Below are 57671 nucleotides of genomic sequence, written 5' to 3'. Positions count from 1 at the left end.
TCGCCACGCCCTTGAGCGATGCCCTGGCCGGTTCCGGCTACCTGCTGACCGGCGATGCCGGGGTGGTGCAGTTGGACGTACGGGTGTTCTACAAGGTGACCGAACCCTACGCCTTTGTGTTGCAGGGCGACCACGTGCTGCCGGCCCTGGATCGGCTGGTGACACGCAGCGCCGTGGCCCTCACCGCTGCGCGGGATCTGGACACCATCCTGGTAGCCCGCCCGGAACTGATCGGCAGCGATAATGGCGCCGCCGAACGCCGTGAGCGGCTGCGCGGCGACCTGGTGCAAGGCATTAATAAACGCCTGGCGGAGTTGGCGGCCAGCGGCTTGGGGCTGGGTATCGAAGCCACCCGCGTCGATGTGCAATCGAGCCTGCCAGGGCCTGCGGTGAACGCGTTCAACGCCGTACTGACCGCCAGCCAGCAAGCCGATAAAGCCGTGGCCAACGCCCGCACTGAAGCGGAAAAACTTACCCAGACCGCCAACCAAGAGGCTGACCGCCAGGTGCAAGTCGCCCATGCCCAGGCCAGCGAGCGCTTGGCCAATGCACAGGCGCAAACCGCTACCGTTGCCAGCCTCGCCCAGGTCAAAGACCCCGGTTTGCTGTTGCGTCTGTACCGTGAACGCCTGCCGAAGATTCTCGGCCAGGCCGGTTCGGTAACCACCGTCGATCCCAAAGACGACTCCCGCTTGATCATCCAGGGAGCCGAACAATGAGCGCACCCATGCTGACCTCCGCCGAACAGCGCAGCGCTGCCCGGCAATTGACCTTGGCGATGCTCGCCCTGGGCTTGCTCGTGCTGGGCCTGGTGTGGCGCTGGCTCGCGCCGGCCCAGAGCGGCGTCAGCCAGTTGCTGCTGGGCGTGGCTTCGCTGTTGGTGGCGGTGCCGGTGATGCGTTCAGCCTGGTACAGCCTGCGCTTTCCAAGCCTGCACGGCATCACCGACCAATTGATCGCCCTGGCCATGCTCGGCGCCTGGGCCACGGGCGATCTGCTCACCGCCGCGTTGCTGCCGATCATCATGATCTTTGGGCATGTGCTGGAAGAGCGCAGCGTGATTGGCTCCCAGGAAGCGATCCATGCCCTGGGCAAACTCACCCGCAGCCACGCACGCCTGGTGCAGGCAGACGGCAGCATCACCGAAGTGGATAACGGCACCTTGAACACCGGCGATATCGTCGAAGTGCGCGCCGGCGACCGCGTGCCGGCCGATGGCGTGGTGTTGTCCGGCCAGGCGAGCCTGGACACGGCGCCGATCACCGGCGAGTCGGTGCCGTTGGAAGCCAGCGTGGGCGTGCAGGTGTTTGGTGGGGCGATCAACCTTGATGGCCTGCTGCGTCTTGAGGTCACGCGCACCGGTAACGAATCGACGTTGGGCAAAGTCATTGCGCTGATGCAGAACGCCGAGCGGTCCAAGCCGCCGATCACCCGGCTGTTGGAGCGCTATGCCGGCAGCTACATGGTGCTGGTGTTGCTGCTGGCGGCCGTCACCTGGTTTGTCACCAATGACGCCCAGGCGATGCTCGCGGTACTGGTAGCGGCGTGCCCCTGTGCCTTGGTGCTGTCGGCACCGGCCACGGCGATTGCCGGGATTGCCGTGGCGGCGCGCCATGGCATCCTGATTCGCAGCTCGGCGTTCCTCGAAGAGCTGGCCGACCTGACTTCACTGGTGGTCGACAAGACCGGCACCCTGACCTTTGGCACCCTGCGCTTGCAGTCCATCGAGACCCGCGTGCCGGATCGCCAAGCGCTGCTGAACCTGGCGGCCAGCCTCGGTTCGGCGAGCAGTCACCCGGTCAGCCGAGCGTTGGCGGGGTTGGCGAGCCAGGAGCAGATGCTTGTTCTTAGCGACATCCGCGAGCGTCAGGGCCTGGGCGTGGTTGCCCAGACCGAGCAGGGCGAAGCGGCGCTGGGACGGCCGGAGTTATTTGAACAGTTGGGCATCGTCACCACCGCCGTACCCACCCATGATGGCCCGATTGCCGGGCTGGCGTTGAACGGCGAGTTCCTCGCCTGGCTGCTGTTGGCCGACAGCGTCAAACCCGAAGCGCGCCAGGCCCTGCAAGAGCTGCGTGACTTGGGCCTGGGCCGCCAACTGCTGCTGACCGGCGATCGCCAAAGCGTGGCCGACAGCCTGGCGCTGGACGTGGGCATCAGTGATGTCGAAGCCCAAGCGCTGCCGGAAGACAAGCTCAACCGCGTGCTGGGCGAAATCAGCAGTGGCTTCAGGCCAATGGTGGTGGGCGATGGCATCAACGACTCCCTGGCGCTCAAGGCCGGTGTGGTCGGTGTGGCCATGGGCGCGGGCGGTGCGGACATCGCCCTGGCCTCGGCGGACGTGGTGCTGATCGGCAGCGATTTGCGCCGCCTGGGCACCTGTGTGCGCTTGAGCCGCCAGTGTCGGCAGACGTTGCAGGTCAATGTGATCATTGGCTTGGGCTGGACGCTGGCCATTGTGGTATTCGCCGCATTTGGCTGGTTGGGGGCGGCGGGCGCGATGATCGCGGCGGTGCTGCATAACCTCAGTACCTTGCTGGTGTTGGGTAATGCCGGGCGTTTGCTGCGCTTCCAGGAGCCGCTGTTAAAGCTTGAGGAATAATTTCAGAAATATTTGCTCACGGCTGTAACGCCGACAGGGGGCCTCACTCTAGTGCTGTGTCGAGACTGAACAATCCGTTCAGACCGGCTCCACTACTGATCATGAGGAATACAACAATGAGCATTAAATCCGCTGCTGCTGGTGCCGCCCTCGCAATGGCCGCTGCTTCTCTGTTCGCGGGTGTGGCCACTCAGGTACAAGCCGCAGACGCCACCGTGCACTGCTACGGCGTGACCTCCTGCAAAGGCATGAACGATTGCAAAACCAAGGACCACGCGTGCAAGGGCCAGGGCGAGTGCAAAGGGATGGGCTTCAAGGCCATGACCAAGTCGGCCTGTGACGCCGCTGGCGGTAAAGTCGGCGAGTAACCGGCACACGAGTGCAACCGCGGCGGCTGCCTGCCACCGCTGCGGACACTTTGCCCAGGAGTGAGTCATGTCCGCGTCCCTTCCAAGTCTGGGTTACGGCCTGGGTTTGCGCAGTGAGTACTACCACCAGATCCTTGAACAGTCGCCGGCCGTGGATTGGTTCGAAGTGATCTCCGAAAATTACTTGGTACAGGGCGGCAAGGCCTTGTACTACCTGGATGCGATAGCCGAGCGTTACCCCTTGGTGATGCACGGTGTGTCGTTGTCCATCGGCGGGCCGCATGCCCTCGATACCGATTACCTGAACCACATCAAACAGCTCGCAGAGCGCATTCAGCCGGCGTGGATTTCCGATCACCTGTGCTGGAGCCGCGGTAGTGCGCACCAGCTACATGACTTGTTGCCCCTGCCTTACACCGAAGAAAGCCTTTACCACGTGGCCGGCCGTGTACGTCAGGTGCAGGACGTGTTGCAGCGTCCGCTGGTGCTGGAAAATGTCTCCAGCTATGTGCGTTCCAAGGCGGATGAATTCACCGAGTGGGAGTTCCTCAACGCCTTGGCCCACCTGAGCGGCTGCCAGTTGCTGCTGGACGTCAACAACGTCTACGTCAGCGCACGTAACCATGGTTTTGATGCCTGGACCTTCATTCGCAACCTGCCACCCGAAAGCATTCGCCAGCTGCATTTGGCGGGGCATATGGACTATGGCGACTATGTGGTCGATACCCATGACCATCCCGTGTGCGACCCGGTGTGGGCGCTGTATCAGCAAACTCTGGAGCATTTGGGCCCGGTGTCGACGTTGCTGGAACGCGATGACCATTTTCCGCCCTTCGAAGAGTTGCTCACCGAGTTGAACAAAGCCCGTGAGTTGGGTGCCAGCGCCTTGGCCCGGAGAGCGTTATGCGCCTGATCGACTGGCAGTTGGCGTTTGAGCAGCATCTATTATCCGAAGCACCCGCGGCCAACAGTGGCTTTGCCGCCACCTTGCTGGGAGGGCCGACATTGGATGTAGACACCGGCCTGGCGATTTACCACAACGCTTACCTGTCGCGTCTGCAAGAAGTGCTGCGCCATGACTTCGGTGCCATCTGGTATTGGCTGGGAGATGAGGAGTTTTGCTCACTGACCGAGGCCTACATCCGCCGTTATCCCTCGGCCCATTACAGCGTGCGCTGGTTGGGCGAGCGCTTTGCGATGTTTATCGTTGAGCATCTGATGGCTGCGCAAAGTGCGCCTTTGGCTGAGTTGGCACGCCTGGAGTGGGCGTTCACCTTGGCGTTTGACGCCGTCGAAGGGGAGCTGCTGACCTTGAATGACATGGCGCACCTGGCGCCTGAAGACTGGCCCACCTTGCAGGTTGCGCTGGCGCCTTCGGTGCAGCAACTGCTTTGCCGTTTCAACACGGTGGCGATCTGGCGAGCCAGCAAGGATGAGTCGGATTTCCCCGGCAGCCAGACGCTGGAACCGGCGCAAATCTGCCTGGTGTGGCGCAACCAGAACCGCTGCCACTACCGCAGCCTGGAAGCCGCTGAAGCCTGTGCGCTGTCGGGCATGGTGACCATGGGCTGGAATTTTTCAGAACTGTGTACTGAGCTGGCGGTCACTTATTCAGAGGGGGCGTCGCTGCAAGCGGCCATTTGGCTGAAACAGTGGGTCCAGGAAGGTTTGCTCGAGCGCCGAGCGCCATAGAAGGAGGTTATTCATTCGATAGCTTCCTACTTTGTTTGGCATGGTCTACCCTCACAGCAGACGTCTGAAACAAGGGGGGACTACTCATGCTCGCGCAACTTCCACCGGCCTTACAGAATCTTCAGCTACCGCTGCGTCTTCGACTCTGGGACGGCCATGAATTCAACTTGGGCCCTGAGCCCAGTGTCACCATCGTGGTCAAGGACCCCACGGTTGTCTCCAGGCTGACCCATCCAACGCTCGACTCACTCGGCGAAGCCTTCGTCGAGGGCAAGCTGGAGCTGGAAGGCTCCATCACCGAAGTGATCAGGGTATGTGACGAGTTGAGTCACGCTTTGGTCGATGACGACGAGGGGAGTCGTCCGGTGCGCTCGATTCACGACAAGGCCACCGACGCCGCGGCCATTTCCTACCATTACGACCTATCCAACGAGTTCTACCAGCTGTGGCTGGACCAGGACATGGCGTACTCCTGCGGTTATTTTGAAACCGGCAGCGAGTCGATCGACCAAGCCCAACAAGACAAATTCCGCCACCTGTGCCGCAAGTTGCGGCTGCAGCCAGGTGAGTATCTGCTCGATGTGGGCTGTGGCTGGGGCGGGCTGGCGCGCTATGCCGCGCGGGAGTTCGGGGTAAAAGTGTTCGGTATCACCTTGAGCAAGGAACAACTGGCCCTGGCCAAGGAGCGGGTGAACGCCGAAGGCCTGCAAGACCAGGTCGACCTGCAATTACTCGATTACCGCGACCTGCCCCAGGACGGTCGTTTCGACAAAGTGGTAAGCGTGGGCATGTTCGAACACGTCGGCCACGCCAACCTGGCGCAATACTGCCGGACCTTGTTCGGCGCAGTGCGTGAAGGCGGCCTGGTGATGAACCATGGCATCACCGCCAAGCACACCGACGGCCGCCCCGTGGGCCGTGGCGCTGGTGAGTTTATCGAGCGCTACGTGTTCCCGAACGGCGAACTGCCGCACTTGGCGATGATGACCGCCCAGATCAGCGAAGCGGGGCTGGAAGTGGTCGATGTCGAAAGCCTGCGTATGCATTACGCCCGCACATTGGACCATTGGAGCGAACGCCTGGAAGACAACCTGGAAGCGGCGGCGAAGATGGTGCCTGAGCAGGCGCTACGTATCTGGCGGCTGTACCTGGCCGGTTGCGCTTACGCGTTTGCCCGTGGCTGGATCAACCTGCACCAGATATTGGCGGTAAAACCCCATGCCGATGGCGGGCATGAACTGCCGTGGACGCGGGAAGATCTCTACCGCTGATCTCCAGACACTGAAGATCGAAACTGTGGGAGCTGGCTTGCCTGCGATAGCGTTGTATCAGGACCGGATGAGTCGACTGACACACCGCCATCGCAGGCAAGCCAGCTCCCACATGGGTTGTGTGTTGTCTGTCAAAGGATGGGTGAGATCAAGCGCGCCACGCGCATCCCCAGTTGCTGCAGGCGACGGGTCTCGCGGCTTTCTTCCTGGCTGACTTCATGGGCCAGGGCAAAGTCATCCAGCAACATCTGTTCAACCTGGCTGGCGAAGGCTTCATCCACCGTCAGCAGCATTACCTCAAAATTCAGCCGGAACGAACGGTTGTCCATGTTGGCGCTGCCAATGGCGCTGATTTCGCTGTCCACCAACACCACCTTCTGATGCAAAAAGCCTGGCGTGTAGCGAAACACCCGCACGCCCGCTCGCACCGCTTCGTTGGCATACAGGCTGGATGCGGCGTACACGATGCGATGGTCGGGCCGTGACGGCAGCAGCAGGCGCACATCTACCCCGCGTAACACCGCCAGGCGCAGGGCGGCAAACACCGCCTCGTCGGGAATGAAGTAGGGGCTGGTGATCCACACCCGCTCGGTCGCGGCGTGGATGGCCTCGACGAAAAACAGCGAGCAGGTTTCATAAGGGTCCGCTGGCCCGCTGGCGAGCAATTGGCAGAGCACGCCGTCCTCCGGGTAGGTGTCCGGCAGGATCAGCGGCGGCAGTTCCCGGGCGGCCCAGAACCAGTCCTCGGCAAACGACTCCTGCAGGCACGCCACCACTGGGCCGGTGACCTGCACATGGGTATCGCGCCATGGCGCCAGCGGCGGTTTTTTACCCAGGTATTCATCGCCTACGTTATGCCCGCCGACAAACCCGGTGATGCCGTCCACCACGACGATCTTGCGATGGTTACGGAAGTTGACCTGGAAGCGATTGAGCCATCCACTGCGGGTGGCGAACGCCTTGACCTGCACGCCAGCGTCACGCAGCGCTTGCACATAACGATGGGGCAGGGCGTGACTGCCGATGCGGTCGTAGAGCACGTAAATGGCTACGCCCTGGGCGGCTTTTGCCTTCAACAAGGCCTGTAACTGGCGGCCCAGTTCGTCATCGTGAATGATGAAAAACTGGAACAGCACGGCGGTCTTTGCGTGACGGATAGCCTCGAAGATCGCGCCGAAAGTGGCATCGCCATTGATCAACAGGCGCACTTCATTGTTGGCCAGGCACGGCATACGGCCCAGCTTGGGCATGGCGCGCAAGGAGGCATAGGCGCTGGAGTTGCGCGCTGCGAGCGCTTCCTCCACCCACGGGCGCCAGTTCAACTCGGTGATGGCCGTGTGCATTTCCTGGTTGGCCTGGCGACGGGCCTGGATGTACGCGTCGAAGGTGCTGCGGCCAAAAATCAGGTAGGGGATCAACGTCAGGTAGGGCATGAACATCAGTGACAACGCCCAGGCGATCGAGCCTTGTGCGGTGCGCACGGTCAGTACTGCGTGGATCGCGGCGAGCGTTCCCAGAAAGTGCAGCGTGGCAATGACGTAGGCGAGCAGGTGCGGGCCAAAGAAATCCATGAACGACGTAACTCCAGGCAGTCCAGTGCGTAACAGACCATGAACGGCTGTGAATGTCGCTATTTTATTTGCCATGCAACACTGGCTGCTTTGCGACGTCTAACGCCCACAATTACCCAGGAGTTACCCGATGAATGCTCGTCTGCTTGGTTTGGCCATGGTTGTTGGTTTGTCGCTGCCTGTGGCGGCGCAGGCGCAGATGCTGGCGCCGGGCTTGTGGGAATTGACCACCAGCAATATGAAAGTCGATAACCAGGACCTGCCGGACTTGTCGCTGATCCTCGGTCAGCTCAAGCAACAGATGACCCCTGAACAGCGCGCCATGCTCGAAAAGCAAGGCATCAACATGGCCGGTAAAGGCGTGCAGGTGTGCCTGACCCCGGCCCAGGTTGCCTCCGACTCGATCCCACTGACTGACCCTCAATCGGGCTGCAAGCAGGAAGTCACCGACAAGAGCGGCAACCAGTGGAAATTTCGCTTCAGTTGCCCGAAAGCCCAGGGTACTGGGGTAGCAACGTTCCAGAGCCAGAAAGAATTTACCACCAGCGTCAACGGTACGTTCAATGCCACCGGTATCCAGCAAAAAGGTAGCCTGGATAGCCATGCCCAGTGGCTGGGCAACGATTGCGGTACGGTCAAACCCCGCGCTTAACGCCCAAACTGCAGGGGCAAGCCCTGGCAACTGTTGACCACCTGGCCGTTGTGCCAGGCCAGGTGGCCGCTGACCAACGTTGTACTCACGCTGTGGCGAAAGCTGCGCTCTGCAAAGGGCGTCCAACCGCAGCGGGCGAGAACCGGTTGGCTGCTGACCGGCTTGCCGGCAGGCTCCGGTTTGATCAGTACCAGGTCGGCCCAATAGCCTTCACGCACGTAGCCGCGATCAGCAATGGCAAACAGGTCGGCCACGCGGTGGCTGGTCTTGGCGACCAATGTGGTGAGGGGCAAATGCCCGTCGGCCACCAATTCCAGTAACGCCGGCAAGGCATGCTGCACCAGGGGCAGCCCTGACGGTGCGTCACGATAGCCCAACTGTTTTTGCGCCCAGGTGTGCGGCGCATGATCACTGCCAATCACATCCAGACGATCACTCAATAACGCCAGGCGCAGCGCGTCGCGGTCGGCGCGGGTCTTGATTGCCGGGTTGCATTTGATCTGGTGGCCGAGGCGGTGGTAATCACGGTCATCGAACAGCAGGTGGTGCAGGCAGACCTCGGCGGTGATGTGCTTGTCGGCCAGGGGCTTGTCTTCGAATAGCGCCAGTTCGCGAGCGCTGGTCAGGTGCAACACATGCAGGCGCGTGCCATGGCGTTTGGCCAATTCCACGGCAAACGATGACGAGCGATAACAGGCCTCGGCATCGCGGATCAGCGGATGAGCCACGGCGGGAATATGCTCGCCGAAGCGCTCGCGCAGGCGTTGCTCGTTGGCGAGGATGCTGGGTGTGTGTTCGCAGTGAGCGAGCAGGATGGTTGGCACCTCGGCAAACAGACGCTTCAGAATGCGCGGGTCGTCCACCAGCATATTGCCGGTAGAGGCGCCCATGAACACTTTGACCCCAGCCACTTCACGGGGGGCGAGGGCGGCGACGGTGTCGAGGTTGTCGTTGCTCACGCCAAAGTGAAAGCCGTAGTTGGCCACTGAGTGCAGTGCCGCACGGCGCTTTTTATCGGCCAGGGCTTCCAGGCTCAAAGTGGCCGGGTGAGTGTTGGGCATGTCCATGAAGCTGGTTATGCCACCGGCCACCGCCGCGCGGGACTCGCTGTAGAAGCTGCCTTTTTCCGGAGCGCCGGGTTCGCGAAAATGCACTTGGTCGTCGATCATCCCTGGCAGCAGCCACTGGCCGTTGGCATCGATTTCCACTGGTTCGTTATCGCCTTGAATGCTGGTGGCAATCTTCTCGATACGGCCATTGGCGATCAGTACGTCGGCGTCGAATACCTGGCCTTCGTTGACCAGGCGGGCGTTGCGGATCAGCAGGCGGCTCATGGTTCAGAACTCGTTTTGCAGGGCTTTGTAGCCGCGTACCAGGTCGACGTTGGTGCGTGCCACGTCTTCGGAAAACTCCGAGGCGCTGACACTCACCGGCGGAAACTGCGACAGATCCGTGTTGGGGCCGATACGCGTCGTGGAGGGCACGTAGAACGCGGCGGGCAGGTCGCGGCCGTCGACCACCGAGTTGTGGCGCACCACGCATCCATCGCCCACGGCGCAATTGAACAGCACGCTGTTGAAGCCAATAAACACGCGGTTGCCCACCGTACAGGGGCCGTGGACGATGGAGCGGTGAGCAATGGAGGTGAATTCGCCGATGGTCACCGCTGCGCCGGACTTGGAGTGGATGACCACGCCGTCCTGGATGTTGGAGTTGGCGCCGATGGTGATCGGGTCCATGGCGCCGCTGGCATCAACTTCGTCGGCGCGGATCACGGCGTAAGGGCCAACGAACACGTTCTCGCCGATGATGACTTTGCCGCAGATGATCGCGGTCTTGTCGACGTAGGCCGATTCGGCAATCACCGGCAGGTCGCCGGAAGGATTTTTGCGGATCATGGCTGGCTCAGTGCGGCGCACAGGGTGTTGAGGTTGTATTCGAACAGCCCGAGAAAGGTGCTGGCCGGGCCTTCTGCGGCGAGGGCGTCGGAGTACAGCGTGCCGCCGATCTGTGCGCCGCTTTCGTCAGCGATCTGCTTGAGCAGGCGTGAGTCTTTGATGTTTTCCATGAACACGGCTTTGACCTTGTCCTTGCGAATCTGGGTGATTAGCGCGGCAACTTCAGCAGCCGAAGGGTCACGTTCGGTGGACAAGCCCTGGGGCGCGAGGAACTGGATGCCATAGGCCTGGCCCAGGTAGCCGAAGGCGTCATGGGAGGTGACGATGCGGCGGTTACCCGGTGGCAGGGCGCCGAACTTGGCTTTGGCCTCTTCCAGCAGGCTATGGATTTGTTTGAGGTAGGCCTGGCTGTTGCGCAGGTAGGCGGTCTTGTTTGCCGGGTCGGCGGCCACCAGGGCCTTGGTGATGTTGCTCACATAGATCTCGGCATTGGCCAGGTTGTGCCAGGCATGCGGGTCGGGAATGGTTTCGCCATCCTCGTCCATGGTGTGGGAAATCACGCCTTTGCTGGCGGTGACCACCGTTGCCTTGGTTTCGGTGCTGGTGACCAGGCGGTCCAGCCACGGCTCGAAACCCAGGCCGTTCTTGATGATGACCTTGGCCTTGAGCAGTGCCTTGGCGTCATCCGGCGTGGGTTCATAGGTATGAGCATCGGCGTCCGGGCCGACCATGTTGCTGATCTGGATATGCTCCCCACCGATCTGGTGGGTGATGTCATCGAGAATACTGAAGCTGGTGACCACTTGGAGTTTGTCTGCCGCGTGAGCCATCGACAGCGGTAGCAGCAGACTGAACAGCACGAGTAGAGCGCGCATGGGGAAACACCTCATTGGGATGTGAGCAAAGGCGGGCGGCGCAACAAACCGTGCACCGGACCGAACACCACGGACAACAAATACCCAGCGCCCGCCACCAGCACGATTGCCGGCCCACTGGGCAGTGAGTAGTAGAACGACAGCAGTAAGCCCAACCACACCGACAGGCAGCCCAGCAGCGCCGATACTGCGATCAACACCGGCAGGCGTCGACTCCAGAAGCGTGAGGCGATGGCCGGCAACATCATCAAACCGACCACCATCAGCGCGCCGATGGCCTGGAAACCGATCACCAGGTTCAGCACCACCAGGGTCAGGAATACGCCATGGGCGAGGGGGCCGAGGCGGCTGACCGTTTGCAGGAACAGCGGGTCGAGGGTGTCCAATAGCAGCGGTTTGTAGATCAGCGCCATGGCGATCAGGCTGAAACCCGAAACCCAGAGCATGCCGGTCAGGGTGGTTTGATCCACGGCCAGGGCAGAGCCGAACAGCAGGTGCAGCAGGTCCAGGCGCTTGCCGGCAAGGCCCAGGATCAGCACGCCGGCGGCCAGAGAAATGGGGTAGATGGCCGCGAGGCTGGCGTCTTCGCGCAGCCCGGTGCGGCGGGTGATCCACGCAGCCAGGCCGGCCATACTCAGTCCCGCACCCAGGCCGCCGAGGGTCAGCGCGGGCAGGCTCAGGCCGGCGAACCAGAAACCCAGAGCGGCGCCGGGCAGGATGCCGTGGGCTACCGCATCACCGATCAGGCTCATGCGCCGCAGGATCAGAAACACCCCCAGCGGCGCGGTGCTGCAAGCGAGCACCAAACCGCCGATGAGTGCGCGGCGCATAAAAACGAACTCATGAAACGGCAGCCACAAGTGGGCAGTGAAGTGCATTCAGGCCACCTGCATCTGCGGTTGCGGGCGGATCAGCTCTTTGCTGGGGCCAAATAGGCAGCCGGTGTTTTTGATCTGCAGTACGTGCTGGGTGTGGTGACGCACGGAGGCCAGGTCATGGCAGACGATCACCAGGGTGCGGCCTTCGCTGTGCCAGGCATGGATGTGTTGCCAGCACAGCGCCTGGCCGTCCTCGTCGAGGGCTGCATGAGGTTCGTCGAGTAGCAGAACCGGCGCCTCGGCCAGGCTCATGCGTGCCAGCAGGGCGCGCTGCAATTCGCCGCCGGACAGTGCCATCAAGGGGCGGTGTTCCAGGCCAATCAGACACCAGTCTTCCAGCACCGCTTGCAGGCGTTGGCTGCGTTGTTGAGCGGTGTGTTGGGTGCCCCAAAAACCTGCAGCCACCAGTTCTTGCAGGCTGATAGGAAACTGGCGGTCCAAGTGTTGCTGCTGGGGCAAGAAGGCCAGGCCGCCACGGCGTGGAACATCCACGATGACTTTTCCCGCCAAAGGCTTTTGCAGGCCGGCGATGACTTTGAGCAGGCTGCTCTTGCCCGTGCCGTTGGCGCCGATGATGCCGGTGAGGCTGCCTTTTTGCAGGGTCAAATTCAGTGCCGGGGTGAGCGGTTGCCCGGGGGCACCCCAGCGCAACGCGTTGCAGGTGATCATGCAGAAGCTCTCGTCCAGCGGCTTTCAGCCACGGCATCGTGCGCGTGCAGGCTTTCGGCGTGGATCACTTTGAGGTGGAAGGCGTTGATGGCATCCGAGCGTTTCAAGGCGAGGTGTAGGCGGCGAGCGGCGTCTTCGCAGAACATCAGGTTCTGCCCGTTGGCCAGGGCGAAGGCTTGTTCGTCTGCGCGTTTCACCGCGGTTTGTACGGCGGTGCCGAGCGCGGCTTCGGCAGCGTTGATCAAGTCGACTATCGGCAGGTCAGTACCTTGCAACTGAACGTGCAACTGCGCGCTGCTGCGTTGGCTATGGGGTGTGGCGACGATGCCGTTGGCACTGCCAAGCCAGGCCAGCACCGCTTCGTGCTGCAACGGCGTATTGGCGAAATCATCGACAAATTGCTGCTGAATCAACTGCCTGGCGAGGGCGGCGGAGCAAGGGCAGGTTGAGGAATAAGTAACGTCAATTTTTAGTTCCACGTGGAACATCTGGTTTTCCAGGCGCGCTTCGATGCTCACGGGGTAGGTCTTCCAGCCGGCTAATGGGCTGACCAGGGCAGGGCGTTTAAGCAGCAGCTGGGTGTGGATGCGCAGGTATGCGTTCTTAGATAAACCTTCATGTGTGTCGAGAAAACGCTGCAGTACATTACGCAGCAGTGCCGATGTCAGCGGCTGTTGATCAAGCATTTCCAGGGCCAGGTACAGGCGTGACATATGAATGCCACGGGCCGTGCCGTCGTCCAGGCTTACACCCGCGTCGGCGGTGGCGGTCAGGTGTTGACCGTCAATCAGGATCGGCAAGGCGATGCCGCACATCCCCACCCAGTCGAGTGGCAAGGCTTGGCGTGAAGCCTGCGCGGCGATATCCGGCAGAGTCAGCGCGTTCATAAGCAGGTCCATCGTTGGAAATAATTCGACATGTTATAGTATAACAATACGAGCTACGATGAATTTTCTGCTCCAGCCTTTGTTCAGTCATATCGAGTAGGGACGCTCCTTTATCTGCGGTATATGTCATGCACAGACGTCAGCTCCTTAACCTGCTGCTGGTCAGCCCTCTGTTCACCTTGCCTTTGGGGGCTTACGCCACACAGATTCGTAATGCACGCCTGTGGCGCTCGGACGATAAGCTGCGCCTGGTGTTCGACCTCAGCGGCCCGGTGCAATACAAGACCTTTTCCCTGACCTCACCGGACCGCTTGATCATCGACTTGAGTGGAGCCGGGCTCAGCGGCGACTTTTCCCAATTGGCGTTGAAGAACAGTGGGATTACCTCGATCCGTTCCGGGCATTTCGGCAAGAGCGATACGCGCATCGTGCTGGACCTGGTCGAGCCCATGCAGCTCAACAGCTTCGTGCTGCCGCCCCAGGATGGCCAAGGCCATCGCCTGGTGCTGGATTTGACCAACGCGACCCGTGCGCCCCGTCAAATCGCCGCAGAGCCGGCACCCTTGGTGACGCCGGTAGACAAGGCGCATCCCAAGCGCGACATCATCGTGGTGGTCGACCCCGGCCATGGCGGCAAAGACCCAGGTGCGATTGGCTCCAAGGGCCAGCGCGAAAAAGATGTGGTGCTGTCGATTGCTCAGTTGTTGGCTAAACGCTTGAAGCGCGAAAAGGGTTTTGACGTAAAACTGGTGCGCAACGACGACTTCTTCGTGCCACTGCGCAAGCGCGTGGACATCGCCCGTCAGCACAAGGCCGATATGTTTATCTCAGTGCATGCCGACGCCGCGCCACGGCTGACCGCGTCGGGCGCCTCGGTGTATGCGTTGTCGGAAGGGGGCGCTACTTCGGCTACGGCACGTTTCATGGCCCAGCGCGAAAATGGCGCCGACTTGCTGGGCGCCACCACCTTACTCAATCTGAAGGACAAGGACCCGATGCTGGCCGGGGTCATTCTCGACATGTCGATGAATGCGACCATCGCCTCCAGCCTGCAACTGGGCAGCTCGGTATTGGGCAGCCTGCAGAACATCACCAGCCTGCATCAGAAACGTGTGGAGCAGGCCGGGTTCGCCGTGCTCAAGTCACCGGACGTACCCTCGATTCTGGTGGAGACCGGGTTCATCTCCAATGCGCGCGACGCCCAGCGGCTGGTGACGGTGCGTCATCAACAGGCGGTGGCGGATGGTCTTTTCGAAGGCCTCAAACGTTACTTTCAGAAGAACCCACCCATGAACAGCTACATGGCCTGGGTGCAGGCGCAGAAAAACAGCCAGGTCTAACAGCCGGTCATTCGGCTGCAAGTGAACTTGGCGCTGGCGCCCCCTGAGCTGGAAAACCGGTTAAGGGTGGTCCAGCCCACGCGCCGCGTGTAGCCGACCCACGCCTCGCCATCCGATGCCAGCCCGGTAAAGAACGTCAGTTGCCCATACCGGCTGTTGGTCTGCGCCCAATAGCGTTTGCCGATCACTTCGAATCCGCGCAGGTAAGTGGTGCTGCCGACGGTCGCCACGCTATAGGCATTGCCCAACGGGTCCACACACGCCAGCAGGTTGGCGCCGCGTGTGCACTTGGCCAACAGGCTGGGTGCCTGGGCGCAGGCAGGCCCGGCGACTGCCAATAGCAGCGCGCACAGCAGGTATTTCATCGAGGTTCTCAACATAGGCAGGTGACCCAGCATTGCGCCCTTCGTCGCGGCGAGCAAGAGGGATTGGCTTATTTGTATTGTTATACTATAACATAAAAGCACAGCCCGACCCGCGAACCGCTTCCCATGACCGAACACGATCTTTTGGCCCAACCAGCGGCCGACTACATGAACGAGGCCCAGCAGCGTTTTTTCCGCGAACTGTTGCTGGCTCAGCGCGATGACTTGCAAGCCCGTATCGATGCTGAGTTCCAGGCACTGCGCGAGCAGGAAACCAACAGCGACCTGGCGGATATCGGCAGTGCCGAAGAACAACGCCAGTGGCAATTGCGCCTGCTGGAACGCGAAAAGAAGCTGTTGGACAAGATCGACGACGCCCTGGAGTTGCTGGCCCGTGGCGAATACGGCTGGTGCCGTGAAACCGGCGAACCCATCGGCCTGCAACGCCTGCTGCTGCGCCCCACCGCCACCTTGTGTATCGAAGCCAAAGAACGTGAAGAGCTGCGCGAACGCCATAAACGGGCAGTTTGACCGGCCAACCTTGATGAGGAATACCTGATGCCCAATCGTCTCCCTGTGACCGTGTTGTCCGGCTTTCTCGGCGCCGGTAAAAGCACGTTGCTCAATTATGTCCTACGCAACCGCGACAACCTGCGGGTGGCGGTGATCGTCAACGACATGAGCGAAATCAACATCGACGGCAGCGAGGTACAGCGCGACGTCACGCTCAATCGTTCGGAAGAAAAACTGGTGGAGATGAGCAATGGCTGCATTTGCTGCACCTTGCGTGAAGACTTGCTTGAAGAGGTTGGAAAACTCGCCAAAGAAGGTCGTTTCGATTACCTGCTGATCGAATCCACCGGTATTTCCGAACCTTTGCCCGTGGCCGAAACCTTCACGTTTCGCGATGAAAACGAGCAAAGCCTGGCCGACATTGCACGCCTGGACACCATGGTCACTGTGGTCGACGGTATGAATTTCCTGCTCGACTACCAGGCTGCCGAAAGCCTGGCTTCACGGGGCGAAACCCTCGGTGAGGAGGATGAACGTTCCATCACCGACCTGTTGATCGAACAGATCGAATTCGCCGACGTCATCCTGATCAGCAAGATCGACCTGATCAGCAGCCGCGAACGCGAAGAACTGATGGCCATCCTCGAGCGCCTCAACGCCCAGGCGGAAATCATCCCGATGGTCATGGGCGAAGTGCCGCTGAACAAGATCCTCAACACCGGCCGTTTCGACTTTGAGCGCGCCGCCCAAGCCCCGGGCTGGTTGCAGGAATTGCGCGGTGAGCATGTGCCGGAAACCGAGGAATACGGCATAGCGTCCACCGCTTACCGTGCGCGCCGGCCCTTCCATCCACAGCGGTTTTTCGACTTTATCGACCGCCCCTGGGTCAACGGCAAGCTGTTGCGCTCCAAAGGTTTCTTCTGGTTGGCCAGCAAACATCAGGATGCGGGCAGTTGGTCCCAGGCGGGTGGCTTGATGCGTCATGGGTTTGCCGGGCGTTGGTGGCGCTTTGTGCCGAAAAGCCAGTGGCCGCAGGACGAAGAAAGCGTGGCGGCGATCATGGCCAACTGGCAATTGAGTACCGGTGACTGCCGCCAGGAACTGGTGTTTATCGGGCAAAACATCGACTTTGCCCAGATGCGTACCGAGCTGGACGCCTGCTTGCTCAACGATGAGGAAATGGCCCTGGGTGTCGAAGGTTGGCGCCAGCTGCCCGACCCGTTTGGCCCTTGGTATGAGCAGGTCGCCTGATGTTGGCCCCGGTCATCCCCCTGCGCCCCGTCATCCGCCAGACACATGGGGAAACGCCGCTGGCGCTGTCCGATATCCTCAATGACGGCGTCAACCTGGCCATCTGGCAGCGCCAACTGCCCCTGCATATCGCTGAGTTTGGCGCTTTGCTGGTGGCGCTCAATGAACCGTTGGCCGAGTCCTTGGTGGTCGAGTTGGTTAGCGAAGACTCCGTGCCGAACTTGCAGGGTTTGGCGTCCAGCTGTCGCGATCTTGAAGGCTACGATGGGTTTATCGCCGATGTGTCGTGGCTGATCAGTGCATTCGCCTGCCTGCTGGGCGCCAAGCGCATCGGCGTGCGTCTACGGCTATTGGACAAGGCCATGTGCCCGCGTTTTCACGTCGATCACGTACCGGTTCGGCTGATCACCACCTACGCCGGTATCGGCAGCCAATGGTTGCGTGAAGGCGTCATGGACCGGCGCGCATTGAGCCAGGTGGATGCCGAGCCCACGGAGCGCATCGAGCAGATCCATTGCGGTGAGGTGGCGCTGCTCAAAGGCACCAAATGGCACGGCAATGAAGGGCATGGCCTGATCCACCGCTCGCCGGCGCTCAAGGCCGATGAGCGACGGTTGATCCTGACGCTGGATTGGCTGGCATAACCGCGTAGGATCAAACGCTCTAAACGGCCTGAACCATGCCTCTTATGCTGCAGAACATTCCTACCCATGTGATTGCCGGGCCCTTGGGCGCCGGCAAGACCAGCCTGATCAAGCACCTGCTTGCCCAGCGCCCGGCCAACGAGCGCTGGGCGGTGCTGATCAACGAGTTCGGCCAGATCGGCCTGGACGCAGCCCTACTCACACAAGACGATGAAGGTATCGCCTTGGGTGAGGTGGCGGGCGGCTGTTTGTGCTGTGTGAACGGTGCACCATTCCAGGTAGGGCTGGGCCGTTTGTTGCGTAAGGCCAAGCCGGATCGGCTGTTTATCGAGCCCTCAGGCTTGGGCCATCCAGCGCAATTGCTCAAGCAACTGCGGCAGGCACCATGGCAAGGCGTGCTGGCCGTGCAGCCTTGCGTGCTGGTACTCGATGCCCAGGCTCTGGCGGCCGGCAAGCCGTTGCCGCAGGCACAACAGGAGGCGTTGACCAGTGCCGGCCTGCTGGTGCTGAACAAGGACGAGACGCTGACCGCAGCGCAACGTCAGGCGATTGAAGCGCAATTACCCGATTGCCCGCTCCATTGGACACGCCAGGCGCAACTGCCACTCGACCGGTTGCCCGGTTTGAAAGCACAGGCCCAAGTAGCTGTGGATAATTTCGGCGTTCCTGAAGCGGTGGGGCAAATGCCGGCGATCTGGAGCGACCCGGGGCTGCCGATCTGTCTGAGTCAGAGCCAGGAGGGCGGCTGGAGCATCGGCTGGCGCTGGCACCCAAGCCAGCGATTCGATGTTAGCCGTCTGCATCAGTGGCTATCGAGTTTGGGCTGGCGCCGGGCCAAATTGGTTATCCACAGTGTTGACGGCTGGGTGTCCGCCAACGCGGTGGATAACAGTCCACTGCACTGGCAACCCAGCGCTTGGCGGCGCGATTCACGCGTTGAATTGATCTTCAGCGCACCACAGGACGTGGCCGCATTGCAGAGCGCCCTGGCAGCCTGCCGTTACTGATGTTTCTTGCTGGCGTGGTCCTGGCGCCACTGGCTCAATTCGATGATCTCGGCGCTGGGCAGCGGCTCTTTGGTTTCGAACGGGTAGGGCGCCAGTTCGATCTGCGCGCTGTGGGCGCCGAATTGGGTGATGACCCCGGCATGCCGGGTTTCGCCGGTTACCGTAAACTCGAAATTATAGATGCGCGCCAGGCGTCGACGGCCATTGGCATCCTTGACGAAACCGATGCGTTTGAGCGCCACGGCACCGTCAAGCAGCTCGATATCGAGCTTGGCGCAATGCTGCTTGACCCGCGCCAACGCCCGTTCACGCAGGCCGTGGTTGTGCCAAACCCAGGCGGCGCCGGTGGCCAGCAGCATCAAGACGAAGATGTTTCCCAGGGTCAGCATTCCATGAACTCCAACAAAGTGAGCGCAGCTTAACTGTGTCGCCGGTCTGTCGTACAGGCTGCGTTTAGTCGCATACTGCTCGGCCAGAAATTCAACGGTTTTACGGAAATCTCCCGCATGAAACGTACACCTCACCTGCTTGCGATCCAGTCTCATGTGGTCTTCGGCCACGCCGGAAACAGCGCCGCCGTGTTCCCCATGCAGCGGGTCGGGGTGAACGTCTGGCCGCTCAACACGGTGCAGTTCTCCAACCACACACAGTATGGACAGTGGGCGGGCGAAGTGTTGGCGCCGCAGCAAATTCCTGCGCTGGTAGAGGGTATTGCCGCGATTGGTGAGCTGGGCAATTGTGATGCGGTGCTGTCCGGATACCTGGGCAGTGCAGACCAGGGCCGCGCCATCCTCAGCGGTGTGGCGCGCATCAAGGCGATCAACCCCAAGGCGCTGTACCTGTGCGACCCGGTGATGGGCCACCCGGAAAAGGGCTGCATCGTGCCGCAGGAGGTCAGCGATTTCCTTTTGGATGAGGCTGCCGCCATGGCGGACTTCCTGTGCCCCAACCAACTGGAGTTGGACAGCTTTGCCGGGCGCAAGCCGCAATCGCTGTTCGATTGCCTGGCGATGGCCAAGGCATTGCTGGCGCGTGGGCCCAAGGCGGTGCTGGTCAAGCACCTGGATTACCCAGGCAAACTGCCAGAAGGGTTTGAAATGCTGTTGGTGACGGCTGATGGCAGTTGGCACTTACGTCGACCGCTGCTGGCGTTTCCGCGTCAGCCAGTGGGCGTGGGCGACCTGACGTCCGGCCTGTTCCTGGCGCGGGTACTGTTGGGCGATAGCCTGGTGGCCGCTTTTGAGTTCACCGCTGCGGCCGTGCATGAAGTGCTGCTGGAAACCCAGGCCTGCGCCAGTTATGAACTGGAACTGGTGCGGGCCCAGGACCGTATTGCCCATCCGCGTGTGCGCTTCGAAGCCACACCGATCAGCCTGTAATGACACAGATCCCAATGTGGGAGCGGGCTTGGCCGCGATGACGGAGTCTCAGTCAAAGAGATGTCGACTGAACCACTGCTATCGCGGGCAAGCCCGCTCCCACACTTTTTTGAGTTGATTCACCGCTTGGAGTTTACGGCGCGTCGGCTTTGATTTCCCGGTAGCGCTTTTCCAATTCCTGGCGAATCTGCCGACGCTGCTGGGCCTGCACAAAGCGGCGCTTGTCCTCGCTGTTCTGCGGCTGCAACGGCGGTACAGCGGCAGGTTTGCGCTGGTCATCCACGGCCACCATGGTGAAGAAGCAGCTGTTGGTATGGCGCACCGAGCGCTCACGGATGTTCTCGGTCACCACCTTGATGCCCACTTCCATCGACGTATTGCCGGTGTAGTTGACTGACGCCAGGAAGGTCACCAGTTCACCGACATGGATCGGCTCGCGAAAGATCACCTGGTCCACCGACAGCGTGACCACATAACGACCGGCATAACGGCTGGCGCAGGCGTAGGCCACTTCGTCGAGGTACTTGAGCAGCGTGCCGCCGTGCACATTGCCAGAGAAGTTGGCCATGTCAGGGGTCATCAGTACCGTCATCGACAGCTGGGCGTTTCCGGGTTCCATAGCACACTCACGGGTTGTAGGCATTGGTTGGGGGGAAGGCACCTCTGCGGGTACTCAAAGTCTTTGCAGCGCCATCCCTAACGGGACGCCGTCAGGCGGCTTGCCGTCACGCGCGCAGCGATCTGTTTCCATATATTGCACCGGCTTTCCAGCAGAAGTCGCGGTGTTACCCTTCAAAAGCCCTTCTCAGGGCTTTTCTTACGATCAAGGCAGACTTTTCCGACCCTTCAAAGGCGCGGCCGGAAGTGGGAAAAGTGCCGGCACCCTCAAGGAGCCCCTCGCCATGCACGCCATCAGCTTTATCCAGGACTTGGCCGTGATCATGCTGGTGGCAGGGGTGGTCACCATCCTGTTTCACCGCTTCAAGCAGCCGGTGGTGTTGGGCTACATCGTCGCCGGCTTCATTATCGGCCCCCACACCCCGCCGTTTGGCCTGATCCACGACGAAGACACGATCAAGACCCTGGCCGAGTTGGGGGTTATCTTCCTGATGTTCTGTCTGGGCTTGGAATTCAGCCTGCGCAAGCTATTCAAGGTAGGAGCTACGGCGTTTATCGCGGCGTTCCTGGAAATCGTGCTGATGATCTGGATCGGCTACGAGATCGGCCGCTGGTTCGATTGGAGCACCATGGACTCGCTGTTCCTCGGCGCGATCCTGGCGATCTCCTCGACCACCATTATCGTCAAGGCCCTCAACGACCTGAAGATGAAAGACCAGCGGTTCGCCCAGCTGATTTTCGGCGTGCTGATTGTCGAGGACATCCTGGGTATCGGCATCATTGCCTTGCTGTCGAGCATTGCCGTCAGTGGCACGGTCAGCTCCGGCGAGGTGTTCTCCACGGTCGGCAAGCTCTCGTTGTTCATGATCGTCGCCCTGGTGATTGGTATTTTGCTGGTGCCGCGCCTGCTGGCCTATGTGGCCAAGTTCGAAAGCAACGAGATGCTGCTGATCACCGTGTTGGGCCTGTGTTTCGGTTTCTGCCTGCTGGTGGTGAAGTTGGAATACAGCATGGTGCTCGGGGCCTTCCTGATTGGCGCCATCATGGCTGAATCCCGCCAGTTGATTAAGATCGAGGGCCTAATCGAGCCCGTTCGCGACATGTTCAGCGCAATTTTCTTCGTGGCGATTGGCTTGATGATCGACCCGCAGATCCTGCTGCAATACGCCTGGCCCATTGCAGTGATCACCGTGGCCGTGGTGCTGGGCAAGATGCTGTCTTGCGGGCTGGGCGCGTTTATCGCCGGCAACGATGGTCGCACCTCGCTGCGGGTGGGTATGGGGCTGTCACAAATTGGCGAGTTTTCTTTCATCATCGCGGCGCTGGGGATGACCCTGCAGGTCACCAGCGACTTTCTGTACCCCGTGGCGGTGGCCGTTTCGGCGATCACCACGCTGCTCACGCCCTACCTGATTCGTGGCGCGGACCCACTGTCGTTGAAGATCGCGGCGGTGATGCCCAAGCGTATGAGCCGAGTGTTCGGCATGTATGGCGAATGGCTGCGCAGCATTTCGCCTCAGGGCGAGGGGGCGATGTTGGCCGCGATGATCCGCAAGATCATCCTGCAGGTCGGGGTAAACCTGGCGTTGGTGATCGCGATCTTCTTTGCCGGCAGCTTTTTCGCGGAGCGCATCGGTGGGTATCTGGAGGGCTGGGTCAGCGATCAGAGCTGGCAGAAGGCGTTGATCTGGGGCGGGGCGCTGCTGGTGTCGTTGCCGTTTCTGATTGCGGCGTATCGCAAGCTCAAGGCGTTGTCGATGCTGCTGGCGGAGATGAGCGTGAAGCCGGAAATGGCCGGACGGCATACCCAGCGTGTGCGACGGGTGATTGCCGAGCTGATCCCGATCTTGTCGCTGCTGGTAATCTTCCTGCTATTGGCAGCCTTGTCGGCCAGTATTCTGCCGACCAACAAGTTGCTGGTGCTGATTGCCGTGGTCACGGCGGCGGTGGCTGCAGTGCTCTGGCGCTGGTTTATCCGTGTGCATACGCGGATGCAGGTTGCGTTGCTGGAGACGCTGGATAACCACAAGGATACACAGTAGAGCGAGCTTGCTCGCGAAGATTGTTAACGATAACGCGGGAAACCTGACACAAAGCGGCGCCCTCAGGTTTCTCGCGAGCAAGCTCGGCTTCTACAAGGGACTCAGCTTTCCAGCCAGACGTCCCGCGCCCAGTGCCACACCGATTCCCAGGTTTCTTCCTGGACGAGTTCTTCTTCGGCAGACCACAACACCACGGTGCCGTCTTCTTCGACGCAGTAGTAGTCATCGCCGTCCTGGCAGATAGGGATCAGGCTGCGATCAACGCCGGCATCCCAGGCGTTGGCGGCAACGTCAGGCAGGTAGGTGTGGGACTGCGGGTCGGTGACGGTCACTGGCTCCAGGCTGCCATAGACCACGTCACTGACGGTCAGCAGGAATTCGCGGAAGACAAAGGGGATGTCGATGAACAGTTGTTCTTCGATTTCCACCAGTTGGTCTTCGTCAGGCAGCTCCAAAGGAACCGGGACCGGTTCGTTGGCTTCACGCAGTTGTTCGATGATTTCTTCCACGGCCGGGATCCTCTTGCTAGATGGCGCGGTTTATAGGGGCGTTTTATACAGTAGCTCGCTATAAGTGCAACCGTGAAATAGAAAACCCCGGACATGTCCGGGGTTTTTGTTACCGCTTGCTCAACCGCGCAGGTATTAACCGTTCTGGCGGATACCGGCGACCAGCCAAGGCTGGTCGTCGCCCTGGGCGCGTTCCATGTTCCAGCTTTCGCTGAACACTTCGCCCTGGTCGAAACGCGAGGACTTCGACACACCGCTGAAAGTCAGGGTGGCGATGGTCTTGTCGGCGCGATCATCCACGCCATCGAGCTGTACGCGCAGGTCGTCGATGTAGGTCGACTGGAAGGCGTCACCGATCTCGGCACGTTCGCGCTTGAGGAACTCCAACAGCTGCGGGGTCACGAACTCGGAGATCTTGTCCATTTCGTTGGCGTCCCAGTGCTGTTGCAGGGACTGGAAGTGGCTGCGGGCCGCTTCGACGAAACGCTCTTCGTTGAACCAGGCCGGTGCGTTGATCACCGGACGGGCGGCAGGAGCTGCCGAACCACCGAAGATCGAACCCATGGCAGGCTTCTGTTCGAACGCTTCACGCTGCATTGGCGCGCCGGCTGGAGCCAGGTGCTCCTGCTGCTTGCGGCGACGGGCGGCGATAAAGCGGAAGACCAAAAAGGCGATGACGCCCATGATCAGGATGTCGAAGATCTGCATGCCCTGAAAGCCGTCGCCCATGAACATGGACGCCAGCAGGCCACCGGCGGCGATGCCGGCCAGTGGGCCCAGCCAGCGCGAAGCACCGCCGGCCTTAGCAGCAGCGCCAGCGGCACCGCCTGCAGTCGCCGCAGCACCGCCCGCACCGGCGGATGGAGCCATTTGGCTGGTCTGGTGAGTCGGTGCCGCGCCCGAGCTTTTGCCGCCACCGAAGCGTTTGGCGTTGGCGTCGAGGCTCATCGTCAGGCCGATGCACAACGCCATGGCGATGCTAAGAAAACGTTTCATATAGGGAATTCCCATTTGTGGATTGCACGCGCGCCATGTTGCACAGGTGTCGTGGCAGTGGCTAGCGGCATAATGTTTCGGGCTTTTGCGTAAGACCAAATCCGAAGGGTCTGTAGGACTAATTACAGATATTGGCCCGCACGCGTGAAATACAAGGGCGCGGCCGTATCTTCCCGTAGGAGCGAGCTTGCTCGCGAAAATCGTCAACGATCACGCGGGCATTCTGGATGAACGCATTGTCTGGGCGTTCTTCGCGAGCAAGCTCGCTCCTGCAGGAATGGGGTTCAGATAGCCTCGAGCTTGGCGTAACCCATCATCAGCCACTTGCTGCCCTCGGCGAAGTTCACCTGCACCCGCGCCTGGGCGCCTGCGCCTTCGAAGTTGAGGATCACGCCTTCGCCGAAGATCGCATGCTTGACCTGCTGGCCCAGGCTGAACGGGGTTTCTGGTATTTCGGAGCCGGCAAACAGGCTGCTGGAATTCTGTTGCTGGCCACCGCCAAACGGGCGGCTGACGCTGTTGGACAAGCGTACTTCCTGGATCAGCCCCTTCGGCACCTCACGTACGAAGCGCGACACCTTGTTGTAGGTTTCGCTGCCGTACAGCCGTCGGGTCTCGGCGTAGGTCATCACCAGGTTCTGCATCGCCCGGGTAATACCCACGTAGGCCAGGCGGCGTTCTTCTTCAAGACGGCCAGGTTCTTCCAGGCTCATCTTGTGAGGGAACAGGCCTTCTTCCATGCCCACCAGGAACACGTAAGGGAATTCCAGGCCCTTGGCGCTGTGCAAGGTCATCAGCTGGATGCTGTCTTCATGCTCATCGGCCTGGGTATCACCGGCTTCCAGCGAAGCGTGGCCCAGGAAGGCGGCGAGCGGCGTCAGCTCTTCGTCGTCCTCGGTGTTTTCGAACGCACGGGCGGCGCTGACCAGTTCCTCAAGGTTTTCTACCCGAGCCTGGCCTTTCTCACCCTTTTCCGCTTCGTGATAGGCGATCAGCCCGGACTGCTCGATGACAGTTTGGGTCATCAGGTGCAGCGGCATTTCTGCGCACTTGGCCGCCAGGTTCTCGATCAGCTCGACGAACACCCCCAACGCCCCGGCAGCACGGCCGGTCAGGCCTTTATTGGCGATCAGCAAGCGCATGGCTTCCCACATCGACACATCGGCATGGCGCGCATGGTCGCGGATCGCTTCGACGGTTTTCTCGCCAATGCCACGCGCCGGGATATTGATCACCCGCTCCAGCGCCGCATCGTTACCCCGGCCTTCCAGCAAGCGCAGGTAGGCCATGGCGTTCTTGATTTCGGCACGTTCAAAGAAGCGCTGGCCGCCGTAGATGCGGTACGGGATGCGTTCGCGCAGCAAGGCTTCTTCCAGCACCCGCGATTGGGCGTTGGAACGGTACAGAATCGCGATATCGCTGCGGGCCAGGCCGGTTTTCAGTGCGCTTTCGATGGTTTCGACCACGTAGCGCGCTTCATCGTGCTCATTGAACGCTGCGTACAGGTTGATCGCTTCGCCTTCGCCGCCGTCGGTCCACAGCTCTTTGCCCAGGCGCCCGGTGTTGTTGGCGATCAAGGCGTTGGCAGCCTTGAGGATGCCGGCGGTGGAGCGGTAATTCTGCTCCAGGCGGATGGTCACCGCGTCCGGGAAGTCTTCGGAATACTGGTAAATGTTCTCGATTTTCGCGCCACGCCAGCCGTAGATCGACTGGTCGTCATCGCCCACCACCATCAGGCTGTCGCCGCCCTTGGCCAGCAGGCGCAACCAGGCGTACTGCACGGCGTTGGTGTCCTGGAACTCGTCCACCAGAATGTGGCGGAAGCGTTTCTGGTAATGGGCCAGCAAACCGGGGTTGTCGCGCCACAGGTCGAGGGCACGCAGCAGCAGTTCGGAGAAGTCGATGACGCCGGCGCGCACGCAGGCCGCTTCATAGGCTTCATAAATGCTGCGCATGGTGGCTAGGAACAGGTCGCCGCTGGCCTGGATATGTTGCGGGCGCAGGCCTTCGTCTTTCTGGCCGTTGATAAACCACTGCGCCTGGCGCGCCGGCCAGCGTTGTTCGTCCAGGCCCAGCTCGCGGATCACGCGCTTGACCAGGCGTTGCTGGTCGTCGCTGTCGAGAATCTGGAAGGTCTGGCTCAGCCCCGCTTCCTGCCAATGCGCCCGCAACAGGCGGTGCGCCAGGCCATGGAAGGTGCCCACCCACATGCCGGCCGGGCTGATGCCCATCAACTGCTCGATGCGATGACGCATCTCGGCAGCGGCCTTGTTGGTGAAGGTCACCGACAGGATGGAATGCGGGGACGCGTTTTCGACCTGGATCAACCAGGCGATACGGTGCACCAGCACTCGGGTTTTACCGGAGCCAGCACCGGCCAGGACCAACTGACGGCCAACGGGGGCCGCTACGGCCTGGCGTTGGGCATCGTTGAGGGAGTTCAGCAAAAGAGAGAGATCATCGCGCATCGACGCATTCTATGGGCCTTGGGGGGCCTGGGCAAATCCCAATGCCGGATGGTCGATGCAAAACGCCTGCACGCTAGCGCCGGGGGCGTACATTCTGGCGTGGGTGATGACCGGTTGGTCATCGGCCGCAGCCCGTGCCGTGTCTTGCCCAAGCGGTCTGGGCCAAAGGTTTGCGGCCAATCGCAACAGGTTTTTTATGACTTGTAGCAGTTTGGCCCGGGCGCTTGCTTGTGTATGCTCCGTCGACGTTTCGGGCTCACCATTATAAGAACACCGCCTATGACCCTTAGCACCGACCTGTTTGGCCTCTCGCCGGCCCCAGCACAGGTCATCCATAAACACTATGCAACCGAAATCGCGGTTGAGCGCACACGCCTGCTGTATCAGGGTTCGTTGCTGCCGACGCTGTTGATGCTGGTCAATGGCCTGGTCTGCGCCTGGCTGCTGTGGAACCCCGATCAGTACCTGCTGGACAGCGTCTGGCTGCTCTGGCTGCTCGCCCTGGTGGCAATGCGCGTGATCCAAGTGGCGGCCTTTGACTCGGCCATGCCCAGCCGCCAGGCCCAGCCCGTGTGGCGGCGTATGTTCATGCTCGGCTCGGCGGTCAGTGGCCTGACCCTCTCGGTTGCGGCCATTGCCCTGGTGCCCACGGACAGCTTCATGCATCAGGCCTGGGTGTTTGGCCTGATTGGCGCCGCCACCTTGTCGGCCAGCGTGGCCTATGCCGTGAGCCTGTGGGCCTACCTGTCGTTTGCCTTGCCGTGCCTGGTGCCGGCCATCGTCTACCTGTTCTGGGATGGCACCCCGCAGCAACAAGGCTGGGGCGTACTCGGCCTGATCCTACTGGCGTCCCTGAGCCTGGTCGCGTGGCAGGTCAACCGCCTGATCCAGCGCGGGCTGTTGCGCCGTTTCCAGAACCAGGCCCTGATCGAGCATCTACAGCAGGCGCAGCAACGCAGTGAGCAGTTGAACCAGGAGCTGGTGCGCGAAGTCGAGCAGCGCCGCGAGGTGGAGCAGGACTTGCGTGAAGCCCAGGTCGGCCTGCAAGACCGTGTGGCGCAACGCAGCCAGCAACTGGATGCTGCCAGTCTCGCCTTGAGTAAAAGCGAAGCGCGCCTGGCCATGGCCCTGCAAGCCAGTGAACTGGGCCTGTGGGACTGGAACCTGCAAACCGACGAGGTCCACCACACCCAGCTCAAGGAGTTGTTTGGCCTGGAGCCCGAATACGTCACGGCGATGCTCAGCCACCTCAAACCGCGCCTGCACCCCGACGATCTGCCCTTGCTCAAGCACGCGTTGGTGGAGCATCTCAAAGGCCGCAGCGAGGACTATCAGGTGGAATACCGGATACGTCATGGCGATGGGCATTGGGTGTGGATTCAAGACCGCGGGCGCGCCGTGGAGCGCACGCCCAGTGGCCGAGTCATCCGTATGCTCGGCACGCGCCGTGACATCAGTGCCGCCAAGGCGGTGGAAGAGCAGCAGCGCCTGGCTTCGACGGTGTTCGAGGCGGCCAGCGAAGGCATTGTGATCCTCGACCCGAACTATGCGTTGATCGCCGTGAACCAGGCGTTCAGCCGCGTCACCGGCTTTGACATCGACGACATGCTTGGCCGCAACGTCGTGGAACTGCCCTGCAGTCGCGATGCCCGCCGCCACTTCCCGCTGATCCGCCAGGCATTGCTCAGCCACGGCACGTGGCAGGGCGAATTGGTGGAAACGCGCAAGAATGGCGAACTCTACCCGCAATGGCTACAGCTGAACGTGGTGCGCGATGTACGGGGAAATGTCAGCCATATTGTAGGGTTCTTCGCCGATCTGTCGGCGCGGCGCGAGTCTGAAGAGCGTATGCGCTACCTCACTCACTACGACGAGTTGACCGGCCTGGCCAACCGTTCGCTGTTTCGCGAACGGCTGCGCGAAGCTCACCAGCGCGTGCGCCAAGGCGGGCGCAGCCTGGCGCTGCTGCATATCAACCTCGACCGCTTCAAATTGCTCAATGACAGCCTGGGCCATGAAGTGGCTGACCAACTGCTGCAAAAAATGGCACGGCGCTTGATCAACGCGCTGCCGGAGGCCGACACCATCGCGCGCCTGTCCGGGGATGAATTCGCCGTGCTGTTCGACGCCTATGGCAACTTATCGAGCCTGGCGCGGGTGGCGACCCGGCTGCTGGCGAAATTGCGCGTGCCGGTGAATGTGGAGGGGCATGAACTGGTGGTCAGCGCCTCGATGGGCGTCAGCCTATTGCCGGATAACGCGCGGGAAATTTCTGCGCTGGTCAGCCAAGCGAATATGGCGATGCAGCATGCCAAGCACTTGGGCGGGAATAATTTCCAGTTCTTCACCGACAGCCTGCAAGCCAGCACCCTGGAGCGTTTGCAGCTGGAAAACCACCTGCGCAAAGCCATCGACGAGCGTCAGCTCACGGTGTTCTACCAACCCAAGCTGTGCCTGGCCACTGGCAAACTGAACGCTGCCGAGGCGTTGGTCCGCTGGGAGCATCCGCAGTGGGGCATGGTGCCGCCGGGTGACTTTATCGGTTTGGCGGAAGAAACCGGCTTGATCGTGCCGTTGGGCGAATTTGTGCTGCGCCAGGCCTGCTGGCAGGCCTGCGAATGGCAGCGCCAGGGGCTGGCGCCGATTCGCGTGTCGGTCAACTTGTCGGTGCATCAGCTGCGTCAGGGCAAGCTGGTCAGCCTGGTACGCCAAGTGCTGGAAGAAACCGCACTGGACCCGCAATACCTGGAGCTGGAACTGACCGAAAGCCAGTTGCTCGACAGCGTTGAACACATCATCGCCACCTTCCAGCAATTGCGCGACCTGGGGGTGAAGCTGGCCATCGACGACTTTGGCACCGGTTACTCATCCCTCAGCTACCTCAAGCGCATCCCGGTGGACTACGTAAAGATCGACCAGGCCTTTATCCGCGGGCTTGGCCAGGGACGCGAAGATGCGGCGATCACCCGCGCGATCATCGCCATGGCCCACGGGTTGGCGCTCAAGGTAGTGGCCGAAGGTGTGGAGGATCAGCAGCAGCTGGATTTCCTGCGCGGCGAGCAGTGTGACGAGGTGCAGGGTTACCTGATCAGCCCGCCCATGCGGGCCGAAGGGCTGGCGGATTTGTTACGTAAAAATGCAGATTTTTCTTAACGCAGCGTAGGCCGCCTTTATGGCTACATAGCGCCTGCCCGCTGAATCAGGGGGGGAGCGGGGCGATTTAGTGATGCATCGGACGGGCAAAACGACAATTCTTGTAGTATAACTACAAGCTTGCTACATCCCTGGCGTCTGCCAATAACAAGAGTCCTGCCCTTTGAACCTGTTGCAACATATCGCCCAGTCGCGCCACCTGTTACGCAAATCGGAACTCAAGGTTGCCGATCATGTGCTGCTTGACCCTGCGGCCGTGATGCACAGTTCCATGGCCGACCTGGCCCACAGCGTGGGCATCAGTGAGCCGACCATCGTGCGCTTTTGCCGCGCCATTGGTTGCTCCGGGTTTCAGGATCTGAAACTCAAGCTGGCGCAAAGCCTGGCTGCTGGTGCGAGCTTCGGCCAGTTTGCAATCCATGAAGACGACTCCGTCGCCGACTACAGCCTGAAAATCTTCGACACCACCTTGCACACCCTGATGGAAGTGCGTGAGAAGCTCGACCCGGTGGAGCTGCAAAAGGCCGTGACCGCAATGTCCCAGGCCCAGCGCGTCGAGTTCTACGGCTTCGGTGCGTCCGGCGCGGTGGCGGCCGATGCCCAGCACAAGTTCTTCCGCCTGCTGCTGACCGCCGCGGCCTATAGCGACCCGCACATGCAGGCGATGTCGGCGGTGACCTTGAAGCCCACAGACGTGGCCATCTGCATTTCCCAATCCGGTCGTTCCAAAGACCTGCTGATCACCGCCAACCTGGTGCGTGAGAGCGGCGCTTCGCTGATTACCCTGTGCCCGAGCCAGACGCCATTGGCGGAGCTGTCCACGGTGAACCTGGCGATCGACGTGCATGAAGACACCGAAATCTACACGCCGCTGACCTCACGCATTGCCCACCTGGTGGTGATCGACGTGCTGGCGATGGGCGTGGCCATGGCCCGTGGCCCGAGCCTGGTCAACCACCTCAAGAGCGTGAAGCGCAGCTTGCGCAGCCTGCGGTTGTCGCCCAAGTCCGTCAAAGCCCTCGACGACTGAGGGCCTGTGGGAGCTGGCTTGCCTGCGATAGCGGTCTGCCAGTTACCCTCTTCATTGCCTGATACACCGCCATCGCAGGCAAGCCAGCTCCCACAGGGAATTTGCGCCAGTTTCGCAAGATTCATCATCCTGTAACCCCCGCGCCGCCAAACCGTCATCCCCCACGCCCATCCTGTACTCCCCGTACTCGCATTGGGAGACTCCAAATGACCCGGCCCTACGAAGACAGCAACAGCACCGTCAAGACCCGTCGTCAGCAGGAAGACCAGCGCCGCATGGCGTTCCGTCGCGCCATCGAAGACCGTTGTGAGGAGCGCCAGTTGCTCCAGAGCATCAGTGACTACCCGGAATTGCATTGGCAGGCACCCGTGGCTGCCCAGCGAAACGCTCAGCCAACGCGCTGATCTGCACCCGTTCGCTGCGAATAAAGCCCAGGAACGCATGGGCCACCGGTGACAGGCGCTTAGCCTTGGCCTGCACCAGGCACCAACTGCGGTACAGCGGCAGTTCTTCCACCGGCAGCTCCTTGAGCCCGCCGGTGGCCAGCTCCAGGTTCAAGGCGTGGCGCGTCAGCAGGGCCACGCCCAACCCTGCGACCACGCACTCACGCTGCGCCTCCGCCGAGGCCACTTCTACCGTCTGGGTGAAGTGCACGCGTTTTTCCTTGAAGTACTCTTCGCAGGCCAGCCGTGTGCCAGAGCCCGGTTCACGGATGAGCAGGGTATAAGGCTCCAGGTCCTGCAGGCGCAGCGGCCCTTGCAGGCTCAACGGATGATCCGGCAATGCCACGGCCACAATCGGGTTGTTGAGAAACGGCAGGAACTCCAGGCCCATGTCCTGGGGCACCATGGACATGATCACCAGGTCGTCGCGGTTGTCCGAGAGCCTGCGGATCACCTGGGCACGGTTGACTACCGTGAGCTGCAATTGCACTTCCGGATGCTGACGCTTGAAGGCGGCGAACAGGTGCGGCACGAAATACTTGGCGCTGGACTCCACCGCCAGTTTCAGTTGGCCTTGCAGTGAACCCTGCATGTCCGATAGCTGCATATCGAGGTTTTCCAGGCGCCCGAAAATATCGCGGCTGGCCCGTTGCAGGGCTTCGGCAGCCTCGGTCATGTAGAGCTTTTTGCCAACATAGTCGAACAGCGGCTGGCCGATCAGCTCTTCCAACTGGCGAATTTGCAGGCTGACCGCCGGTTGGGTGAGGGACATTTCCTCGGCGGCACGGCTGTAGGAACGCAAATCACACACTTCATTGAAGATCTGCAATTGACGCAATGTCATACGCATCAATGACTTACGCATTTTATAAGCCCTTAGCTCCCAAGTTGTCCGGCCAACTATAAGTCTTTACTTATACACAACCCAATAATTATTGATTTTTGTTAATTCTCCTATGCGCATAGTGTGTGTCTCGCGACTGTCATGAAACATTTGGTCACGCGCCGGCCCGGCTGCAACGGGTCGAAGCACGCAAATCGGCTCAAGGGAATTTCCAAGTGATAAAAAAGATCCTGATCGCCAACCGTGGTGAAATTGCCGTACGAATCGTGCGTGCCTGCGCCGAGATGGGCATTCGCTCGGTCGCGGTTTATTCGGACGCCGACCGCCACGCGTTGCACGTCAAGCGTGCCGACGAAGCCCACAGCATCGGTGCCGAGCCACTGGCCGGTTACTTGAACCCGCGCAAGCTGGTGAACCTGGCGGTGGAAACCGGTTGCGATGCGCTGCACCCCGGCTACGGCTTCCTGTCGGAAAACGCCGAGTTGGCAGACATCTGTGCCGAACGCGGCATCAAGTTTATCGGCCCCTCGGCAGAAGTGATTCGCCGCATGGGCGACAAGACCGAAGCGCGCCGCAGCATGATCAAGGCCGGTGTGCCGGTTACGCCGGGCACCGAAGGCAACGTCGCCGACATCCATGAAGCCCTCACCGAAGGCGACCGCATCGGTTACCCGGTGATGCTCAAGGCCACCTCCGGTGGCGGCGGGCGTGGCATTCGTCGTTGCAACAGTCGCGAAGAACTCGAACAAGCCTTTCCCCGCGTGATTTCCGAAGCCACCAAGGCCTTCGGTTCGGCGGAAGTGTTCCTGGAAAAATGCATCGTCAATCCCAAGCACATCGAGGCGCAGATCCTCGGTGACAGCTTTGGCAACGTGGTGCACCTGTTTGAACGTGATTGTTCGATCCAGCGTCGCAACCAGAAGCTGATCGAAATCGCCCCCAGCCCGCAACTGACCCCGGAACAGCGCGCCTACATCGGCGACCTGTCGGTGCGCGCGGCCAAGGCTGTGGGTTACGAGAACGCCGGCACCGTGGAGTTCCTGCTCGCCGAGGGCGAGGTGTACTTCATGGAGATGAACACGCGGGTGCAGGTGGAACACACCATCACCGAAGAAATCACCGGCATCGATATCGTTCGCGAGCAAATCCGCATCGCCTCCGGCCTGCCATTGTCGGTCAAGCAGGAAGACATCCAGCACCGGGGTTTCGCGTTGCAGTTTCGCATCAACGCCGAAGACCCGAAGAACAACTTCCTCCCAAGCTTCGGCAAGATCACCCGTTACTACGCCCCCGGCGGCCCTGGCGTGCGTACCGACACGGCGATCTACACCGGCTACACCATCCCACCGTTCTACGACTCCATGTGCCTGAAACTGGTGGTGTGGGCGTTGACCTGGGAAGAAGCCATGGACCGCGGCCTGCGTGCCCTGGACGACATGCGCCTGCAAGGCGTGAAGACCACCGCCGCCTACTACCAGGAAATCCTGCGCAACCCGGAATTCCGTAGCGGCCAGTTCAATACAAGCTTTGTGGAAAGCCACCCTGAGCTGACCAACTACTCGATCAAGCGCAAACCCGAAGAGCTGGCCCTGGCCATCGCCGCCGCCATCGCCGCCCACGCAGGCCTGTGAGGAATATAACAATGAGCAAGAAGATCTTCGTAACCGACACCATCCTGCGCGACGCCCACCAATCGTTGCTGGCTACCCGCATGCGCACCGACGACATGCTGCCGATCTGCGACAAGCTCGACAAAGTCGGCTACTGGTCCCTGGAAGTCTGGGGCGGCGCGACCTTCGACGCCTGTGTGCGCTTCCTCAAGGAAGACCCGTGGGAGCGCCTGCGCCAACTGCGCGCCGCGCTGCCTAACACACGCCTGCAAATGCTGCTGCGCGGCCAGAACCTGCTGGGCTACCGCCATTACAGCGACGACGTGGTCAAAGCCTTCGTGGCCAAGGCGGCGGTCAACGGTATCGACGTGTTCCGCATTTTCGATGCAATGAACGACGTGCGTAACTTGCGCGTGGCCATTGAAGCGGTCAAGGCCGCTGGCAAACATGCACAAGGCACTATCGCCTACACCACCAGCCCGGTGCATACCGTTGAGGCGTTCGTGGCCCAGGCCAAGCAATTGGAAGCCATGGGCTGCGACTCCATCGCGATCAAGGACATGGCTGGCCTGCTCACGCCCTACGCCACTGGCGAACTGGTCAAGGCACTCAAAGCCGAGCAGAACCTGCCGATCTTTATCCACTCCCACGACACCGCCGGCCTGGCCGCGATGTGCCAACTCAAGGCCATCGAAAACGGTGCCGACCATATCGACACGGCCATCTCCAGCTTTGCCTGGGGCACCAGCCATCCGGGCACCGAGTCGATGGTCGCTGCCCTTAAAGGCAGCGAGTTCGACACCGGCCTCGACCTGGAGCTGCTGCAAGAGATCGGCCTGTACTTCTACGCCGTGCGCAAGAAGTACCACCAGTTCGAGAGCGAATTCACCGCCGTCGACACCCGTGTGCAGGTCAACCAGGTGCCGGGCGGGATGATCTCCAACCTGGCCAACCAGCTCAAGGAGCAGGGCGCTCTGAACCGCATGAGCGAAGTGCTGGCCGAGATCCCGCGGGTCCGTGAAGACCTCGGCTTCCCGCCGCTGGTAACGCCGACCTCGCAGATCGTCGGCACCCAGGCGTTCTTCAACGTGCTGGCCGGTGAGCGCTACAAGACCATCACCAACGAAGTGAAGCTCTATCTGCAAGGCGGTTACGGCAAGGCGCCGGGCACGGTGAACGAAAAACTGCGCCGCCAGGCCATCGGCAGCGAAGACGTGATCGACGTGCGCCCGGCGGATTTGCTCAAGCCGGAAATGACCAAGCTGCGCGGCGAAATCGGCGCACTGGCCAAGTCCGAAGAAGACGTGCTGACCTACGCTATGTTCCCGGACATCGGGCGCAAGTTCCTCGAAGAACGCGACGCCGGCACCCTGGCTCCTGAAGTGCTGTTGCCGATCCCGGAAGCGGGCGGCGTGGCCCGTGCTGGCGGCGAAGGCGTACCGACCGAATTCGTTATCGACGTGCACGGCGAAAGCTACCGCGTGGATATCACCGGTGTCGGCGTGAAGGCCGAAGGCAAGCGCCACTTCTACCTGTCCATCGACGGCATGCCGGAAGAAGTGGTGTTCGAACCGCTCAACGAGTTTGTCAGCAGCGGCGGCAGCAAGCGCAAGCACGCGACCGAACCTGGCCATGTCAGCACGGCCATGCCGGGCAATATCGTCGATGTGCTGGTCAAGGTCGGCGACGTGGTCAAGGCCGGCCAGGCCGTGCTGATTACCGAAGCCATGAAGATGGAAACCGAAGTGCAGGCAGCAATTGCCGGCAAGGTGAGCGCTGTACATGTGGCCAAGGGCGACCGGGTGAACCCTGGCGAAATCCTGATTGAGATCGAAGGCTGATCACAGCCTTCGAAACTGACGTTTAATCCTCGGGGGGGCAGGTGCTCCCCTTTTTTTTCGCCTGCAATTCAGGCGTTCACGGGCTTAGAAGCTCATTTTCCACTGGCCCATCAGGCCTTGGTCGTGGCCATGGTTGCCTGCTTGGCTGCTATAGGTCAGGCCGACGCTGTGTTGGGTCGACAGGGCAAGGTCCAGGCCTGCTTGCAAGTCAAAGCTATCGCGGTCCAGGGCGGTGCCGGTGATGGTGTACTCGTCGATCAGGCCCGGTGCATAGCGCGAGGTTTGGCGGACCTGGCTGTTGACGTCACCGTAGAGGTGTTTCCAGCTCGTGCTGAGGTGGGGCGTGAGGCTCATGTTGTTGTCGAAGCGATACAGCGTTGCCAGGCGCAGGCCAAAGGTGCTGTTCAGGTTTCGCTGGGTTTGTGGGCCGACGTTCAATGCGGTCACGCCGCCGCTCTCTTTGAAACGGTCGCGCTGATAGCGTTGGTAGCCGAGACCGACGAAGGGTTCGACAGTGGAATCACCGCTGCCCAATTGATAGCCCAGTTCGGAGAACAGGGTCTGGCTGCTAGCGTTGTATTTGCTTTTGAGCGAGTCGTGGTAATTGAGCAGGCTGACGCTGCGTTTGTTCTGCCCGGCATGGTTGCTGTAGATCGCCCCCAGGCGCAGGGCGAAGGGGCCGTCCTGGCGCACGGCGTAGCCGCCCAAGTGCCAGCTGTCCAGGTCGGCGGCATAACGCGGGGCATCGAAGCGGCTGGAGGTCTTGGCGCCCATGACACCCACCCGCCAGGCATGGTCGATCGCCCAGTCGGCGCCCAGCAACAGGCCTTGGGTATCGTGTTTCAAGCCGGCGCTGCCGTGTTGTGCGTCTAGGCTGCCGCCGTTGCCCAGGCCTTGCACCCAGAAGTGGCCGTCGTCGTCAGTAGGCAGTGTGCGCAGGGTGGCGAGCAATTGGCGGCTCAGGTGCTGGGTGGTGGCCTGGGTTGCGGTGGCCAAGTTGGCGTTTTGGCTGGCGGCCAGTTGCTCAAGGGCTGCGCCGATCCCTCCAGGTTGCTTGCTCAATTGCTCGAGCGATTTTTGCAGGTCCTTGAGGTCTTCCGCGTCCAACTCGCCGGAGGCCACCAGTTGAATCACTGCGGGCTCCAGCACCTTGGCGACCTGCAGGCCGTTGTGCGAAGTGGCCTGCTGAGTGAGGAACCCGTTGAAGGGCGGTGGAAGGGGCGGCGCTTCGAACTGGGGTATAAATACTCCGCTATAGTCGGCGGCGTCATAGGGATAGCTGCCGTAGGGCTTGTATTCGATATCGCCGCGCGCATGGGCAGGCTGAAAACTGGCGGCCACTGCCAAGCTGATGACGATTGCGATTCTTTGAAGTGTAAAGGGCATGAATTCCCAACCTCTGATGAATGAGGCCGGGAATTTAGGCGAGGCGCGGGGGGATAACTGTCAGCCTATCGACCGCTGATGTGCGGGAGTTGTCTCTAGTACGGTGCGATTAAAAACTCATCTGCCATTGGCCGGTCAGCGCATGGTTGCGGCTGTTGCTGCCCACTTCGCCGGTATAGCCCAAGCCCAGGCGATGACGGGCGGATAAGCCTACGTCCAGGCCCGCTTCGAGCAACAGGCTGTCGCGGTCCAGGGCGCTGCCTTGCACATTGAAGGCGGTGCCACCGGCCAGGAAAGCCTGGCGTGTGGTGCTGTCGACATCGCCATAGGTATGTTTCCAGCCAAGGCTGGCACGGGGTGTGAGGCTGACGCCGTTGTCCAGCTGGCTCAGGTGGGCCAGGCGCAGGCCGAAGGTGCTGCTGAAGTTGTCCTGGGTCTGGCCTTCCACGTGCAACGCAGCGGCGCCGCCTTTTTCGTTGTAACCGTCGCGCTGATAGCGCTGGTAGCCGAGGTTGGCGAACGGCTCTGCGCTCAAGCGACCACTGCCCATGGCGTAGCCCAGTTCAGCGAAAGCCTGCTGGCTGTTGGCGTCATAGTCGCCTTTGGCGCGGTCGTTAAAACCGCTGAAGGCCAGCGTGCGTTTACTGTCGCCCTGGTGCCCGCTGTAGGCCGCACCCAGTCGCAACGCCAATGGGCCGCTCTGGCGCAGGGCATAGACGCCGGCGTGCCAGCTGTCGACGCTGCCGTCGACACCGGTGGTGTCCAGGTCGGTCTTGGAGTAACCCCCTAGCACACCCAAGCGCCAGTCGCTGTCCAGCGCCCAATCGGCGCCGAGCACTGTGCCTTTGGTGCGTTGGGTCAAGCCGTTGCTGCCGTGCTCGCCATCAAGCTTGCCGTAGCTGCCGATGCCTTGCAGCCACAGTCGGCCGCGGGCATTCGGGTCATTGAGGTTGCGCACCTCGGCGGGCACGCCGGTGGCGGCCAGTACCGGTGTATCTTTGTCATTGAGCCCTACCAGCAGTCCCGCACCGCCGCCCACCTTGTGCATGGCGGCGAGCATGCTGTTGCCCACTTGCGCACTGGCATTGAGGGTGGCGCTGGTGAGGTTGGCGGTGCTACTGCCCGCCAGTTGCTCGATAGCGGCACCGGCTGTGGCGGTGGTGGTATTGAGCAGGGCGTTGTACAGCGGGTTGTTCGTGCCCAGGCCTGCCAGGCTGTTGGCGGCGTTGGCGCCATTGCCGGTGCTGGCGAATTGGTTGAAGGCGATGTCGTTACGGGTGTACGTAAGGCCGACCTGGGTGGGGCTGTAATCCAGGGTTGGGGTCAGGAAGGCGTAGTCGCTGGTGACCTTGCCAAACGTGCCATTGATGCTGCCGGCTTGCAGCACGCTGTAATGGCTTTGCCAGGGGTAGGTGCCTTCGCCGGGGTTGACCGCCAGCGTCGCGCCATTGAGGTAAGCGGTGCCGCCGACCTTGATCGGCGCGCTGCTGCCGTCGGCGTTGACGCCATAGGCCAGGGTCGAGCCGCTGCCCATGCGCAAGTCGCGGTTGATGCTGGCGGTGCCCAACTCGGTGTTGGTCTGCAGCGTGCCGTTCACTACCAGGCTGCCCACCGAGCCGCCGCCGGCATACACACCGCCTGCGTCGACCGTCACGTCCCCGACAATGCCGCCTTGGTTGACCAGCTTGGCACCGCTGGAAATCTCGCCGCCGTCGCTGAAATCACCTTGGCCGGTCAACGTCCAGGTGCCTTGCTTGACGTTCAGCCGTTCGAGGTTGCGGCTGTCGCCAAAACTGCCACCGGCGACGTCGTCCAGGGTCAGTCGGTCGTAACCGCTGCCGCCGTCCACCGTGCCGATAAAGCGGCTACCGTTACGCAAGATCAGCTGGTCATCGCCGCCGCCCAAATCCAGGGCCAGGCCATTACTGCCGCTGATCGTGCCGCTGTTGATGACCGTATCGGCATAGTTGCCGACGAACTTCACGCCAAAGCCATCCAGGCCTTCAATCGTGCCGTGGTTTTCCAGGGTGGTGGCCGCGAGCCCCGGCCCGTCGCTGCCGTCGTCCACCAGGATGGCATTGTTGGCACCACTGATCAGCGCGCCTTTGGCGTTGTAGATAGCGCCGCCGCCCAGGGCGATCCCTTCGCTGCCGTTGGCAAAGCCGTTCTTGTCGACCCCCCCGGCGCCGACACCCTGGATAACACCGTAGTTTTCGATATGGGCGATCTTGTCGATGTCCACACCGTCACCGTCGCCATCCGGTTGCAGGCCGGAGAACGCGCCTATGATGGTGCCGTGGTTGACCACAGTGCCGTCGCCATCGGAACCAAAGCCCGAGCCGTTGCGGCCGATCACCGTGCCGTAGTTGGTCAGCGTGGCGCCCTCGTCCGTGGTGATGCCATGGCGGCCACCGGAAATCAGGCCGTAATTGGTGACCGTCACGCCGCTGGCGGAGTCGATGTCCACGCCATCGAACTTGTCATCGCGGGAGAAGGTGTCGCCAGTGGAGATCTCGCCGTAGTTAGTGATAGAAGCGTTGGCGCCGGTCTTCATGCCGTCGCTGGCCTCCCCGCGAATCAAGCCACCGGCACGGTTGATGATCGTGGTGGTGACGTTACTGCTGCGCAGCGCATCCAGGTCCAGCCCTTGGCCGGTGGCCGAGCGAATGGTGCCGCTGTTGTCGATCAGCACGCTGCCGCTGGCAACGTTACTGTTGATGCGCAACGCATCATTGGCGCCTTGGATCACCCCACCGGCAAGGTTGTAAATGCTGTACCTGCGCTCCCCGCTGACACTCCCCGAACTGTCGATACCCCGCCCGCCGCTGGAGACCAGCTTGCCCGCGTTAGTCACCACCACCCCCGCACTGCGGGTGCCGTCCTTGAGCGTCACTGCTACCCCGGAGGTTGTAATGCTGCCAGGCGCCGACGTGGTCAACGTATCACTGCCACCCAGGGTTTGCCCCTGGGTGGCAGGCGTGTCGATCTGCAGGGTCTTGGCTGCGGCTGCTTCGATGAAGCCACCGCCGGCCAACAGGGTGATGGCGAGCGCGAGGCGTTGTGGAGACGGGGGCATGCTGGGCGACCTTGTTATGGCAAGCGAGTCGACCTGTATAGCGGAGGGGAGTTGCAGGAATGTGTCGAAAAGATGACGACAATGAATATGCAATCTATTGCAGATCCTTGAGCCTATTCAGCCTGAGCGCTGCAATATATTGCACATTCTGCACGTCAACCGCGCCGCACGTAGCCCTTGCCGAAATGCCGCTCCATGCGCGCCTGGATCAATTCCAGCCCCAGGGACATCACCCAATAAATGATCGCCGCCGTCGTGAGCATCTCGATATAGCGGTAGCTCGAGCGGCCATAGGACTGTGCCAGGAACATCACTTCCCACACGCCCATCACCGAGATCAGGGAGGAGTCCTTGAGCATCGAGATGAACTGGTTGGTGGCCGGCGGGATGATGGTGCGCATGGCCTGGGGCAGGGTCACGTGCCAGAAGATCGCGCTGTCGCGCATGCCCAGGGCCAGCGCGGCCTCGCGTTGGCCATGGGGCACGCCGAGGATGCCGGCGCGGAAAATTTCACTCAGGTAGGCGCCGTAATTCAGCGACAGCGCGATGATGCCGGCGACGATGGCGCCTGGCACCAGCCCCAGTTGCGGCAGGCCCAAGTAGATCAACAAGATCTGGATCAGCAGCGGCGTGCCGCGAAAGAACGAGGCGTAGAAACTGGCGATGCCGAACGCCACCGCACTTTTGGACAGGCGCCCCAATGCGGTGATAAAACCCAGCACCGACGAGGTGACGATGGCGCACAGGCACAAGAACAGCGTCAGCGCCGCACCTTGCAGGAAGCCGTTGGGCGCAAGGTGCAGGCCGACCAGGTTGGGCAGCTTGTCGAGGATGATCGAGAACTTCAGGTCAAAGCTCAGGAAGAAACTCGCAAACAGGCCGAACAGCGCCGCCCAGGTCAGGTAAAGCCGTAGGCGAAAACTCATCGGCTGATATCGGCGCCGATCCATTTTTGCGACAGCGCGCTCAAGGTGCCGTCCTGCTTGAGCTGGGCGAAGACCTCACGCACTTTGCTGTCCCACTGCGGGTCGCCTTTCTCGATGGCCACCGAGTTGGGCTCCGAGTACAGCGGCGCACCGGCGAGCTTGAAGCGCTTGTCCTGGCTCAGGCGCGGCTGCGCGGTGACCAGGTTGGTGAGGATCGCGTCCAGGCGCACGCCGGCGCCCAGGCCCAGGTCCTGGAATGCCACATTGTCGGTGTCGTACGGGGCGATCTGCACCTCCTCGAACGGGTACTGCAACTGCGTGTCTTCGGCGCCTTCGATCACCAGGTTCTTGTTCAGGTAACTTTCGTAGCTGGAGGCGCTGGTGAGGCCGACTTTCTTGCCGCTCAGGTCCCGGGCTTCGTGGATGCGCTCGTCCTTGGCATTGACCACGATCACGGCCGGCGAGGCGTAGTACTCCACCGGGAAGTCGAACACCTCGGCGCGTGCCTTGCTTGGGGTCATGGAGCAGATGCAGATGTCGTAGCGCCCGCTCCAGCGGCCGGCGGCGATCACGTCCCAGGACGGGGTTTCCAGGCGCAACTTCACGCCCAGTTTTTGTGCCACGGCCTTGGCCACGTCCACGTCGAAACCGTCGAGCTGGTTCTGGTCATTGAGAAATGAAAACGGCGGATAGCTTTCCATCAGCACGCCGACCAGTTCTTTCTTCTGCTCGACACGATCCAGCGTGGCACCGCCAAAGGCTTGGGTTGAAGCAGCCAACATCGTCAGGCCCAGGGCCAACAGCGGTCTGAATTTCAAAATCGAACACCTGAATAAAAAAGAGGTTGTTATTAACCGAACGGTACGCATTAAATAGTTATAAGAACGACTCTCATAGTGAGTTATTTTCATAAGCATATGAGTAAAAAGCATATGGGCGCAGTAAGCACAGTAATTCTCGATGGCGGCATGGGCCGTGAACTGCAACGCCGTGGCGCGCCGTTCCGTCAGCCGGAATGGTCGGCACTGGCCTTGAGCGAAGCGCCGCAAGCGGTGGAGGCGGTGCACGCGGCCTACATCGACAGTGGTGCCAATGTAATCACCAGCAACAGTTACGCGGTGGTGCCGTTCCATATTGGCGAAAAGCGGTTTGCCGCAGAAGGCCAGGCGTTGGCCGCGTTGGCCGGCGAGTTGGCGCGACGGGCGGTGCAGGCCTCCGGTAAAGCCGTGCAGGTAGCCGGCTCATTGCCGCCGCTGTTTGGCTCTTATCGCCCTGATCTGTTCCAGGCCGAGCGCGTCAGTGAGTTGCTGACACCGTTGGTGAACGGCCTGGCCCCGCATGTAGACCTGTGGCTGGCGGAAACCCAGAGCTCGATCGCTGAAGCACGGGCGATCCATGCCGGGCTGCCTAAAGATGGGAAGCCGTTCTGGCTGTCGTTTACCTTGAAAGACGAAGACACCGACGAGGTGCCGCGCCTGCGCTCCGGCGAACCGGTGGCGGACGCAGCCGAGGCGGCGGCGCAACTGGGCGTGCAGGTATTGCTGTTCAACTGCAGCCAGCCGGAAGTGATCGGCGCGGCGATTGATGCTGCCCGCCAGACCTTCGACCGACTGGGCGTGGCCATCCAGATTGGCGCCTACGCCAATGCCTTCCCACCGCAACCCAAGGAAGCCACGGCCAACGACGGCCTGGACCCGTTGCGCGACGACCTCGACCCGCCCGGCTACTTGCAATGGGCGGCGGATTGGCAAGCACGCGGCGCCAGCCATTTGGGTGGGTGCTGCGGCATCGGGCCGGAGCATATTGCGGTGCTGGCCCAGCGCCTGACCCACTGATTCACCGCTGGTCAAAACTGTGGGAGCTGGCTTGCCTGCGATGGCATCAACGGGTTTTGCCTGATACACCGAGGTGTCTGTATCGCAGGCAAGCCAGCTCCCACAGATGTGAGCATTAATCCCGACACTCTGTGAGTGTCTTCAACTGGCCCGAATCACTCTGGTTCGCCTCCGACAACCACGCCTCAAACCCGGCACCGACCTTCGGCCATTCCGAATCCAGGATCGAATACCACGCCGTATCGCGGTTCTGTCCCTTGACCACCATGTGCTGGCGGAACACCCCTTCAAAACTGAACCCCAACCGCTCGGCCGCGTACTTGGACCGCGCGTTGCCGTTGTTGCACTTCCACTCCAGCCGACGGTAGCCCTGCTCGAACGCATACTTGGCCAGCAGGTACACCGCTTCAGTACTTTTCGGCGAGCGCTGCATCGGCGCGCCGAAGGTAACGTGGCCGATTTCGATACGGCCTTGCGCCGGGACAATGGACATCAGGCTGAGGATGCCCTGCACCTGGCCCGTGGCGCGGTCGATCACGCTGAAAAAGTACGGGTCGCTGTGGGCGGCGTGATTGTTCAACCAGGCGTCGAAGGCACTGCGTTCGGTGAACGGGCCGTAGGGCAAGTAATCCCACAGCTTCGGGTCGGCCCCTGGGCCTTCAAGGGCTTGCCACAGTTGGTCGGCATGGCGCGCCGGGTCGAGCTTTTCCAGGTGGATAAAGCGCCCTTCAAGCAGGTGCGCGCTGGGCGCCGGGGCGCCTTTCCAGTCGGCGAGGGAAGTAGTCATGCTGCGCTCCTTAGAGACCTTTGCGAAATTGAATGAAGCCTGGGCGTTCGGCGATGCGCTCATAGAGCTGGATCGCCGTGGCGTTGGTCTCATGGGTCAACCAGTGCACCTTGCAGCAGCCATCGGCCTTGGCGGTGGCGTAGACGAATTCGATCAGCTTGCGACCCACGCCCGTGCCACGTTGGGCCGGGTCTACCAGCAAGTCCTGCAGGTAGCAGGAGTTCTCGATGCTCCAGTTGGAGCGATGGTAAATGAAGTTGACCATGCCCACCGCCTTGCCGTCCTGCCAGGCCAGTGCCGAATGGGTCGGCTCGCTGGGATCGATCAGGCGCTGCCAGGTGCTCTGGCTGACGGCGTCCGGCAGTTCGGTGTTATAGAACTTCAAGTACGCCTGCCACAGCGGCAGCCAGGCGGCGTGGTCGGCGGCGCTGACCTGGCGAATGTCGATCAAGCTCATTCTGAAACTCCTTGAGGAATAAAGCGGGCCAGGGTCTGGTCGCGTACATCGGCACTGGCGGCCAGGCCATCACGGACACCGGCCATGTCGGCGGCGCTGCGGTTCTGGCTGAGTTTGCGTTTGCCCACCAGGCGCTCGATCGGCAGGGCGAAGCCGACGATGGCTTTGAGCATGCCGTCAATGTAGTCCGCCGGTGCGTCGCTGACACGCCAGGGCTGGGCGCGGCCGCTTTCATGGCGGTCGGTAAGAGCCGTGACCACCTTGAGCAAGTGCTCGGCGTCGCTGAACACTTCGGGCTTGCCATAGGCGTGCACGGCGATGTAGTTCCAGGTTGGCACCACTTTGCCGTGCTCGGCCTTGGCGGGGTAAAACGCCGGGCTGATATAGGCCTCGGCACCCGCGAAGATCACCAGTGCCTCACTGCCGTTTTGCAGCTCGCGCCATTGCGGGTTGGCTTTGGCCAGGTGGCCGTACAGCGTGCCGTTGGGTCCTTCATCGGGGTTGAGCAGCAAGGGCAAATGGCTGGCTTGCAGGCCGTTTTCACCCACGGTGACCAACTGCGCCAAGCGGGTGTGCTGGATCAGTTGCTGGATTTCGGGCAAGTCATCGAGAGCAAAGGCGCGGGGTGTGTACATGGAGATTTTCCTTGGCGAATGCCTGCATCCTAGGCAGGCTATTGGTTCGTTGTAAGAGCCATCTAGCGCTAATTTCATAGGTCCAATATGCCGCCCATTTCGCCGCCGTTGTCCTTCAACCCTGCCGGTATCGAGTTGGACCGCCGCCAGGGCCTCACGCGCCAGCTTTATGAGGCCCTGCGCCAGCGGGTATTGGATGGGCGATTGGTCAGTGGCACGCGGCTGCCCGCGACCCGCGATCTGGCGGCGGCATTGTCGATTTCCCGCAACAGCGTGGTGCGCGCCTACGATCAGCTGTACGCGGAGGGGTTTATCGAAAGCCGGGTCGGTGATGGCACCTATGTTGCCCAATTGCCGATGGCCAAAAAATTATCCACAAAAGTATCCACAGGGTTGTCAACAGGCTTATCCCCAGGGTTATCCACAAAATGGGCGAATTTGCCCGAGGATCTGGATGACGAAGTTATCCACAGTGCCGGGTTGGCGCGGGTGAAAGACCACCATCTGCCACAGCCGCCGTTGGGACCGCCTCGGGCATTTCGGGTGGGCGTACCCGCCTTCGACCTGTTCCCGTTTGAGGTCTGGGCCAAGCTGAATGGGGCGTTCTGGCGCAAGCCCGACCTGGAACAGCTGTGCTATGGCGACCCGGCAGGCGATGGCCGCCTGCGCGGTTTGATCGCCGCGTACCTGCGCAGCTCGCGGGGCATGCAATGCACGGCTGAACAAATTGTGATCACCAGTGGCGCACAGCAGGCCATCAGCCTTTGTGCACAGTTGCTGGTGGAACCCGGAGAGGGTGTGGCGGTGGAAAACCCCGGCTATCGCGCGGCCGGCCATGCATTTGCTTTGGCGGGCGGGCGGCTGCATGGCGTGCCGGTTGACGGCGAAGGCATGGATTGCCAGGTGCTCAGTACCCTCAATGATTGCCGCGTGGCGTATGTCACGCCTTCCCATCAATACCCGCTGGGCGTGGTGATGAGCCTGGCGCGGCGCCTGGAGCTGTTGGCCTGGGCCGAACGTTCAGGCGGTTGGATCGTGGAAGACGATTACGACGGCGAGTACCGCTACAGTGGTGCGCCGCTGTCACCGTTGGCTGCGCTGGATCGCAATGGCCGCGTGCTGTACGTCGGCACCTTCGGCAAAGTGGCGTTTCCGGCGTTACGCCTGGGTTACCTGGTGTTGCCACCAGGCCTGGTGCAAGCCTTCACCCGGCGCCGCGCCGTGGATATGCGTCATTCCGAAGTCAGCACCCAGGCGGTGATGGCCGAGTTCATGGCGACGGGGCATTTCCAGCGTCACATTCGCCGCATGCGTCGCGCTGCGTTGAGCCGACGCAATGCCTTGCTGGCCGGTTGGCCCGACGGGTTGCCCGGCGTCGGCGTCTTGCCCAGTGTGGCGGCGGGGCTGCACATGACGGTGCGCGTGGATAGCCTGGCCCGTGAGCAGGCGCTACTCACTCAGGCCCACGCGGCCGGTGTGGAAATCAACGGCCTGAGCAGCTATTGGCTGACCGGCCCCAGCCCACCGCCGGACCAGCGTGCCGGCCTGGTGATGGGTTTCGCCGCCGTGCCCGAAGCCGACATCGCACAAGCGCTGGCCCGTTTGCGCCAGGCGTGGTTGCCGTAAAACGCGTTCAGCTTTTGAAGAACAGTGAAGTGGCCAGTGGTTTACCAATCCTGCGGCGGTGAATCTCGATGGTGTCCCAGTCGCTGGGGCCGGTACGCTGGCGAGCACCTCCTAAGCGTTGTTGTTCGCGGGTCTTCAGGTGGTCTGCGGTGAAGTCCTCCAGCGCCGCACCTTTGGCGTCATAGTGAAAGTGCGCATACCACAGCACCGTGCCGCTCTCTTTATCGCGAATCTCGTACTCGTCCAGATAGTCCTTGTTGGGCCCTTTCAGGGCACGGCGGCTGACGACCTTGACGATACTGATCAGCCCTTGGCTGTGCAGCCACTCGACACGCTCGGCGGTGGGTGCTTGATGCTTGATCATCTCGATGTAGGTTTTTCTGCCTAGCCGATAGAAGCGTTGCGCGGCATCGCTGAGGTCGCGGTTGGTCGTGGCGGCGGAAGTATGATCGCTTTCGGTGAGGTTGCGCTGGGTCAGGGCTTCTTCGATGTTGTTTGAGGCTCTTTCCAAGTCTCTTGCATAGCCATCGAACATATCTTGAATGTCCTGCGGGGCATGCCAGGGTTTCTTGGTGAAGCTCTGGTATTTGCGGATTTCCGCTTGTTCGCCATCCAACAACGCTTGGCCTGCGTTGATGCTGATGTCCAGGTCCACGGTGGCAGGCGTGGGCTGCTGTGACGGGGTTTTCTCCCTCTTGACCCAAACACCGGGTGCCTTCTCGTGGAACGTGGCGATCACCTTGCCGGTCATGCCTGTCTTGACATCGACCAGCGTACTGTCGCTTTCACGCGGTTCGCCCATCACCAAGCCGTGATGGCGCGTTTTGATCACTTTGCGCCGTGGTGGTGGTTTTGCCTTTGAGCTACCGGGTTTGGGCTCCAGGTTTTTTCTCTCTCTGAGCAACTGTGCCAGGTCGTGCACGGCCCGCTGCTTGAACTCGTCAATCTGCTGGCGAAAACTTTCCAAACGGCTTTTGAGCAAGTGCTGCGGGTAATCGGCATGCAGGTCCAGCAGGCGTTCATCAGCGCTGGAAAATTGCTCAACCAGGCTGTTGAGTACGTCAATACGCTCCTCCAGCGACGTGCTGTCGGCCCGTTCCATCATCTCACTGAAACTTTCGACGTTGAGTTCGGCGGTATCGGCGATCTGGCCCATCCGTTCACGTAGCGTGGCGGGAATCTGGCGCTGCTCTTCATCGATACACAGGTAACGGACCAAGCCGATTTCCAGGGATTTGAGTTCATCGAGATTGAGCTGCGGTAACTCCTGCTTGCTTTTCAGAATGACTGCGGCGCCTGCATCCCCCAGCTCTTCGAGATCGTCGAACCGATCATTTATGAAGGTCAAACGCTCGAGGATCGCCTGGTTCTGAATGGACAGGGCTTGTGCGGTGCTTGCCTGGCGTTTGTAGTCAATGTCTACCTCCGCTTCGAGGATTGAAGATGACGCCCTCAAGGCAACTTGGTAGCTCACCAACTGCTGTTGCAAGGCAAGCTGTGTCAGTTGCACCTGTTGTTTCAGATACCCGCTCATATTGCTCTGATAGGTAGGTACGGCGTCGATGGTACTCAACGACTTCAACTGGCTGATCGCTTCGTCGTACTCCGTCATCCGGCTATCGACTTTGCCGATGAACGACGCACGCCGCAGGTCGGTGGAAGGGCCGGGAGTTGCGTCCGGCGCAGGCATTGATTCAAGTACGTCCAGCTGTTTACTGGCGGCAACTGCGTCAAAGGTGTTGAGCTGGGCCTTAAGTTGCGGGATGCGCTCAGTTTGGTTGACCTTGACGGCTCGGCGTTGTTTTCGAAGGCCTGCGCCGCGCAGCCGCAGCCGGACGTCGACAAACCATTGGCCCGCCAGGTTGCCGATCAACGGTGGGCCGGTACGCAAGGGGTCCTTGGGGTCGACGATAATGACGCTGTCGTTGTCATCCACCTTCACCTCGAACCAACGCTCGCCCACCGGCGCATACCACTTGTCTGCAAGCGGATAGAGATTCAGGTGACGACCGGGGGTCTTGTCTTGTTCGCCCAGCATCTCGGGTTTGGCGATGTTGAAGCTGTTGAGTGTCGTGCCCAGCCCCAGGCGGCTATGGCTCAGGGCACCGCGGGTGTGCACGGCGCCTTGATGCTGGGCGGGCAGTTGGTTGTCGGTAAGAGTGGCCTGTTGTACGGCGGTGTATTTTTTCTCGGTAATAGCCGGTTTGCCTGCTGTTTCGATCGTCGTTGTCGCGGATTCTGCCTCGGTTGTGGGGGTATCGAATTGCTTGAGCGGGCGCGGGTGGCGTAGGGCGATGTGCAGCGTCAGTGCCATGCCCAAGTTGAGGAACACATCCGCCAACGCTGTCCAGGAAGCGCTCTGGTCACCCTTGTTCACCGCCTCCCCGGCAGCTTGCAGATCGTCCATGATTTGCCAGATCCAGGCGGCAACCCCGAGGGTGCGGCCCATGAAGGGCAGGGCGGCATTGAATATCTGCCAGCCGGCATGTCGCAACGTCGCCCAACGTTTTTGCACGTTGGACACTGACTGGCGTGTAGCCAACTCGACCATCGCATTGGCGTTGGTCTTGAATAGCGTCGTCAGGGTGTCATTACCCACTTCTTCATCGCTCAGCGTTATCGGGCCGCTCATGTAAAGCACGGTGAGCGGTTCTACCAGCGCGCGCACCACGGTCCAAGGCGAGGGCAGGGTGTCTGGAAAAACGTATTGGGCATAGTTGAAGCGCTGTGCTTCAGGCAACCAAGCCAACACCGACTCGCGCAAGGCGTGCTCGTGTTTGATGGCGTATAGCAGGTTTTGCCGCGACGCAAATTGCATCAGGGCCGGTTCCATCAGGGGTCGATAAAGTATGCAGGGGCCAGCCTCGGAACGCCTCGGGCCGATCACGAACATATTGGCGACCACATCTTGCTCATGGCCAGGGCGCAGGGTGGGCATGAAAGCCAGGTTTCGGATGACGATTGGCTGTCCGTCGACATGGCGCTCATGTACCTCGGCGTGCACCACCGCGGCGACGTAGCGGTAACCGAGCTCATCGATGCCGTTCTGATTGCGGATTTTCATCTGCAGGGCCAACAGCGGCAGTTGGATTTGCAGGTGGCGGGTATAGAGCTGCTGTCGGTGGCTCGATTGCTGCGGGTCATCGAGCAGTTTCTGTTTGACCAGGGCTGGGTAGTACTGGCCGATGTCGATGTCTTCGATGACGTCTTTCAGATAACGGTAGGTCAGCCAGGCGGGTGCGTTATTGTCCTTGCCGTTGTAGTGCACCGTCGCGTTGCCGGTGGGCAGGCCGGTAAGGTTTTCCAGGGCCAGGTCGATCAGGCTGCGACGAGTGATATCCACCGCCCCGGGAACGACAAACGTACCCCACAGCACCGGGCTCTCGATCACAATCTCAACTTTTTCCAGGTTCAGGTTCACGTCCTTTTCGGGGGCGCGGATACGGCTTTGCAACTGTGACAGGGCATAGTCACGAATAGGAGGGATGCCATCCTGAAAGGTCTCCCCATGGTAATGGCTATGCAGGAGGGCCATGTCGATCAGGTAACGGCTGTAAGCGGTAGTATCAGAGTCGGTCGCCGAGGCTAGCCAATCTGGAATTTGCTGATGAACCTCGCGGATATTCGACAGTTGATGGTCGCTCATCTCTTCGATGCTGGGCATGATACGGACGAGGGTGGGGGCCTGCATCTGCTCCGGCAGACGGGATTCGCCCAGGCTGCCGATGGCTTGGATCTGCAGCGAAATCAAGTTGCAGGCCAGTGCATCGAAGAAGTTGCCGTCAGGCTCGTACAGGCGCCATTGCAAGGTGGTGTCCTGCTCTGGCGCACTCAAGCGCGCGGGCAGCGAGGCGCCGAACTTGTCCAGTGACTCGAACGTCTCGTATCCGTTCACCAACGAGTACGTGAGGACCATCTGGCGCTTGTCGTGCTCGCCCACCAATACGGTGAGGTCCAGAAAGCTAGTGTGGTGGGGCTGGCCGTCCTTGAGGATATCGATATCTACCAGGTAGGCATGGCTGTCGTAAGGGTCTTTCAGCGATCGCCTGGCCCGGTCGGGTTCCTGGAAAACCGTACGGGCCATGGTGCATTCGTGTTCACCCAGGCCTTGCTCTTCAGTGATGTTCCATACCTTTTTCAGGGTGTTGGAAAAGGCCTGCCAGCGCGGACCGGTGCTGTCGTTGGAGGCGTTCCAGAAGTCCAACTGCTGTTCCTGTGCGGCGGTGAACAGCAGGTCGGACAATTCGTTGATCAGGCGGGCGATGTCATCGATTTTTACCGCCAGATGCACAGGCACCGCAGCGTTCGGTTGCAACGTGAGGAAGTGTTGGCCGTCGATGTAGGTCACTCTCTCGTCGGACAGTGCCTGATGTGCCAACACCGAAGTGAGTGACTCGACAAAGGGCGGCGCGCGCTCTATGGCGTTTTCGACCACCTGCCATTGAGGGCTGACCACCACGGCCAGGTCGGGATCGATGTTGAGCGTGGGGTACAGCTCCTTGAGTGCCGAGCGCAGTGTGGCGGCGGCGACTTCCCGGGTGGAGGGGCCGGTGGTCAATTGGGTGAGCACTTCATAGGTACTGGGTGGGCGGTGGTTGTTAGCGATGTCATTGGGCATGTGCCGCTCCTCTGCATTCGATGGCCCGGACGGGCATCAGGAGTCGGCAAGTTAGCGAGCGCCGGTGTGACGAGGGCGGTAGATACGTCGAGGCGCAGCCGTTCAGTGTGGGACAAGCACCCTCGCCACAGGTGGGTGATTTATTTCACGTTGAAAAACAACCGTCGTGCCTGGTCCAGATTGATTTCGCTGAGATAGATCGCGGTTTTCTGCTTCTCGCTAAGGCCGTTGAGGGTATCGGCTTCTTCGCCCCGCCCGTGCTCTTGTGGCGTTTTGAGGCGTGCGCGCAAAAACGCCTTGGCGGGCACCCAGTCGGTGGAGTAATGGAAATGGGCATACCACAGCACGCTTCGGTCGTTGCGGTTACTGATGGTGTACTCGTCCAGATAGTCCTTGTCAGGGCCTTTGATTCGGCGGCGCTTGACGGTTTTCTTGATGACGATCTCGTTGTTTTGCATCAGCCATTCCACACCTTGCACAGTGGGTGGGTGCTTTTTGATTAACAGCGACTTGTAGCTTCGCGCCTCGCTGTAAAGGGCTTGCACTGCTTCGCTGAGTTGTTTGTTGACAACCGCCGCTGAGCCTAGGCGGCTGTCGGTGATATTGCCTTCGGTCAAGGCCTGTTCAATGTTGGCCGAGGCCTGCTCCAATTTCAGCGCGTGCTGGTGATACAGCCATTCGATGCCGATGGCGCTGCGTTCCGGCTTGGCCGCTTGCTCGGCGGCACGTTGCTTGAAGGCTTGTAACTGGTCTAACAGATCTTGTGCCTGATTGACGCAGGTGGCGACATCAAGGGTAGGGGGGGACGATGCTTCGACGGGGCTCTCGCGCTGCACCCAGATGCCTGCGGGTTTTTCGTGAAAGGTCGCGATGATCTCGTCGTTGAGCGGTGATCTGATATCCACCAGTCCGGTTTCCTCGCCTAGGGCTGAGCGGCGGGGCTCCCCAATCAGAACGCCGTTGTAGCGCGTATAGATGATTTTTTTCCTGGTTTTTGGAGGGGTGGGTGGCGGTGTGGGTCGGCTTCTGAGTGCTTCGCGGGCATTGTGCAGCAACTCCAGGTGACCCACGGTTTCGTTGTAGAAACCACGGACTTTTTCACGCAGGCGTGTGAGCGGGCTGGTCAGCGCGACGTCGTTGAACTCCTGGGCAAAATCCTGCAGGCGTTCATCAATGATGTTGAATTGCTCCACCAGGCTGGCGAGGATTTCGATGCGTTCGTCCAGCCGCGACTCGCTGCGCTCCAGCAGACTTTCACGAAAACTCAGGATGGTCAGGTCGGCGCTGTCGACAATACGGTCGAGGGCATTCCACGCATCCAGTGCGGTGGTGCTGCTCTCGTCCACGCACAGGTTACGCGCCATCGTTACCTGCAGGGCCCTGAGGTATTGGGCGGTGTAGGCCGGCAAGTGCTTGCGGTGCTCGCGAATGGCTTCGAAGCCTTTCTTGCCCATTGCCCTGAGTTGATTAAAGCGCGATTCGATGTAATTGAGGCGCTCGATCATGTCCTGGCTCATATCGGTCAGGGCCCGGGCATCGTCAATCTGACGATCCTGCGGGTGGCTGATCTGATGCTTGATCTGGTCCAGCACGGCTTCGAGCTTGGGCGTAAAGGTGACTTGAGCCTCGCGTATCCCGGTTTCGCTCAGCTTCAGCTCGGCGTCTACATAGCTAACGGCTTGCTCCTGATAGGTTGCGGTCGGCGCGAAGACGTTCAAGATCTTGAGTTGTTGCAGCGCCGATTCGTAGCTGTTTCTCTGGGTTTCGAGTTTCTGCAGGTAGGTGTGACGGCGGGCCTGGGCCGACGTGCTGGCCTGAGGATCGTCCATGGCCACTCGCGCCTGTTGCAGCTGCTCTTGCGTGGCCGTCTTGTCTTGCTCGAATTGTGACAAGCGCTGTTGGGCCTTATCGGCCTCGGCCTGCGCGTCGGTCTGCGACTTTTGCTGCTGTTTCTTGGGGCCGCCGCCGCGCAGGCGCAAGCGTGTGTCGATGAACCATTGGCCCCTGGCGTTGTGGATCAATGCCGGGCCTGTGCGTTCAGGCTTCTTGGGATCGATGATGACCACCGGCTCATCCTCGCCGACGCTCACCTCGAACCAGCGCTCCCCCACGGGGGCGTAGTAGTGCTGCGCCTGGCGGTACAGGTACTGGTACTGGCCTTCGGCAGTTTCAACGGTGCCCAGGTTTTGCGGTTTACTGACCTTGAAGCTGTCGAGCAGTTTGACGAGTTCACCTGGGGCGCGCTTGATTGCGCCATCGATGTGCAAATGAGGTGCGGGCAGCTCATGAGATGCCGACGGCTGTTGTTTGACCGTGACGTCTTTGGCGGTTGTCGCCTTCGGCAATGCTGGCCTGGACTTGCGTGGGTAACCGGGGCGGTGGCTGCGGCTGGCGACGTGCAAGGTGATTGCCATGCCCAGATTGAGGAGCACATCGGTGAGCGCCGACCACTCGGCCTGCTTTTCACCGTGTTCCTGAGCCTCGATAAAGTTCTGCAGTTGATCGACCACCTGCCAGATCCACGCCGCCGTGCCTACGCTACGACCGAGAAAAGGCAGCACGAGATTGAAGATCAGCCAACCGGCGCGCTTGAAGGTGGCCCAGCGGTTTTCGGCGTTGGAGACCGATTGCCGATCGGCCAGTTCGATCAAGGCATCAGCGTTGGCTTTGAACAGCGCGTAGAACCGATCGCCGTTGAGTACCTGCTCACCCAGCGTCATGGGCCCGCTCATGGTCCACAGCTTATCGGGCTCTATCAGGGCATCGGCTACCTGCCAGGGGGATGGCAGCGTGCCGGGAAATACATAATTGGCATAGTCGCTGCGCACGGCTTCCGGTAGCCAGGCCAGCACCGACTCGCGCAGGCTGCTCGACTGCGAGATCGCATAGATCAGATTGGCCGGTGACGGGAACTGCATCAGTGCCGGCGTGAACATCGGCCGATACAGCAGGCAGGGTCCCGCCGCCGGGTCGTCGGGGCCGATCACATACATGTTAGCCACCGTGTCCAAAGAAGCCGACGTGCGCCGTAATGGCCGAAAAGCCAATGGCCTGAGCACAAGGGTTTGTCCGTCCACTAGACGGTCAGTGGGGTCGTCCTGTAAGACGGCGGCCACGTAACGGTAGCCACGCTCGTCGATACCTTCCTGCTGGCGAATCTTGGCTTGCAAGGCCTGCATCGGCAGCTGGATACGCAGGTGCTGTTTGAAGAGCGTTTTACGGCGCGAGGATTCCTGCGGGTCATCCAGCAGTTTCTCTTTGACCAGGGCGGGATAGGTGCTGCCGATATCGACAGCGGTGACCAGTGATACAACATAATCCGCGTCCAACCATTCGGGCAGGTTGAAGCCATTTTCGGTCTTGAGAGAGCGATTACCGGTCGGCAGCGCAATCAGATTCTGCAGGGCCAACTCGGCCACGCTGAAGGTGCTGGTGTCGAACTGACCCGGCACCACGAAGGCGCCCCAGATGACCGGGCTTTTTACCTCCAGCCGGATTTTATCCAAGGGAACGTTGGCGCTGTCAGGATGATCCTTGAGCATTTGCGCTTTGGCCATCTTCAACGCGTACGCTTCGATGGAAGGGATATCGTCCAGGTAGGAGCGGCCGTCGTTCTGGCTGTGCAGCGCAGCGAGGTCCTTCAAGTGGCGAGCGAAGAAATCCTGGTCTGCGTTGGAGGCATTCATCAACCAATCGGGCAATTGGCTCTGATACCACGCAAGGTCGGGGCTTTTATCCGTCGCAAGGGGGACGACGGCGGGCGGCGTGCCCACTGCGACATCAGCGGCGTGGGTGTGATGCACGTCTGAAAAATCAATGTCACCCACGGCCTCCACCAGCACAGACACCAACGCGCAAGCTTGCTGATCAAAAAAATTGCCCTCGGGTTCGTACAGGCGCCAATGGATTTCCTGCTTTGCGGTAGAGCCCGGCAAATGCTCAGGCAGCGAATGGCCCAGTTGCTCCAGCGAAGGGAATTTTTCATAACCCTTGAGCAGCGAATGCATGAGGATCGAGGTTTGCCCTTCATGTTCGCCGAGCAGTACCGCGATCACCACCTCATTGCGGTGTGTCACTTGTTCTGCGTCGATTCGGTCGATTTCAATCAGGCAGGCCTTGAGGTTATAGGGGTCTTTACCCTTGCGGTCGGCTTTATCGGGGGACGTGAACAGGGTGCGCGCCATGGCGCATTCGGTGGCGCTCCAGTCATCGGCGGTCTCAACGTTCCAGATCGCTCGCAATACGCTCGACAGTCGCTGCCAGTGAGCGCCGTTGCCGTTGGTCTGGTTCCAATAATCGACCAGCTGTTGCTGGAAGGCCCGCAGCATGACCGGGGCCAGCACGTTGAGGGTCTTGGCTATTTCACAGATGCGCACGGGCAGGTGCACCGCTGGTTCGACGATCGGTTGCTGGGTGAGAAAGTGCTCGCCCTCGATGTACAGGGCGGGCTCGGCCACGACGGCCTGTATCGCGAGGATTTCACTGAGCGACTGATAATGCGTGGGGCCGGCGACGATCTCATTGTCGATCAATTGCCAGGTGGGTGTACCGACCATGGCGATGTCCGGGTCAATATCCAGCGTTGGGTAGTGTTCTCGCAGCGACTGGCGCAACAAGTGGGACGCGGTCTCCCTGAATGAGGGACCGACGTAGAGTTCGGTGAACAGCGCTGAACGTTCATCCAGGCGCTTTGCGTTCGTAGAGGGCGTGTTTGCAGCGGCTGAGGTCATGAGGCTTCCCTGTCTGGCCGATTGATGGAAATAACCCGAGGTCCAGGCTCGGGTTTTCCATGCTAGGGCTCGGCCAGCCGGGGAGGCGGTGCTTACGTAGGCCTACTGTAAAATCTGCAGGGCGTTACCTGCCGGATTTGATCTTGGTCCAGGCCCGCGTCCTGGCGCGTTCGGCTTTGCTGTCCAGGGGTTTGAGGGTATAGAGCGTGGCCATGGCTGCGTCGGTCGGGTACAGGTTGGGGTTGTTACGAATGGCTGGTTCGACCAACCCGCTGGCATCCTTGTTGGGGTTGGGGTAACCGACAAAGTCGCTGATCGGCGCGATCACGTTGGGTTGCAGCAGGTAGTTGATAAAGGAGTAGGCGTCGCCCGGGTTGCTGGCGCCCTTGGGGATGGCGAGCATGTCGAACCAGATCGGCGCGCCTTCCTTGGGCAGGCGCATGTCCACGGTCACGCCATTCTTGGCTTCCTTGGCACGGTTGGCGGCTTGGGAAAAACTGCCGGAGTAGCCCACCGCCACGCAGATATCGCCGTTGGCGATGTCGGCCATGTATTTGGAGGAGTGAAAGTAGGTGATGTACGGGCGGATCTTCATCAACAGGGCTTCGGCCTTGTCGTAGTCCTTGGGGTTGCTGCTGTTGGGGTCCAGGCCCAGGTGCTGCAAGGCCAGGGGCAGGATCTCCGAGGGCGAGTCCAGCAGTGCGACGCCGCATTGCTTGAGCTTGCTGATGTTCTCTTCCTTGAAGATCAGGTCCCAGCTGTCCACGGGGGCGTTGTCGCCCAGGGCCGCCTTGACCTTGGCGGGGTTGAAGCCGATCAGGATGGTGCCGTACATGTAGGGCACGGCGTATTGATTGCCGGGGTCGTTGGCCTCGATCAGCTTCATCAGCTTGGGATCGAGGTGGTTCCAGTTGGGCAGTTGGCTGCGGTCCAGGGGCTGGAACACGCCGGCTTCGATCTGTTTGGCCAGGAACACGTTGGACGGTACCACCACGTCATAGCCGGAGTTGCCGGTGAGCAGTTTGGCTTCCAGGGCTTCGTTGGTGTCAAAGATGTCGTACACCAGCTTGATCGACGGGTGCTGGGCCTTGAAGTCTTCCAGCGCCTTGGGCGTGATGTAGTCGAACCAGTTGTAGACCTTCAGGGTTTTTTCTTCGGCCTGGGCTGCGCCGCTGACAACCACGGCGCACAGGGCGAGCGACTTGAGTATGTTCATTGGGCTGCTTCCTCGAAACCTTCCAGCACGTTGACGGCGTTGATGCCGATTTCTTCCACCGCGTAGCCGCCTTCCATCACGAACAGCGTGGGTTTGCCCAGGCGCGCAATGCGTGCGCCCATGGCTAGGTAGTCGGGGCTGTCGAGCTTGAACTGCGAGATAGGGTCGTCCTTGAACGTGTCCACGCCCAGGGACACCACGATGATGTCGGCAGCGTAGCCCTCGATCTCGGCGCAGGCCTGTTCCAGCGCCGCGCTCCAGGCCTGCCAGCCGGAGCCCGCCGGCAACGGATAGTTGAAATTGAAACCCGCGCCTTCGCCTTCGCCGTGCTCATCGGCATAACCGAGAAAGAACGGAAACTCTGCCTCCGGATGGCCGTGAATCGAGGTGAACAGCACGTCGCTGCGCTCATAGAAAATCGACTGCGTGCCGTTGCCATGGTGGTAATCCACGTCGAGGATCGCGACCTTTTTGCAGCCCTGATCAAGGAACGCCTGGGCCGCGATGGCCGCGTTGTTGAGGTAGCAATAACCGCCCATCAAATCGCTGGCGGCGTGATGCCCCGGCGGGCGGCACAGCGCGAAGGCACTATGGGCGCCATGGGCGATAGCGGCCTGGGCGGTGAGGGCAACTTGTGCTGCGCTGTAAGCCGCTTGCCAGGTGCCGGCGGTGATCGGCGCGCCACCGTCGAAGCTGTAATAGCCCAACTGGCCGTGCAGGCTGGTGGGCAACACGCGGCGCAACGTGCGCGCAGGCCAGGTGTAAGGCAGCAGGTCGCCGTCCTGGCCGTATTCGGTCCAGCGTTGCCAGGCGCCTTTGAAGAAGTCGAGGTAGTCGCGGCTGTGGATACGTTGCAGCGGTGCCAGGCCGAAATCCTCCGGGGCCTGCACCGGGCCCAGTTCGCGGTCCTTGACCCGTTGCAGCACATGGTCGGCGCGCGAGGGCATTTCGAAGCAGGGCATC

The 57671-nt window shown here is 61.0% G+C and carries 46 protein-coding genes (2 of these 46 running past the window's edge); 21 read left to right on the top strand and 25 right to left on the bottom strand.

Annotation, left to right across the window (positions count from 1 at the left end):
* From E1K68_RS00615 to cfaB, 6 genes are all read left to right on the top strand, one after another.
* A protein-coding gene (locus E1K68_RS00615; protein WP_003195796.1) for a protease modulator HflK crosses the window boundary here: on the top strand, positions 1-719 show its 3' portion. It extends 316 nt beyond the left edge of the window; 719 of the gene's 1035 nt are visible here — the last part of the coding sequence; the start codon falls outside the window, past its left edge; it ends in the stop codon at positions 717-719.
* Positions 716-2602, top strand: a complete 1887-nt coding sequence (locus E1K68_RS00610) for a cation-translocating P-type ATPase (protein ID WP_003195794.1) — start codon at positions 716-718, stop codon at positions 2600-2602. The genes E1K68_RS00615 and E1K68_RS00610 overlap by 4 nt, the downstream gene beginning before the upstream one ends.
* Positions 2603-2718: 116 nt before the next feature.
* The gene (locus tag E1K68_RS00605) at positions 2719-2970 is read left to right on the top strand and encodes a membrane protein (protein ID WP_003195792.1); all 252 of its coding nucleotides are present in this window, start codon (positions 2719-2721) and stop codon (positions 2968-2970) included.
* A 67-nt stretch (positions 2971-3037) separates the two neighbouring features.
* Entirely contained in the window at positions 3038-3883 is an 846-nt protein-coding gene (locus E1K68_RS00600) for a DUF692 domain-containing protein (RefSeq protein ID WP_034134115.1), read from the top strand.
* Positions 3874-4662, top strand: a complete 789-nt coding sequence (locus E1K68_RS00595) for a DNA-binding domain-containing protein (RefSeq protein WP_212613662.1) — start codon at positions 3874-3876, stop codon at positions 4660-4662. Before E1K68_RS00600 ends, E1K68_RS00595 begins: the two co-directional genes overlap by 10 nt.
* Before the next feature lie 86 nt (positions 4663-4748).
* Complete coding sequence (gene cfaB / locus E1K68_RS00590; RefSeq protein WP_120247415.1) at positions 4749-5933, top strand: C17 cyclopropane fatty acid synthase CfaB; 1185 nt, start codon at positions 4749-4751, stop codon at positions 5931-5933.
* 131 nt (positions 5934-6064) lie between these two features.
* Here the strand turns inward: cfaB and cls are convergent, their stop codons facing one another.
* On the bottom strand, positions 6065-7504 hold the full coding sequence (gene cls / locus E1K68_RS00585; protein ID WP_003195783.1) for a cardiolipin synthase: 1440 nt from the start codon (positions 7502-7504) through the stop codon (positions 6065-6067).
* 130 nt (positions 7505-7634) lie between these two features.
* Here cls and E1K68_RS00580 point away from each other — a divergent pair, with 130 nt between their 5' ends.
* On the top strand, positions 7635-8156 hold the full coding sequence (locus E1K68_RS00580; RefSeq protein WP_003195781.1) for a DUF3617 domain-containing protein: 522 nt from the start codon (positions 7635-7637) through the stop codon (positions 8154-8156).
* Here the strand turns inward: E1K68_RS00580 and E1K68_RS00575 are convergent.
* From E1K68_RS00575 to folE2, 6 genes are read right to left on the bottom strand one after another with little or no spacing between them, the layout of a single operon-like run.
* A complete protein-coding gene (locus tag E1K68_RS00575; protein ID WP_212613661.1) occupies positions 8153-9490 on the bottom strand; it encodes a dihydroorotase in 1338 nt (445 codons plus the stop codon). The genes E1K68_RS00580 and E1K68_RS00575 overlap by 4 nt on opposite strands.
* A 3-nt stretch (positions 9491-9493) precedes the next feature.
* Positions 9494-10054 (bottom strand): DapH/DapD/GlmU-related protein, encoded by a 561-nt coding sequence (locus E1K68_RS00570; protein ID WP_003195776.1) that lies wholly within the window; start codon positions 10052-10054, stop codon positions 9494-9496.
* The gene (locus E1K68_RS00565; RefSeq protein ID WP_003195774.1) at positions 10051-10929 is read right to left on the bottom strand and encodes a metal ABC transporter substrate-binding protein; all 879 of its coding nucleotides are present in this window, start codon (positions 10927-10929) and stop codon (positions 10051-10053) included. The genes E1K68_RS00570 and E1K68_RS00565 overlap by 4 nt, the downstream gene beginning before the upstream one ends.
* A gap of 11 nt (positions 10930-10940) precedes the next feature.
* On the bottom strand, positions 10941-11807 hold the full coding sequence (locus E1K68_RS00560) for a metal ABC transporter permease (RefSeq protein WP_003195772.1): 867 nt from the start codon (positions 11805-11807) through the stop codon (positions 10941-10943).
* Positions 11808-12476 (bottom strand): ATP-binding cassette domain-containing protein, encoded by a 669-nt coding sequence (locus E1K68_RS00555; RefSeq protein WP_137204667.1) that lies wholly within the window; start codon positions 12474-12476, stop codon positions 11808-11810. It lies immediately after the preceding gene.
* Entirely contained in the window at positions 12473-13363 is an 891-nt protein-coding gene (folE2, locus tag E1K68_RS00550) for a GTP cyclohydrolase FolE2 (RefSeq protein WP_057710621.1), read from the bottom strand. Before folE2 ends, E1K68_RS00555 begins: the two co-directional genes overlap by 4 nt.
* Positions 13364-13491: 128 nt before the next feature.
* On the opposite strand from folE2, the gene E1K68_RS00545 reads away from it, so the two are divergent.
* Positions 13492-14703, top strand: coding sequence for an N-acetylmuramoyl-L-alanine amidase (locus tag E1K68_RS00545; protein ID WP_212613660.1), 1212 nt, complete (start codon positions 13492-13494; stop codon positions 14701-14703).
* Here the strand turns inward: E1K68_RS00545 and E1K68_RS00540 are convergent.
* Positions 14700-15068 (bottom strand): glutamine synthetase, encoded by a 369-nt coding sequence (locus E1K68_RS00540; protein ID WP_212613659.1) that lies wholly within the window; start codon positions 15066-15068, stop codon positions 14700-14702. The genes E1K68_RS00545 and E1K68_RS00540 overlap by 4 nt on opposite strands.
* A 126-nt stretch (positions 15069-15194) precedes the next feature.
* Here E1K68_RS00540 and dksA point away from each other — a divergent pair, with 126 nt between their 5' ends.
* From dksA to E1K68_RS00520, 4 genes are read left to right on the top strand one after another with little or no spacing between them, the layout of a single operon-like run.
* Positions 15195-15599, top strand: a complete 405-nt coding sequence (gene dksA, locus E1K68_RS00535; RefSeq protein WP_003195761.1) for an RNA polymerase-binding protein DksA — start codon at positions 15195-15197, stop codon at positions 15597-15599.
* A 27-nt stretch (positions 15600-15626) separates the two neighbouring features.
* On the top strand, positions 15627-16832 hold the full coding sequence (gene zigA, locus E1K68_RS00530) for a zinc metallochaperone GTPase ZigA (protein ID WP_003195759.1): 1206 nt from the start codon (positions 15627-15629) through the stop codon (positions 16830-16832).
* Complete coding sequence (locus E1K68_RS00525) at positions 16832-17476, top strand: DUF1826 domain-containing protein (RefSeq protein WP_003195756.1); 645 nt, start codon at positions 16832-16834, stop codon at positions 17474-17476. Before zigA ends, E1K68_RS00525 begins: the two co-directional genes overlap by 1 nt.
* Positions 17477-17520: 44 nt before the next feature.
* Positions 17521-18483, top strand: a complete 963-nt coding sequence (locus tag E1K68_RS00520; protein ID WP_094773986.1) for a CobW family GTP-binding protein — start codon at positions 17521-17523, stop codon at positions 18481-18483.
* Here the strand turns inward: E1K68_RS00520 and E1K68_RS00515 are convergent.
* On the bottom strand, positions 18477-18872 hold the full coding sequence (locus E1K68_RS00515) for a DUF3301 domain-containing protein (RefSeq protein WP_003195752.1): 396 nt from the start codon (positions 18870-18872) through the stop codon (positions 18477-18479). The two genes, E1K68_RS00520 and E1K68_RS00515, sit on opposite strands and share 7 nt — an antisense overlap.
* A gap of 117 nt (positions 18873-18989) precedes the next feature.
* On the opposite strand from E1K68_RS00515, the gene pdxY reads away from it, so the two are divergent.
* Positions 18990-19862 (top strand): pyridoxal kinase PdxY, encoded by an 873-nt coding sequence (pdxY, locus tag E1K68_RS00510; RefSeq protein ID WP_003195749.1) that lies wholly within the window; start codon positions 18990-18992, stop codon positions 19860-19862.
* 133 nt (positions 19863-19995) lie between these two features.
* On the opposite strand, the gene E1K68_RS00505 is transcribed toward pdxY, so the two are convergent.
* Positions 19996-20481: an acyl-CoA thioesterase gene (locus tag E1K68_RS00505; RefSeq protein WP_003195747.1), complete on the bottom strand. Its 486-nt coding sequence runs from the start codon at positions 20479-20481 to the stop codon at positions 19996-19998.
* A gap of 283 nt (positions 20482-20764) precedes the next feature.
* On the opposite strand from E1K68_RS00505, the gene E1K68_RS00500 reads away from it, so the two are divergent.
* A complete protein-coding gene (locus E1K68_RS00500) occupies positions 20765-22522 on the top strand; it encodes a cation:proton antiporter (RefSeq protein ID WP_003195744.1) in 1758 nt (585 codons plus the stop codon).
* A gap of 101 nt (positions 22523-22623) precedes the next feature.
* Here E1K68_RS00500 and E1K68_RS00495 read toward each other — a convergent pair whose 3' ends face one another.
* The 3 genes from E1K68_RS00495 to uvrD all read right to left on the bottom strand — a co-directional run bounded on the left by E1K68_RS00495 (position 22624) and on the right by uvrD (position 26495).
* A complete protein-coding gene (locus E1K68_RS00495; protein ID WP_003195742.1) occupies positions 22624-23031 on the bottom strand; it encodes an SMI1/KNR4 family protein in 408 nt (135 codons plus the stop codon).
* Between the two features lie 135 nt (positions 23032-23166).
* Complete coding sequence (locus E1K68_RS00490; RefSeq protein WP_212613658.1) at positions 23167-24027, bottom strand: Tim44 domain-containing protein; 861 nt, start codon at positions 24025-24027, stop codon at positions 23167-23169.
* 284 nt (positions 24028-24311) lie between these two features.
* A complete protein-coding gene (gene uvrD, locus E1K68_RS00485; RefSeq protein WP_003195738.1) occupies positions 24312-26495 on the bottom strand; it encodes a DNA helicase II in 2184 nt (727 codons plus the stop codon).
* 279 nt (positions 26496-26774) lie between these two features.
* On the opposite strand from uvrD, the gene E1K68_RS00480 reads away from it, so the two are divergent.
* The 3 genes from E1K68_RS00480 to E1K68_RS00470 all read left to right on the top strand — a co-directional run bounded on the left by E1K68_RS00480 (position 26775) and on the right by E1K68_RS00470 (position 31082).
* Positions 26775-29648, top strand: coding sequence for an EAL domain-containing protein (locus E1K68_RS00480; protein WP_003195736.1), 2874 nt, complete (start codon positions 26775-26777; stop codon positions 29646-29648).
* Between the two features lie 163 nt (positions 29649-29811).
* The gene (hexR, locus tag E1K68_RS00475; protein ID WP_003177007.1) at positions 29812-30678 is read left to right on the top strand and encodes a transcriptional regulator HexR; all 867 of its coding nucleotides are present in this window, start codon (positions 29812-29814) and stop codon (positions 30676-30678) included.
* A gap of 206 nt (positions 30679-30884) precedes the next feature.
* Complete coding sequence (locus E1K68_RS00470; RefSeq protein ID WP_020302818.1) at positions 30885-31082, top strand: hypothetical protein; 198 nt, start codon at positions 30885-30887, stop codon at positions 31080-31082.
* Here E1K68_RS00470 and E1K68_RS00465 read toward each other — a convergent pair.
* Positions 31012-31986: a LysR family transcriptional regulator gene (locus E1K68_RS00465; protein ID WP_003195734.1), complete on the bottom strand. Its 975-nt coding sequence runs from the start codon at positions 31984-31986 to the stop codon at positions 31012-31014. The two genes, E1K68_RS00470 and E1K68_RS00465, sit on opposite strands and share 71 nt — an antisense overlap.
* A 194-nt stretch (positions 31987-32180) precedes the next feature.
* Between E1K68_RS00465 and E1K68_RS00460 the strand changes: the two genes are divergently transcribed.
* Together E1K68_RS00460 and oadA are read left to right on the top strand one after the other, a co-directional pair.
* Positions 32181-33596 (top strand): acetyl-CoA carboxylase biotin carboxylase subunit, encoded by a 1416-nt coding sequence (locus tag E1K68_RS00460; protein ID WP_003195732.1) that lies wholly within the window; start codon positions 32181-32183, stop codon positions 33594-33596.
* 11 nt (positions 33597-33607) lie between these two features.
* Positions 33608-35416 carry a sodium-extruding oxaloacetate decarboxylase subunit alpha gene (gene oadA, locus E1K68_RS00455; RefSeq protein WP_003195730.1) on the top strand — a complete coding sequence of 603 codons (1809 nt, stop codon included), beginning with the start codon at positions 33608-33610 and terminating at the stop codon, positions 35414-35416.
* 84 nt (positions 35417-35500) lie between these two features.
* On the opposite strand, the gene E1K68_RS00450 is transcribed toward oadA, so the two are convergent.
* The 4 genes from E1K68_RS00450 to E1K68_RS00435 all read right to left on the bottom strand — a co-directional run bounded on the left by E1K68_RS00450 (position 35501) and on the right by E1K68_RS00435 (position 41622).
* Positions 35501-36802, bottom strand: coding sequence for an autotransporter outer membrane beta-barrel domain-containing protein (locus tag E1K68_RS00450; protein ID WP_212613657.1), 1302 nt, complete (start codon positions 36800-36802; stop codon positions 35501-35503).
* A gap of 109 nt (positions 36803-36911) precedes the next feature.
* On the bottom strand, positions 36912-39878 hold the full coding sequence (locus E1K68_RS00445; protein WP_212613656.1) for an autotransporter outer membrane beta-barrel domain-containing protein: 2967 nt from the start codon (positions 39876-39878) through the stop codon (positions 36912-36914).
* Between the two features lie 155 nt (positions 39879-40033).
* Positions 40034-40804, bottom strand: coding sequence for an amino acid ABC transporter permease (locus E1K68_RS00440; protein WP_212613655.1), 771 nt, complete (start codon positions 40802-40804; stop codon positions 40034-40036).
* Entirely contained in the window at positions 40801-41622 is an 822-nt protein-coding gene (locus E1K68_RS00435) for an ABC transporter substrate-binding protein (protein ID WP_003195721.1), read from the bottom strand. The genes E1K68_RS00440 and E1K68_RS00435 overlap by 4 nt, the downstream gene beginning before the upstream one ends.
* A gap of 114 nt (positions 41623-41736) precedes the next feature.
* Between E1K68_RS00435 and E1K68_RS00430 the strand changes: the two genes are divergently transcribed.
* On the top strand, positions 41737-42639 hold the full coding sequence (locus E1K68_RS00430; RefSeq protein ID WP_057710612.1) for a homocysteine S-methyltransferase family protein: 903 nt from the start codon (positions 41737-41739) through the stop codon (positions 42637-42639).
* 115 nt (positions 42640-42754) lie between these two features.
* Here the strand turns inward: E1K68_RS00430 and E1K68_RS00425 are convergent, their stop codons facing one another.
* Genes E1K68_RS00425 through E1K68_RS00415 form a run of 3 tightly spaced genes read right to left on the bottom strand, consistent with a single transcriptional unit; the run spans position 42755 to position 44518 of the window.
* Complete coding sequence (locus E1K68_RS00425; RefSeq protein WP_057710611.1) at positions 42755-43426, bottom strand: GNAT family protein; 672 nt, start codon at positions 43424-43426, stop codon at positions 42755-42757.
* Positions 43427-43436: 10 nt separating this feature from the next.
* Positions 43437-43883, bottom strand: coding sequence for a GNAT family N-acetyltransferase (locus E1K68_RS00420; RefSeq protein ID WP_003195716.1), 447 nt, complete (start codon positions 43881-43883; stop codon positions 43437-43439).
* On the bottom strand, positions 43880-44518 hold the full coding sequence (locus tag E1K68_RS00415; protein ID WP_212613654.1) for an FMN-binding negative transcriptional regulator: 639 nt from the start codon (positions 44516-44518) through the stop codon (positions 43880-43882). Before E1K68_RS00415 ends, E1K68_RS00420 begins: the two co-directional genes overlap by 4 nt.
* An 87-nt stretch (positions 44519-44605) precedes the next feature.
* On the opposite strand from E1K68_RS00415, the gene E1K68_RS00410 reads away from it, so the two are divergent.
* Positions 44606-46144: a PLP-dependent aminotransferase family protein gene (locus tag E1K68_RS00410; RefSeq protein ID WP_003195713.1), complete on the top strand. Its 1539-nt coding sequence runs from the start codon at positions 44606-44608 to the stop codon at positions 46142-46144.
* Positions 46145-46151: 7 nt separating this feature from the next.
* Here E1K68_RS00410 and E1K68_RS00405 read toward each other — a convergent pair whose 3' ends face one another.
* The 4 genes from E1K68_RS00405 to E1K68_RS00390 all read right to left on the bottom strand — a co-directional run.
* A complete protein-coding gene (locus tag E1K68_RS00405) occupies positions 46152-50762 on the bottom strand; it encodes a DUF6543 domain-containing protein (RefSeq protein ID WP_212613653.1) in 4611 nt (1536 codons plus the stop codon).
* 140 nt (positions 50763-50902) lie between these two features.
* Positions 50903-55492 carry a hypothetical protein gene (locus E1K68_RS00400; protein ID WP_212613652.1) on the bottom strand — a complete coding sequence of 1530 codons (4590 nt, stop codon included), beginning with the start codon at positions 55490-55492 and terminating at the stop codon, positions 50903-50905.
* A gap of 124 nt (positions 55493-55616) precedes the next feature.
* The gene (locus tag E1K68_RS00395; RefSeq protein ID WP_212613651.1) at positions 55617-56708 is read right to left on the bottom strand and encodes a polyamine ABC transporter substrate-binding protein; all 1092 of its coding nucleotides are present in this window, start codon (positions 56706-56708) and stop codon (positions 55617-55619) included.
* Positions 56705-57671, bottom strand: partial view of a histone deacetylase family protein gene (locus tag E1K68_RS00390; protein WP_212613650.1) — the 3' portion only. Its footprint extends 68 nt past the window's final position; 967 of the gene's 1035 nt are visible here — the last part of the coding sequence; its start codon lies beyond the right edge, outside the window; it ends in the stop codon at positions 56705-56707. The genes E1K68_RS00395 and E1K68_RS00390 overlap by 4 nt, the downstream gene beginning before the upstream one ends.

Origin of the sequence: Pseudomonas sp. B2021 (genome assembly GCF_018135665.1) — a bacterium.
Taxonomy (GTDB): Bacteria; Pseudomonadota; Gammaproteobacteria; order Pseudomonadales; family Pseudomonadaceae; genus Aquipseudomonas; species Aquipseudomonas lactis.
Note: the sequence above shows the minus strand (reverse complement) of the source record. Positions and strands in the feature narration are given on the sequence as shown.

Coding starts and splice junctions, on each gene's coding strand:
- E1K68_RS00610 (WP_003195794.1), top strand. CDS start 716: ATGAGCGCACCCATGCTGACCTCCGCCGAACAGCGCAGCGCTGCCCGG.
- E1K68_RS00605 (WP_003195792.1), top strand. CDS start 2,719: ATGAGCATTAAATCCGCTGCTGCTGGTGCCGCCCTCGCAATGGCCGCT.
- E1K68_RS00600 (WP_034134115.1), top strand. CDS start 3,038: ATGTCCGCGTCCCTTCCAAGTCTGGGTTACGGCCTGGGTTTGCGCAGT.
- E1K68_RS00595 (WP_212613662.1), top strand. CDS start 3,874: ATGCGCCTGATCGACTGGCAGTTGGCGTTTGAGCAGCATCTATTATCC.
- cfaB (WP_120247415.1), top strand. CDS start 4,749: ATGCTCGCGCAACTTCCACCGGCCTTACAGAATCTTCAGCTACCGCTG.
- cls (WP_003195783.1), bottom strand. CDS start 7,504: ATGGATTTCTTTGGCCCGCACCTGCTCGCCTACGTCATTGCCACGCTG.
- E1K68_RS00580 (WP_003195781.1), top strand. CDS start 7,635: ATGAATGCTCGTCTGCTTGGTTTGGCCATGGTTGTTGGTTTGTCGCTG.
- E1K68_RS00575 (WP_212613661.1), bottom strand. CDS start 9,490: ATGAGCCGCCTGCTGATCCGCAACGCCCGCCTGGTCAACGAAGGCCAG.
- E1K68_RS00570 (WP_003195776.1), bottom strand. CDS start 10,054: ATGATCCGCAAAAATCCTTCCGGCGACCTGCCGGTGATTGCCGAATCG.
- E1K68_RS00565 (WP_003195774.1), bottom strand. CDS start 10,929: ATGCGCGCTCTACTCGTGCTGTTCAGTCTGCTGCTACCGCTGTCGATG.
- E1K68_RS00560 (WP_003195772.1), bottom strand. CDS start 11,807: ATGCACTTCACTGCCCACTTGTGGCTGCCGTTTCATGAGTTCGTTTTT.
- E1K68_RS00555 (WP_137204667.1), bottom strand. CDS start 12,476: ATGATCACCTGCAACGCGTTGCGCTGGGGTGCCCCCGGGCAACCGCTC.
- folE2 (WP_057710621.1), bottom strand. CDS start 13,363: ATGAACGCGCTGACTCTGCCGGATATCGCCGCGCAGGCTTCACGCCAA.
- E1K68_RS00545 (WP_212613660.1), top strand. CDS start 13,492: ATGCACAGACGTCAGCTCCTTAACCTGCTGCTGGTCAGCCCTCTGTTC.
- E1K68_RS00540 (WP_212613659.1), bottom strand. CDS start 15,068: ATGAAATACCTGCTGTGCGCGCTGCTATTGGCAGTCGCCGGGCCTGCC.
- dksA (WP_003195761.1), top strand. CDS start 15,195: ATGACCGAACACGATCTTTTGGCCCAACCAGCGGCCGACTACATGAAC.
- zigA (WP_003195759.1), top strand. CDS start 15,627: ATGCCCAATCGTCTCCCTGTGACCGTGTTGTCCGGCTTTCTCGGCGCC.
- E1K68_RS00525 (WP_003195756.1), top strand. CDS start 16,832: ATGTTGGCCCCGGTCATCCCCCTGCGCCCCGTCATCCGCCAGACACAT.
- E1K68_RS00520 (WP_094773986.1), top strand. CDS start 17,521: ATGCTGCAGAACATTCCTACCCATGTGATTGCCGGGCCCTTGGGCGCC.
- E1K68_RS00515 (WP_003195752.1), bottom strand. CDS start 18,872: ATGCTGACCCTGGGAAACATCTTCGTCTTGATGCTGCTGGCCACCGGC.
- pdxY (WP_003195749.1), top strand. CDS start 18,990: ATGAAACGTACACCTCACCTGCTTGCGATCCAGTCTCATGTGGTCTTC.
- E1K68_RS00505 (WP_003195747.1), bottom strand. CDS start 20,481: ATGGAACCCGGAAACGCCCAGCTGTCGATGACGGTACTGATGACCCCT.
- E1K68_RS00500 (WP_003195744.1), top strand. CDS start 20,765: ATGCACGCCATCAGCTTTATCCAGGACTTGGCCGTGATCATGCTGGTG.
- E1K68_RS00490 (WP_212613658.1), bottom strand. CDS start 24,027: ATGAAACGTTTTCTTAGCATCGCCATGGCGTTGTGCATCGGCCTGACG.
- uvrD (WP_003195738.1), bottom strand. CDS start 26,495: ATGCGCGATGATCTCTCTCTTTTGCTGAACTCCCTCAACGATGCCCAA.
- E1K68_RS00480 (WP_003195736.1), top strand. CDS start 26,775: ATGACCCTTAGCACCGACCTGTTTGGCCTCTCGCCGGCCCCAGCACAG.
- E1K68_RS00470 (WP_020302818.1), top strand. CDS start 30,885: ATGACCCGGCCCTACGAAGACAGCAACAGCACCGTCAAGACCCGTCGT.
- E1K68_RS00465 (WP_003195734.1), bottom strand. CDS start 31,986: ATGCGTAAGTCATTGATGCGTATGACATTGCGTCAATTGCAGATCTTC.
- oadA (WP_003195730.1), top strand. CDS start 33,608: ATGAGCAAGAAGATCTTCGTAACCGACACCATCCTGCGCGACGCCCAC.
- E1K68_RS00450 (WP_212613657.1), bottom strand. CDS start 36,802: ATGCCCTTTACACTTCAAAGAATCGCAATCGTCATCAGCTTGGCAGTG.
- E1K68_RS00445 (WP_212613656.1), bottom strand. CDS start 39,878: ATGCCCCCGTCTCCACAACGCCTCGCGCTCGCCATCACCCTGTTGGCC.
- E1K68_RS00440 (WP_212613655.1), bottom strand. CDS start 40,804: ATGAGTTTTCGCCTACGGCTTTACCTGACCTGGGCGGCGCTGTTCGGC.
- E1K68_RS00430 (WP_057710612.1), top strand. CDS start 41,737: ATGGGCGCAGTAAGCACAGTAATTCTCGATGGCGGCATGGGCCGTGAA.
- E1K68_RS00425 (WP_057710611.1), bottom strand. CDS start 43,426: ATGACTACTTCCCTCGCCGACTGGAAAGGCGCCCCGGCGCCCAGCGCG.
- E1K68_RS00420 (WP_003195716.1), bottom strand. CDS start 43,883: ATGAGCTTGATCGACATTCGCCAGGTCAGCGCCGCCGACCACGCCGCC.
- E1K68_RS00415 (WP_212613654.1), bottom strand. CDS start 44,518: ATGTACACACCCCGCGCCTTTGCTCTCGATGACTTGCCCGAAATCCAG.
- E1K68_RS00410 (WP_003195713.1), top strand. CDS start 44,606: ATGCCGCCCATTTCGCCGCCGTTGTCCTTCAACCCTGCCGGTATCGAG.
- E1K68_RS00405 (WP_212613653.1), bottom strand. CDS start 50,762: ATGCCCAATGACATCGCTAACAACCACCGCCCACCCAGTACCTATGAA.
- E1K68_RS00400 (WP_212613652.1), bottom strand. CDS start 55,492: ATGACCTCAGCCGCTGCAAACACGCCCTCTACGAACGCAAAGCGCCTG.
- E1K68_RS00395 (WP_212613651.1), bottom strand. CDS start 56,708: ATGAACATACTCAAGTCGCTCGCCCTGTGCGCCGTGGTTGTCAGCGGC.